Source organism: Leclercia sp. LSNIH1 (assembly GCF_002902985.1).
Lineage (GTDB): Bacteria > Pseudomonadota > Gammaproteobacteria > Enterobacterales > Enterobacteriaceae > Enterobacter.
In genome coordinates, this window is record NZ_CP026167.1 from 1767424 (window position 1) to 1825094 (window position 57671).

Annotated in this window: 48 protein-coding genes (2 of these 48 only partly in view); 24 read left to right on the top strand and 24 right to left on the bottom strand. The window is 57.0% G+C overall.

The features are described 5' to 3' along the window. Positions 1-120, bottom strand: partial view of an aromatic amino acid transporter AroP gene (aroP, locus tag C2U54_RS08830; protein WP_139156318.1) — the start only. It extends 1251 nt beyond the left edge of the window; only the first 120 of its 1371 coding nucleotides appear in the window; its start codon is at positions 118-120; its stop codon lies beyond the left edge, outside the window. Positions 121-658: 538 nt separating this feature from the next. On the opposite strand from aroP, the gene pdhR reads away from it, so the two are divergent. From pdhR to C2U54_RS08855, 5 genes are all read left to right on the top strand, one after another. Further along, positions 659-1423 carry a pyruvate dehydrogenase complex transcriptional repressor PdhR gene (gene pdhR, locus C2U54_RS08835; protein WP_039030352.1) on the top strand — a complete coding sequence of 255 codons (765 nt, stop codon included), beginning with the start codon at positions 659-661 and terminating at the stop codon, positions 1421-1423. A gap of 121 nt (positions 1424-1544) precedes the next feature. Further along, on the top strand, positions 1545-4208 hold the full coding sequence (gene aceE, locus C2U54_RS08840) for a pyruvate dehydrogenase (acetyl-transferring), homodimeric type (protein ID WP_103178292.1): 2664 nt from the start codon (positions 1545-1547) through the stop codon (positions 4206-4208). A 14-nt stretch (positions 4209-4222) separates the two neighbouring features. Then, positions 4223-6127 (top strand): pyruvate dehydrogenase complex dihydrolipoyllysine-residue acetyltransferase, encoded by a 1905-nt coding sequence (gene aceF / locus C2U54_RS08845; RefSeq protein ID WP_103178293.1) that lies wholly within the window; start codon positions 4223-4225, stop codon positions 6125-6127. 199 nt (positions 6128-6326) lie between these two features. Further along, a complete protein-coding gene (lpdA, locus tag C2U54_RS08850) occupies positions 6327-7751 on the top strand; it encodes a dihydrolipoyl dehydrogenase (protein WP_103178294.1) in 1425 nt (474 codons plus the stop codon). A 226-nt stretch (positions 7752-7977) separates the two neighbouring features. Further along, positions 7978-8262 (top strand): hypothetical protein, encoded by a 285-nt coding sequence (locus tag C2U54_RS08855; RefSeq protein WP_103178295.1) that lies wholly within the window; start codon positions 7978-7980, stop codon positions 8260-8262. Between the two features lie 87 nt (positions 8263-8349). Here the strand turns inward: C2U54_RS08855 and C2U54_RS08860 are convergent, their stop codons facing one another. Continuing rightward, the gene (locus C2U54_RS08860; RefSeq protein WP_103178296.1) at positions 8350-9141 is read right to left on the bottom strand and encodes a DUF2950 family protein; all 792 of its coding nucleotides are present in this window, start codon (positions 9139-9141) and stop codon (positions 8350-8352) included. 10 nt (positions 9142-9151) lie between these two features. Then, positions 9152-10657 carry a DUF3300 domain-containing protein gene (locus C2U54_RS08865; protein WP_103178297.1) on the bottom strand — a complete coding sequence of 502 codons (1506 nt, stop codon included), beginning with the start codon at positions 10655-10657 and terminating at the stop codon, positions 9152-9154. A gap of 314 nt (positions 10658-10971) precedes the next feature. Here C2U54_RS08865 and acnB point away from each other — a divergent pair, with 314 nt between their 5' ends. Together acnB and yacL are read left to right on the top strand one after the other, a co-directional pair. After that, positions 10972-13569, top strand: a complete 2598-nt coding sequence (gene acnB, locus C2U54_RS08875; RefSeq protein ID WP_103178298.1) for a bifunctional aconitate hydratase 2/2-methylisocitrate dehydratase — start codon at positions 10972-10974, stop codon at positions 13567-13569. Between the two features lie 157 nt (positions 13570-13726). Then, entirely contained in the window at positions 13727-14089 is a 363-nt protein-coding gene (yacL, locus tag C2U54_RS08880; protein ID WP_103178299.1) for a protein YacL, read from the top strand. A gap of 30 nt (positions 14090-14119) precedes the next feature. Here the strand turns inward: yacL and speD are convergent, their stop codons facing one another. The 3 genes from speD to C2U54_RS08895 form a co-directional block, all read right to left on the bottom strand. Continuing rightward, positions 14120-14914 (bottom strand): adenosylmethionine decarboxylase, encoded by a 795-nt coding sequence (gene speD / locus C2U54_RS08885; protein WP_103181029.1) that lies wholly within the window; start codon positions 14912-14914, stop codon positions 14120-14122. 5 nt (positions 14915-14919) lie between these two features. Beyond that, entirely contained in the window at positions 14920-15777 is an 858-nt protein-coding gene (gene speE, locus C2U54_RS08890; protein WP_103178300.1) for a polyamine aminopropyltransferase, read from the bottom strand. A gap of 110 nt (positions 15778-15887) precedes the next feature. Beyond that, a complete protein-coding gene (locus tag C2U54_RS08895) occupies positions 15888-16235 on the bottom strand; it encodes a YacC family pilotin-like protein (protein ID WP_103178301.1) in 348 nt (115 codons plus the stop codon). A gap of 145 nt (positions 16236-16380) precedes the next feature. Between C2U54_RS08895 and cueO the strand changes: the two genes are divergently transcribed. Next, positions 16381-17934: a multicopper oxidase CueO gene (gene cueO / locus C2U54_RS08900; RefSeq protein ID WP_103178302.1), complete on the top strand. Its 1554-nt coding sequence runs from the start codon at positions 16381-16383 to the stop codon at positions 17932-17934. 91 nt (positions 17935-18025) lie between these two features. Here the strand turns inward: cueO and C2U54_RS08905 are convergent, their stop codons facing one another. Further along, a complete protein-coding gene (locus C2U54_RS08905; protein WP_103178303.1) occupies positions 18026-20413 on the bottom strand; it encodes a glucose/quinate/shikimate family membrane-bound PQQ-dependent dehydrogenase in 2388 nt (795 codons plus the stop codon). A 205-nt stretch (positions 20414-20618) separates the two neighbouring features. Between C2U54_RS08905 and hpt the strand changes: the two genes are divergently transcribed. Further along, positions 20619-21155, top strand: a complete 537-nt coding sequence (gene hpt, locus C2U54_RS08910) for a hypoxanthine phosphoribosyltransferase (RefSeq protein ID WP_103178304.1) — start codon at positions 20619-20621, stop codon at positions 21153-21155. A 76-nt stretch (positions 21156-21231) separates the two neighbouring features. Here the strand turns inward: hpt and can are convergent, their stop codons facing one another. Further along, the gene (gene can, locus C2U54_RS08915; RefSeq protein ID WP_103178305.1) at positions 21232-21894 is read right to left on the bottom strand and encodes a carbonate dehydratase; all 663 of its coding nucleotides are present in this window, start codon (positions 21892-21894) and stop codon (positions 21232-21234) included. A 107-nt stretch (positions 21895-22001) separates the two neighbouring features. Here can and C2U54_RS08920 point away from each other — a divergent pair, with 107 nt between their 5' ends. The 4 genes from C2U54_RS08920 to C2U54_RS08935 all read left to right on the top strand — a co-directional run bounded on the left by C2U54_RS08920 (position 22002) and on the right by C2U54_RS08935 (position 25551). Then, positions 22002-22928, top strand: coding sequence for an ABC transporter ATP-binding protein (locus tag C2U54_RS08920; protein ID WP_103178306.1), 927 nt, complete (start codon positions 22002-22004; stop codon positions 22926-22928). Beyond that, positions 22925-23695 (top strand): ABC transporter permease, encoded by a 771-nt coding sequence (locus C2U54_RS08925; protein WP_103178307.1) that lies wholly within the window; start codon positions 22925-22927, stop codon positions 23693-23695. The genes C2U54_RS08920 and C2U54_RS08925 overlap by 4 nt, the downstream gene beginning before the upstream one ends. 105 nt (positions 23696-23800) lie before the next feature. After that, a complete protein-coding gene (locus C2U54_RS08930) occupies positions 23801-24241 on the top strand; it encodes a PTS sugar transporter subunit IIA (RefSeq protein WP_103178308.1) in 441 nt (146 codons plus the stop codon). Between the two features lie 62 nt (positions 24242-24303). Next, complete coding sequence (locus C2U54_RS08935; RefSeq protein ID WP_103178309.1) at positions 24304-25551, top strand: polysaccharide deacetylase family protein; 1248 nt, start codon at positions 24304-24306, stop codon at positions 25549-25551. Positions 25552-25553: 2 nt separating this feature from the next. Here the strand turns inward: C2U54_RS08935 and panD are convergent, their stop codons facing one another. The 9 genes from panD to thpR all read right to left on the bottom strand — a co-directional run bounded on the left by panD (position 25554) and on the right by thpR (position 32567). Next, a complete protein-coding gene (panD, locus tag C2U54_RS08940; protein WP_032616579.1) occupies positions 25554-25934 on the bottom strand; it encodes an aspartate 1-decarboxylase in 381 nt (126 codons plus the stop codon). An 85-nt stretch (positions 25935-26019) separates the two neighbouring features. After that, positions 26020-26874: a pantoate--beta-alanine ligase gene (gene panC, locus C2U54_RS08945; RefSeq protein WP_103178310.1), complete on the bottom strand. Its 855-nt coding sequence runs from the start codon at positions 26872-26874 to the stop codon at positions 26020-26022. A gap of 11 nt (positions 26875-26885) precedes the next feature. Continuing rightward, on the bottom strand, positions 26886-27677 hold the full coding sequence (gene panB, locus C2U54_RS08950) for a 3-methyl-2-oxobutanoate hydroxymethyltransferase (protein WP_103178311.1): 792 nt from the start codon (positions 27675-27677) through the stop codon (positions 26886-26888). A gap of 122 nt (positions 27678-27799) precedes the next feature. Next, positions 27800-28279, bottom strand: coding sequence for a 2-amino-4-hydroxy-6-hydroxymethyldihydropteridine diphosphokinase (gene folK, locus C2U54_RS08955; RefSeq protein ID WP_103178312.1), 480 nt, complete (start codon positions 28277-28279; stop codon positions 27800-27802). Then, entirely contained in the window at positions 28276-29673 is a 1398-nt protein-coding gene (gene pcnB / locus C2U54_RS08960) for a polynucleotide adenylyltransferase PcnB (RefSeq protein ID WP_210405546.1), read from the bottom strand. Before pcnB ends, folK begins: the two co-directional genes overlap by 4 nt. 53 nt (positions 29674-29726) lie before the next feature. Next, positions 29727-30614, bottom strand: a complete 888-nt coding sequence (gluQRS, locus tag C2U54_RS08965) for a tRNA glutamyl-Q(34) synthetase GluQRS (protein WP_103178314.1) — start codon at positions 30612-30614, stop codon at positions 29727-29729. Between the two features lie 72 nt (positions 30615-30686). Beyond that, positions 30687-31142 (bottom strand): RNA polymerase-binding protein DksA, encoded by a 456-nt coding sequence (gene dksA, locus C2U54_RS08970; protein ID WP_012016093.1) that lies wholly within the window; start codon positions 31140-31142, stop codon positions 30687-30689. 177 nt (positions 31143-31319) lie between these two features. After that, the gene (sfsA, locus tag C2U54_RS08975; RefSeq protein WP_103178315.1) at positions 31320-32024 is read right to left on the bottom strand and encodes a DNA/RNA nuclease SfsA; all 705 of its coding nucleotides are present in this window, start codon (positions 32022-32024) and stop codon (positions 31320-31322) included. Between the two features lie 12 nt (positions 32025-32036). After that, positions 32037-32567, bottom strand: coding sequence for an RNA 2',3'-cyclic phosphodiesterase (gene thpR / locus C2U54_RS08980; protein ID WP_103178316.1), 531 nt, complete (start codon positions 32565-32567; stop codon positions 32037-32039). Positions 32568-32640: 73 nt separating this feature from the next. On the opposite strand from thpR, the gene hrpB reads away from it, so the two are divergent. The 6 genes from hrpB (at position 32641) to fhuB (ending at position 43906) form a co-directional block, all read left to right on the top strand. Continuing rightward, positions 32641-35070, top strand: coding sequence for an ATP-dependent helicase HrpB (hrpB, locus tag C2U54_RS08985; RefSeq protein WP_103178317.1), 2430 nt, complete (start codon positions 32641-32643; stop codon positions 35068-35070). Positions 35071-35182: 112 nt separating this feature from the next. After that, on the top strand, positions 35183-37702 hold the full coding sequence (mrcB, locus tag C2U54_RS08990) for a bifunctional glycosyl transferase/transpeptidase (protein ID WP_103178318.1): 2520 nt from the start codon (positions 35183-35185) through the stop codon (positions 37700-37702). A 236-nt stretch (positions 37703-37938) separates the two neighbouring features. Beyond that, positions 37939-40188, top strand: a complete 2250-nt coding sequence (gene fhuA / locus C2U54_RS08995) for a ferrichrome porin FhuA (protein WP_103178319.1) — start codon at positions 37939-37941, stop codon at positions 40186-40188. Between the two features lie 54 nt (positions 40189-40242). Continuing rightward, positions 40243-41040 (top strand): Fe3+-hydroxamate ABC transporter ATP-binding protein FhuC, encoded by a 798-nt coding sequence (fhuC, locus tag C2U54_RS09000; protein WP_103178320.1) that lies wholly within the window; start codon positions 40243-40245, stop codon positions 41038-41040. 11 nt (positions 41041-41051) lie between these two features. Next, positions 41052-41927 carry a Fe(3+)-hydroxamate ABC transporter substrate-binding protein FhuD gene (gene fhuD / locus C2U54_RS09005; protein ID WP_442786155.1) on the top strand — a complete coding sequence of 292 codons (876 nt, stop codon included), beginning with the start codon at positions 41052-41054 and terminating at the stop codon, positions 41925-41927. Continuing rightward, complete coding sequence (gene fhuB, locus C2U54_RS09010) at positions 41924-43906, top strand: Fe(3+)-hydroxamate ABC transporter permease FhuB (RefSeq protein ID WP_103178322.1); 1983 nt, start codon at positions 41924-41926, stop codon at positions 43904-43906. The genes fhuD and fhuB overlap by 4 nt, the downstream gene beginning before the upstream one ends. A 93-nt stretch (positions 43907-43999) precedes the next feature. Here fhuB and hemL read toward each other — a convergent pair whose 3' ends face one another. Then, complete coding sequence (hemL, locus tag C2U54_RS09015) at positions 44000-45280, bottom strand: glutamate-1-semialdehyde 2,1-aminomutase (RefSeq protein ID WP_103178323.1); 1281 nt, start codon at positions 45278-45280, stop codon at positions 44000-44002. Positions 45281-45457: 177 nt separating this feature from the next. Between hemL and clcA the strand changes: the two genes are divergently transcribed. Together clcA and erpA are read left to right on the top strand one after the other, a co-directional pair. Then, a complete protein-coding gene (gene clcA / locus C2U54_RS09020; RefSeq protein ID WP_103178324.1) occupies positions 45458-46834 on the top strand; it encodes a H(+)/Cl(-) exchange transporter ClcA in 1377 nt (458 codons plus the stop codon). A 79-nt stretch (positions 46835-46913) separates the two neighbouring features. Continuing rightward, complete coding sequence (erpA, locus tag C2U54_RS09025; RefSeq protein WP_039030319.1) at positions 46914-47258, top strand: iron-sulfur cluster insertion protein ErpA; 345 nt, start codon at positions 46914-46916, stop codon at positions 47256-47258. A gap of 40 nt (positions 47259-47298) precedes the next feature. Here erpA and C2U54_RS09030 read toward each other — a convergent pair whose 3' ends face one another. From C2U54_RS09030 to mtnN, 3 genes are read right to left on the bottom strand one after another with little or no spacing between them, the layout of a single operon-like run. Then, complete coding sequence (locus C2U54_RS09030) at positions 47299-47922, bottom strand: TRIC cation channel family protein (protein WP_103178325.1); 624 nt, start codon at positions 47920-47922, stop codon at positions 47299-47301. A gap of 16 nt (positions 47923-47938) precedes the next feature. Further along, positions 47939-48739 (bottom strand): vitamin B12 ABC transporter substrate-binding protein BtuF, encoded by an 801-nt coding sequence (gene btuF / locus C2U54_RS09035; protein ID WP_103178326.1) that lies wholly within the window; start codon positions 48737-48739, stop codon positions 47939-47941. Continuing rightward, positions 48732-49430, bottom strand: coding sequence for a 5'-methylthioadenosine/S-adenosylhomocysteine nucleosidase (gene mtnN, locus C2U54_RS09040; protein WP_103178327.1), 699 nt, complete (start codon positions 49428-49430; stop codon positions 48732-48734). The genes btuF and mtnN overlap by 8 nt, the downstream gene beginning before the upstream one ends. An 82-nt stretch (positions 49431-49512) precedes the next feature. Between mtnN and dgt the strand changes: the two genes are divergently transcribed. The 3 genes from dgt (at position 49513) to cdaR (ending at position 53902) form a co-directional block, all read left to right on the top strand. Continuing rightward, on the top strand, positions 49513-51027 hold the full coding sequence (gene dgt, locus C2U54_RS09045; protein ID WP_103178328.1) for a dGTPase: 1515 nt from the start codon (positions 49513-49515) through the stop codon (positions 51025-51027). A gap of 130 nt (positions 51028-51157) precedes the next feature. Further along, the gene (degP, locus tag C2U54_RS09055; protein WP_103178329.1) at positions 51158-52585 is read left to right on the top strand and encodes a serine endoprotease DegP; all 1428 of its coding nucleotides are present in this window, start codon (positions 51158-51160) and stop codon (positions 52583-52585) included. Positions 52586-52744: 159 nt separating this feature from the next. Further along, positions 52745-53902 carry a DNA-binding transcriptional regulator CdaR gene (gene cdaR / locus C2U54_RS09060; RefSeq protein WP_103178330.1) on the top strand — a complete coding sequence of 386 codons (1158 nt, stop codon included), beginning with the start codon at positions 52745-52747 and terminating at the stop codon, positions 53900-53902. Positions 53903-53993: 91 nt separating this feature from the next. Here the strand turns inward: cdaR and C2U54_RS09065 are convergent, their stop codons facing one another. From C2U54_RS09065 to glnD, 3 genes are all read right to left on the bottom strand, one after another. Further along, positions 53994-54383, bottom strand: coding sequence for a DUF3461 family protein (locus C2U54_RS09065; protein WP_032616607.1), 390 nt, complete (start codon positions 54381-54383; stop codon positions 53994-53996). A 111-nt stretch (positions 54384-54494) separates the two neighbouring features. After that, the gene (gene dapD, locus C2U54_RS09070; RefSeq protein WP_008501915.1) at positions 54495-55319 is read right to left on the bottom strand and encodes a 2,3,4,5-tetrahydropyridine-2,6-dicarboxylate N-succinyltransferase; all 825 of its coding nucleotides are present in this window, start codon (positions 55317-55319) and stop codon (positions 54495-54497) included. Positions 55320-55349: 30 nt separating this feature from the next. After that, positions 55350-57671, bottom strand: partial view of a bifunctional uridylyltransferase/uridylyl-removing protein GlnD gene (glnD, locus tag C2U54_RS09075; protein WP_103181030.1) — the 3' portion only. The gene runs 354 nt beyond the window's last position; the window shows 2322 of its 2676 coding nt (coding positions 355-2676); its start codon lies off the right edge, out of view; it ends in the stop codon at positions 55350-55352.

A 57671-nucleotide genomic window follows, 5' to 3' on the forward strand; every position in this document is an offset into this window, starting at 1 on the left:
AATAACCGATGCGCTACCCAGAAACAGGCCGGTACCGATCGCACCACCGAGGGCAATAAGCTGGATATGGCGGTTTTTAAGGCCGCGCTTTAGCTGATCGCCGTGCTGTTGACCTTCCATTATAAAACCTCGTGTGTGGTTGTTATGTTCACGCTCTGGCGTGTGTAATTATGAAATTCCATTTCATGTATTTATTAGTTTACGGTTCAATTGGCTGAAATAACCGGCTGTGTCTTCCGTATTCGGAAGAATAGTGGTAAGCGACGGCGAATGCACCTGCTTTATGCGAGGAGAAAGCGAGTTCGAATAAAAAGAAAGCATTTGTAAATCGTCCCGTTTAATTCCCTTTATCAACCTATAGAATAAAAATGCGCCATAAGTGGGCAGAATTTCATTTTTTACTCCGCTAAATCGGTTCAGATCGCACTTTTCACCGTTTCAATAAAGTTAAAACTGCCTCTTTCGGGGTAATCAATTCATTTGTGCAGAGTTACATTTTTGAAACGTTATTTCTGTAAGGTTGTTAAAATAAGCAGGGTTTAATGATTTCAATCAAAACCAATATGGACACAAGGTGAATACTTTGTTACTTTAGCGATACGAACATGAAATTGGTAAGACCAATTGACTCCGGGCAAAAAGGCGTAAGACAGGGAATATGGCCTACAGCAAAATTCGCCAACCAAAATTATCCGATGTGATTGAGCAGCAGCTGGAGTTTTTGATCCTTGAGGGGACCCTGCGCCCCGGTGAAAAACTACCACCTGAACGCGAACTGGCTAAACAGTTCGACGTTTCCCGTCCCTCGCTGCGTGAGGCGATCCAACGCCTTGAAGCCAAGGGCCTGCTGCTTCGTCGCCAGGGTGGCGGAACCTTTGTGCAAAACAGCCTGTGGCAGAGTTTCAGCGACCCGTTAGTGGAGCTGCTCTCCGACCACCCAGAATCCCAGTTTGATCTGCTTGAGACCCGTCACGCGCTTGAAGGCATCGCGGCTTATTACGCGGCGCTGCGCAGCAATGATGCCGATCGCGAGCGCATCCGCGAACTGCATCAGGCCATCGAACGGGCTCAGGAATCCGGCGATCTCGACGCCGAGTCCGACGCCGTCGTCCAGTATCAAATCGCCGTCACTGAAGCGGCCCACAACGTGGTGCTCCTCCATCTGCTACGCTGCATGGAGCCAATGCTTGCCCAGAACGTTCGTCAGAATTTTGAATTGTTGTATGCCCGCCGGGAGATGCTTCCGCTGGTCAGCAACCATCGCACCCGAATATTCGAGGCGATAATGGCCGGGGAGCCGGAGCAGGCGCGTGAAGCGTCGCACCGTCACCTGGCTTTCATTGAGGAAATCTTGCTGGACCGCAGCCGTGAACAGTCGCGTCGCGAACGTTCATTACGCCGCATACAGCAACGAAAGGATTAAGCGCCAGTTTTTTAGAGCGCGGCAACTAAACGCAGAACCTGTCTTATTGCGTTTTCTGGCGAAAATGCAATGGGACAGGTTCCAGACAAATCAACGTATTAGATAGATAAGGAATACCCCCATGTCAGAACGTCTCCAAAATGACGTGGATCCGATCGAAACTCGCGACTGGCAACAGGCGATCGAATCGGTCATCCGTGAAGAAGGTGTTGAGCGCGCTCAGTATCTGATTGAACAGATGCTTTCTGAAGCCCGCAAAGGCGGCGTGAAAGTAGCTGCAGGTGCAGGGGCTAACAACTACGTAAACACGATTGCCGTTGAAGACGAACCGGAATACCCGGGCAATCTGGATCTGGAACGCCGTATCCGTTCTGCAATCCGCTGGAACGCCATCATGACCGTTCTGCGCGCATCCAAAAAAGATCTGGAGCTGGGTGGCCACATGGCATCCTTCCAGTCCTCTGCAACCGTTTATGAAGTGTGCTTTAACCACTTCTTCCGCGCGCGCACCGAGAAAGACGGCGGCGACCTGGTCTACTTCCAGGGCCACATCTCTCCGGGCGTCTACGCACGTGCCTTCCTGGAAGGTCGTCTGACTGAAGAGCAGATGAACAACTTCCGTCAGGAAGTTCACGGTAAAGGCCTCTCCTCTTATCCGCACCCGAAACTGATGCCAGAATTCTGGCAGTTCCCGACCGTTTCCATGGGTCTGGGCCCAATCGGTGCGATCTACCAGGCTAAATTCCTGAAATATCTGGAACACCGTGGCCTGAAAGATACCTCTCAGCAGACCGTTTACGCCTTCCTGGGCGACGGCGAGATGGATGAGCCAGAATCCAAAGGCGCGATCACCATCGCGACCCGTGAGAAGCTGGACAACCTCTGCTTCATCATCAACTGTAACCTGCAGCGTCTGGATGGTCCGGTAACCGGTAACGGCAAGATCATCAACGAACTGGAAGGCATCTTCGCAGGTGCTGGCTGGAACGTGATTAAAGTGATGTGGGGCGGTCGTTGGGACGAGCTGCTGCGTAAAGATACCAGCGGTAAGCTGATCCAGCTGATGAACGAAACCGTTGACGGCGACTACCAGACCTTCAAATCCAAAGACGGTGCCTATGTTCGTGAGCACTTCTTCGGTAAATATCCTGAAACCGCAGCCCTGGTTGCAGACTGGACTGACGAGCAGATCTGGGCCCTGAACCGTGGTGGTCACGATCCGAAGAAAGTCTACGCTGCACTGAAAAAAGCGCAGGAAACCAAAGGCAAAGCAACCGTCATCCTGGCTCATACCGTTAAAGGTTATGGCATGGGTGACACTGCCGAAGGTAAAAACATCGCGCACCAGGTTAAGAAAATGAACATGGACGGCGTGCGTTATATCCGCGACCGTTTCAACGTTCCAGTGACCGACGAGCAGGTTGAAAACCTCTCTTACATCACCTTCCCGGAAGGTTCTGAAGAGCACACCTATCTGCACGCGCAGCGTCAGAAACTGAACGGCTACCTGCCGTCCCGTCAGGTGAACTTCACTGAGAAACTGGAACTCCCAGCGCTGGAAGACTTCTCTCAGCTGCTGGAAGAGCAGAACAAAGAGATCTCTACCACTATCGCCTTCGTGCGTGCCCTGAACGTGATGCTGAAGAACAAGTCGATCAAAGATCGTCTGGTGCCAATCATCGCGGACGAAGCGCGTACCTTCGGTATGGAAGGTCTGTTCCGTCAGATCGGTATCTACAGCCCGAACGGCCAGCAGTACACCCCGCAGGACCGTGAGCAGGTTGCATACTACAAAGAAGACGAGAAAGGCCAGATCCTGCAGGAAGGTATCAACGAGCTGGGCGCAGGCGCATCCTGGCTGGCTGCTGCGACCTCCTACAGCACCAACAACCTGCCGATGATCCCGTTCTACATCTACTACTCCATGTTCGGGTTCCAGCGTATCGGCGACCTGTGCTGGCAGGCAGGCGACCAGCAGGCTCGCGGCTTCCTGATCGGTGGTACTTCCGGTCGTACGACCCTGAACGGCGAAGGTCTGCAGCACGAAGATGGTCACAGCCACATTCAGTCTCTGACTATCCCGAACTGTATCTCTTACGATCCGTCTTACGCGTACGAAGTGGCAGTCATCATGCATGACGGTCTGCAGCGCATGTACGGTGAAGCGCAAGAGAACATTTACTACTACATCACCACCCTGAACGAAAACTACCACATGCCGGCCATGCCGGAAGGTGCCGAGGAAGGTATCCGTAAAGGTATCTACAAACTCGAAACCGTTGAAGGTAGCAAAGGTAAAGTTCAGCTGCTGGGCTCCGGTTCTATCCTGCGTCACGTCCGTGAAGCAGCGCAGATCCTGGCGAAAGACTACGGTGTGGGCTCCGACGTGTACAGCGTAACCTCCTTCACTGAACTGGCGCGTGATGGCCAGGATTGTGAGCGCTGGAACATGCTGCACCCGCTGGAAACTCCGCGCGTTCCGTACATCGCTCAGGTGATGAACGACGCTCCGGCCGTAGCATCTACTGACTACATGAAACTGTTCGCAGAGCAGGTTCGTACTTACGTTCCAGCTGATGATTATCGCGTACTGGGTACTGACGGCTTCGGTCGTTCTGACAGCCGCGAAAACCTGCGTCACCACTTCGAAGTTGATGCTTCTTACGTGGTTGTAGCAGCCCTGGGCGAACTGGCTAAACGTGGCGAAATCGATAAGAAAGTGGTTGCGGACGCAATTACCAAATTCAACATCGATGCAGAAAAAGTTAACCCGCGTCTGGCGTAAGAGGTAAAAGAATAATGGCTATCGAAATCAATGTACCGGACATCGGGGCTGATGAAGTTGAAATCACCGAGATCCTGGTCAAAGTAGGCGACAAAGTTGAAGCTGAACAGTCGCTGATCACCGTAGAAGGCGACAAAGCCTCTATGGAAGTCCCGTCTCCTCAGGCTGGCATCGTTAAAGAGATCAAAGTCTCTGTTGGCGATAAAACCGAGACTGGCAAACTGATCATGATTTTCGATTCCGCCGATGGTGCAGCCGCTGCTGCACCTGCGCAGGAAGAGAAGAAAGAAGCCGCTCCAGCCGCCGCTGCTCCAGCAGCTGCTGCGGCAGCGAAAGAAGTTAACGTGCCTGACATCGGTGGTGACGAAGTTGAAGTCACTGAGATCCTGGTGAAAGTGGGCGATACCGTTGCGGCTGAGCAGTCCCTGATCACCGTAGAAGGCGATAAAGCTTCTATGGAAGTGCCAGCACCGTTCGCGGGCACCGTTAAAGAGATCAAGATCAACACCGGTGACAAAGTCTCTACTGGCTCCCTGATCATGGTCTTCGAAGTGGCGGGTGCTGAAGGCGCTGCGGCTCCAGCGAAAGCGGAAGCTGCTCCGGCTCAGGCTGCTGCTCCAGCTGCGGCTGGCGGTGCGAAAGAGGTTAACGTTCCTGACATCGGTGGTGACGAAGTTGAAGTCACCGAAGTGATGGTGAAAGTGGGCGATAAAGTTGCCGCTGAACAGTCACTGATCACCGTTGAAGGCGACAAGGCTTCTATGGAAGTGCCTGCGCCGTTCGCCGGTACCGTTAAAGAGATCAAAATCAGCACCGGCGACAAAGTTTCTACTGGCTCCCTGATCATGGTCTTCGAAGTGGAAGGCGCTGCGCCTGCAGCCGCTCCGGCCGCTGCTGCTGCGCCAGCACCTGCTGCTGCACCGGCTCAGGCTGCTAAACCAGCTGCCGCTCCGGCTGCGAAAGCGGAAGGCAAATCTGAGTTCGCTGAAAACGACGCATACGTCCACGCGACCCCGCTGATTCGTCGCCTGGCGCGCGAATTCGGTGTGAACCTGGCGAAAGTGAAAGGGACTGGCCGTAAAGGTCGTATCCTGCGTGAAGACGTTCAGGCTTACGTGAAAGAGGCGGTTAAACGCGCTGAAGCGGCACCTGCTGCTGCCACCGGTGGCGGTATCCCGGGCATGCTGCCTTGGCCGAAAGTGGACTTCAGCAAGTTCGGCGAAATCGAAGAAGTGGAACTGGGCCGTATCCAGAAAATCTCTGGTGCTAACCTGAGCCGTAACTGGGTGATGATCCCGCACGTTACCCACTTCGACAAAACCGATATCACCGATCTGGAAGCGTTCCGTAAACAGCAGAACGCCGAAGCTGAGAAGCGTAAACTGGACGTGAAATTCACCCCAGTGGTCTTCATCATGAAGGCAGTTGCTGCGGCTCTGGAACAGATGCCACGCTTCAACAGCTCCCTGTCCGAAGATGGCCAGAAGCTGACGCTGAAGAAATACATCAACATCGGTGTTGCGGTTGATACGCCAAACGGTCTGGTTGTTCCGGTCTTTAAAGACGTGAACAAGAAGAGCGTTACCGAGCTGTCTCGTGAACTGACCACCATCTCCAAGAAAGCGCGTGATGGTAAGCTGACTGCCGGCGAAATGCAGGGCGGCTGCTTCACTATCTCCAGCATCGGCGGCCTGGGTACTACCCACTTCGCGCCGATTGTTAACGCGCCGGAAGTGGCGATCCTTGGTGTCTCCAAGTCTGCGATGGAGCCGGTGTGGAATGGTAAAGAGTTTGTGCCGCGTCTGATGATGCCAATCTCTCTCTCCTTCGACCACCGCGTGATCGACGGTGCTGATGGTGCGCGCTTTATCACCATCATCAACAACATGCTGAGCGACATTCGCCGCCTGGTGATGTAAGTAAAAAAGCCGGCCTGACGGCCGGCTTTTTTCTGTTAATCTCATGTAGTTCGTGGGGTTATTGGCGAAAGCGGAAATTCGTGAGCCGTTTGTTGTTTCAAAATTGTTAACAATTTTGTAAACTGCGGGCGGATAGAACGTCCCGGTGGATGAAGGGCGACAAAGTACCTGGACCGCCGGAAATCAATAAGAGGTCATGATGAGTACTGAAATCAAAACTCAGGTCGTGGTACTTGGGGCAGGCCCGGCAGGTTATTCTGCTGCCTTCCGTTGCGCTGATTTAGGTCTGGAAACCGTCATCGTAGAACGCTACAACACCCTGGGTGGTGTTTGTCTGAACGTCGGCTGTATCCCTTCTAAAGCGCTGCTGCACGTAGCGAAAGTTATCGAAGAAGCCAAAGCGCTGGCTGAACACGGTATCGTCTTCGGCGAGCCGAAAACCGATATCGATAAAATTCGTACCTGGAAAGAGAAAGTCATCAATCAGCTGACCGGCGGTCTGGCTGGTATGGCTAAAGGCCGTAAAGTAAAAGTAGTTAACGGTCTGGGTAAATTCACCGGGGCCAACACCCTGGAAGTGGAAGGCGAAAACGGCAAAACCGTAATCAACTTCGACAACGCGATCATCGCGGCGGGCTCCCGTCCGATCGAACTGCCATTCATTCCACATGAAGATCCGCGCGTATGGGACTCCACCGATGCGCTGGAGCTGAAAGAAGTACCAAAACGCCTGCTGGTTATGGGCGGTGGTATTATCGGTCTGGAAATGGGTACCGTTTACCATGCGCTGGGTTCAGACATTGACGTGGTTGAGATGTTCGACCAGGTTATCCCGGCTGCTGACAAAGACATCGTTAAAGTCTTCACCAAACGCATCAGCAAGAAATTCAACCTGATGCTGGAAACCAAAGTGACTGCCGTTGAAGCGAAAGAAGACGGTATTTACGTTTCCATGGAAGGTAAAAAAGCCCCTGCTGAAGCGCAGCGTTACGACGCCGTGCTGGTGGCGATCGGTCGTGTGCCGAACGGTAAAAACCTCAATGCAGGTGCAGCGGGCGTGGAAGTGGACGACCGTGGTTTCATCCGCGTTGACAAACAGCTGCGCACTAACGTGCCGCACATCTTTGCTATCGGCGATATCGTCGGTCAGCCAATGCTGGCGCACAAAGGTGTTCACGAAGGCCACGTTGCCGCAGAAGTTATCGCCGGGATGAAGCACTACTTCGACCCGAAAGTGATCCCATCTATCGCCTACACCGAGCCAGAAGTGGCATGGGTCGGTCTGACCGAGAAAGAAGCGAAAGAGAAAGGCATCAGCTACGAAACTGCCACCTTCCCGTGGGCTGCTTCTGGCCGTGCTATCGCTTCCGACTGCGCAGACGGTATGACCAAACTGATCTTCGACAAAGAGACTCACCGTGTGATCGGTGGTGCGATTGTCGGCACCAACGGCGGCGAGCTGCTGGGCGAGATCGGTCTGGCGATCGAAATGGGTTGCGACGCTGAAGACATCGCGCTGACCATCCACGCTCACCCGACTCTGCACGAGTCTGTTGGCCTGGCGGCAGAAGTGTTTGAAGGCAGCATCACCGACCTGCCAAACGCGAAAGCGAAGAAGAAGTAAGCTTACGCTGACCAGCCAGAAGGCGCTCTCTGCTTTCTGGCTCTTAATCAGGCGGCCTGTGGCCGCTTTTTTTGTGCCTGCCAACCTGCCGGTGTGTTAACAATTTTGACAATTGATTATCTAAACAACACCTTGTTTCACAAGAAATAATTCCCAGTAACTTGTCATTCCCTGACACTGGTAACGTAGTAAACTAGTAGCAAGGTAATTAAATTGAGGGAATGTAATGAAACGCTTTTTAAAGCCTGCTCTGTTAATGACTGTTCTGGTATCCGGTATGGCCTGCGCCAGCGATCCGGTGATTCCGTGGGCCGCTAACAGCGGGGTAACCGAAAGTACGCACATTGCTGCGATGGGGCAGGATCTGAATGCGCGGCACCAACAGATCACCCATACTCAGGAAGGCGTCTGGGCAGCGAACTCTGGCAGTATTCATGATGATGAGGCGGCCTTAACCAGCACGAAATCGGCTTTTAAAGGCTATCCTGAGCTGATGCCGCATCAGGGATAATGCTGATTCCCGGATGCGGAGCAAACACCTTATCCGGGCTTGTTTATAATCGCCCGGGTAAGGCGAAGCCGCATCCGGGCCCATTCCTTAGCGGGCCACCGGCTGCCAGCCTGGCGCCGTCGTAAAGGCGCTCATCGCCTGCGCCTGTTGCTGTGAATCCGCGCCGAGATTGCGCTGATACACCTTGTCATCTTGATCGATGATAAAGCTCATTATCCCTGTCTGACCGTAGCTTACGGGCCAGGCGACCATCGCAAATCCCTCCTGAGCGGGTAAGATGCGGAAATGATAGCCGTGGTAGCCTTCGCCCGGTTGCGGCGGGTTGAATGCCGGACCCAGCGGGCTTGGCGCTTCGCCTGGGACTGTGGGCCAGTAAAGACCCTCTTTTTTCCCCGGAGTGCTGACGATGCTTTGTGCATACCGATGATTCAGCGCGTAGTAACTCTGCTGGGCATCAACATACGCATGCAGCGCTTCCATGGCCGCCAGTTCATTTCGACCGATTTCCCGGGTCTGAATTTCCTCTGCGCCAGCCTTCATATCAAAGCGCCAGCCTTCGGCGGTTTTAACCAACGGGACAGGTAGCTGCCAGCCGCTGCTGCCAACGGCCAGATGGGCAACCTCTCCGTCGAGGACTATCTCATGCTTAACCTGCCAGTCGCGCAGAAAACGATCCACCGCGTCAGGATCGACCCCTTCCGGCGGTAGCGCATCGTGCCAGTTATCACCCAGCAGATCCTGCATGGCGCGTTGATCTTGCTCGCTAATGGCTTTGGTCAGCGCGCTGGCAGCCCCGTCGGGCGTAGGAAAATGCGCCTGGGCGACGGCAAATGATGAAACCATCAGCAATAAGACGCCCGCGATCGGTTTACTTTTCATGACGGCTTCCTTAACGATGGCGTAATTCACGGTGTTCAACATGGCGTTCGAACCGCTGATCTCGCAGGTCCGCACGCTGCTCGCCGTTAAGCGAAGCGCGTTGGCGGCTTTCCAGCCCGCGTTGCTGCTGGGCCCGCCAGTTAGCTGAGCGGCTGTCGTTACCGCTCAGCGCATTGGCGCGTAGTGGTCGGGAGTCATGCTCCACAGGGCGTGCAGCCTGTTTGTGCTCAGTATGCGGCTGGCTAAGGCGATGCTGCACCCGGGGCGGTGGGCTGTCGTAACCACGGAAATTGTTCCGCTGTGAGATCTGTTTAAGCTGCTGGCTGGAGGTCGGGTGCTGTCCATGCAGGGTTGCAGGTTGCCTGAGCTGGGTCAGCGATTTGCCCGTCGACTGCTGCACCTGCGCCATCGCCGCCTGACGCTGGCTGTCGCGGTTGACCGACTGATGCTCTGTCGCGCTCAGCCCCTGGGAAATATGGGTCTGGTGAAAGTGGCTGGCGAGCTGGCTATTGGTGTAGGGAACGCCGTTGCGATAAGCCGGGTTATGCTGCCAGGCCATGTGGTTATCTGTGCGGTGCTCTCCGGTTATCTTGTTGTAATTGTTAACGTTGATATTGATATTATCGCCATTATGCGAATAACCATCATGATGATGGTCGTCGTGATGATCGTCATCGTGATGATGGTGGTCATCGTCGTGATGATCCCAGTCGATACTGCTAAAGAGCGCGTAGGTGGTGGCGACACCCAGGCTATAGCCAAACCCTTTCACAAAGCTGCTGGTAAATTGCTGACCGGGAGAAGGGGGCAGATATACCGGCGGATAGCTGGCGTTGGGCCAGGTTCCATACACCACAGATGGGTTATAGGATGGCACATAGACCACCTGCGGGTCGGCAGGCTCTATTTTGATCACCGTCTGGCTGGGCGTGGAGGCTGTTTTCACCGTAGCGGTTGAGGTGGGTACTGTCGCTACCGTCACTTTTTGCTGCGGCGTCGATGTTAACGCCCCGGTTTGCTGCGCCAGCGCGCGCAGGCGTTGCACGGCGTCCATCACATCTTTTGGCTGCGCCAGGAAAGCGTCTCCCAGATTTTGTACCCATTCGGGGTTGCCGCCCAGCAACGACATAAGCTGCGGGAAGGCGACCAGGGATTTCACGCTGGCGTCCCAGGGCTGACCGGAGACGGCCTGAATGGCGGCATCACCCTCCATTTTGGGATTATCCTGCGACCACTGCGCCGCCTGGATAACGCTGGAAGGGTAGGTCGAGGCCATCAGAATCTGTGACAGGAGGGGGTCGGGATAGAGCGCGATGGGCGCAACCCACTGGTCAATTTGTGCGGCGCTATAGACTGGGGCGGCAACGGGCGCTGGTGGAGTGGCAGCCGTTGTAGCTGGCGCAGTTTCGCTTACGGACTCAGGTGCGCGGCTTTTAACATACATCACCCCGGAGGCGGCAAATAGCCCGACGCTACAGAGAAGGGCGAGCAACGTTGGGGAAAAGGGCAGCTTCATAAAGACTCCGAAGAGAAGAGTTATGCCGGGAGTATAATCTTCCCGTCCCTCGCTTTTTGACTTTACGGGTGGAACCGTGGGCCTTCATCGGGCAAAGAGTGTGACTATTTATTACACAGCAGCGTGCCGCTACACCATGCTTAACGATTCAGCAAACAATTTAATGTTGCTTTTTTGTAAACGGATTAACACTGTCTGAAAATCCTGCTATGCTGCCCGACGCGGTATCGGGCATATACCCTACAAACTGCTGTCTCACAGGAGCGTGAAGAGAACGCCCGCCGCATATGACAATGAGAGCGAGGAGAACCGTCGTGCTAGAAGAATACCGTAAGCACGTAGCAGAACGTGCCGCCGAGGGGATTGTACCCAAACCGTTAGATGCAACCCAAATGGCCGCGCTCGTCGAGCTGCTGAAGAATCCGCCAAAAGGCGAAGAAGAATTCCTGTTAGATCTGTTGATCAACCGCGTACCGCCAGGCGTAGATGAAGCTGCCTACGTAAAAGCCGGTTTCCTTGCTGCGATTGCCAAAGGCGACGCAACCTCCCCACTGGTTACCCCTGAAAAAGCGATTGAACTGCTCGGCACCATGCAGGGTGGTTATAACATTCATCCGCTGATCGATGCCCTGGACAGCGACACGCTGGCGCCTGGCGCCGCCAAAGCCCTGTCCCATACGCTGCTCATGTTCGATAACTTCTACGACGTAGAAGAGAAAGCCAAAGCGGGCAACAGCTACGCGAAGCAGGTGATGCAGTCCTGGGCGGATGCCGAGTGGTTCCTGAGCCGCCCTGCGCTGGCGGAAAAAATGACCGTTACCGTCTTCAAGGTGACGGGCGAAACTAACACCGATGACCTCTCTCCGGCGCCGGATGCGTGGTCACGCCCGGATATCCCACTGCACGCCCTGGCGATGCTGAAAAACGCCCGCGAAGGCATTGAGCCGGATCAGCCAGGCGCTGTCGGCCCGATCAAACAGATCGAAGCTCTGCAGAAAAAAGGCTTCCCGCTGGCGTATGTGGGTGACGTAGTCGGTACCGGCTCTTCCCGTAAATCCGCGACCAACTCCGTGCTGTGGTTCATGGGTGATGATATCCCACACGTGCCGAACAAACGTGGCGGTGGCCTGTGCCTCGGCGGCAAAATTGCGCCAATCTTCTTCAACACCATGGAAGATGCGGGTGCACTGCCAATTGAAGTGGATGTCTCTAACCTGAACATGGGCGACGTGATTGACGTTTACCCGTTCAAAGGCGAAGTGCGTAACCACGAAACCAACGAGCTGCTGGCGAGCTTTGAACTGAAAACCGACGTGCTGATTGACGAAGTGCGTGCCGGTGGCCGTATCCCGCTGATCATCGGTCGTGGCCTGACTACCAAAGCGCGTGAAGCGCTGGGTCTGCCGCACTCAGACGTATTCCGTCAGGCAAAAGACGTGGCGGAAAGCAACCGTGGTTACTCTCTGGCGCAGAAAATGGTTGGCCGTGCATGCGGCGTAGCCGGTATCCGTCCGGGTGCGTACTGCGAGCCGAAGATGACCTCCGTGGGCTCTCAGGATACCACCGGTCCGATGACCCGTGACGAACTGAAAGACCTGGCGTGCCTGGGCTTCTCCTCAGACCTGGTGATGCAGTCCTTCTGCCACACCGCGGCCTATCCGAAGCCGGTTGACGTCACCACGCACCACACGCTGCCAGACTTCATCATGAACCGCGGCGGTGTCTCCCTGCGTCCGGGTGACGGCGTGATCCACTCCTGGCTGAACCGCATGCTGCTGCCGGATACCGTCGGTACCGGTGGTGACTCCCACACCCGCTTCCCGATTGGCATCTCCTTCCCGGCGGGCTCCGGCCTGGTGGCCTTTGCTGCCGCGACCGGCGTCATGCCGCTGGACATGCCGGAATCGGTGCTGGTGCGTTTCAAAGGTAAAATGCAGCCGGGCATCACCCTGCGCGACCTGGTGCATGCGATCCCGCTGTACGCCATCAAACAGGGCCTGCTGACCGTTGAGAAGAAAGGTAAAAAGAACATCTTCTCTGGCCGTATCCTGGAGATCGAAGGTCTGCCGGAGCTGAAAGTGGAGCAGGCGTTCGAGCTGACCGATGCCTCCGCCGAGCGTTCCGCTGCGGGCTGTACCATCAAGCTCAACAAAGAGCCGATTATCGAGTACCTGACCTCCAACATCGTGCTGCTGAAGTGGATGATTGCTGAAGGTTACGGCGACCGCCGTACCCTGGAGCGTCGTATTCAGGGCATGGAGAAATGGCTGGCAGATCCACAGCTGCTGGAAGCCGACGCCGATGCAGAATATGCCGCGGTGATCGAGATCGACCTGGCTGACATCAAAGAGCCAATCCTCTGTGCGCCGAACGATCCGGATGACGCGCGTCTGCTCTCTGACGTTCAGGGCGACAAGATCGACGAAGTGTTCATCGGCTCCTGCATGACCAACATCGGTCACTTCCGCGCTGCCGGTAAACTGCTGGATACCCACAAAGGCCAGCTGCCAACCCGTCTGTGGGTGGCGCCGCCAACCCGTATGGATGCGGCTCAGCTGACGGAAGAGGGCTACTACAGCGTGTTTGGTAAGAGCGGGGCGCGTATCGAAATCCCTGGCTGTTCCCTCTGTATGGGTAACCAGGCGCGCGTGGCTGACGGTGCGACGGTGGTTTCCACCTCTACCCGTAACTTCCCGAACCGTTTAGGTTCTGGTGCAAACGTCTACCTGGCCTCTGCGGAGCTGGCGGCGGTTGCTGCGCTGATTGGTAAACTGCCAACGCCGGAAGAGTACCAGACCTTCGTGTCGCAGGTAGATAAGACCGCGGTGGATACCTATCGCTATCTGAACTTCGACCAGCTCTCTCAGTACACCGAGAAAGCGGACGGGGTGATCTTCCAGACGGCGGTGTAATCAACGCCTCATTGCCCGGTGGCTCGACGCTTACCGGGCCTGTCAAACCCATCGCACACGCGGTGGGTTTTTTATTTTCATTCCTTCCACCCGTTCGGCTTTTTTTCTTCCCCGCTGCTGCGATAATTACTGCAAGAGCTTTGCAGAGGAAAATACTATGGATTACGAATTTCTGCGTGATATCACCGGTGTGGTGAAAGTGCGGATGTCGATGGGCCACGAGGTGGTCGGTCACTGGTTCAACGAGGAAGTAAAAGAGAACCTGGGCCTGCTCGATGAAGTGGAACAGGCTGCGCGCACGGTCAAAGGCAGTGAACGATCCTGGCAACGCGCCGGGCATGAATACACGCTGTGGATGGATGGCGAAGAGGTCATGGTTCGTGCCAATCAGCTGGAGTTTTCCGGCGACGAGATGGAAGAGGGGATGAGCTACTACGATGAAGAGAGTCTGTCGCTGTGTGGCGTAGAGGATTTCTTGCAGGTGGTGGCGGCCTACCGCGAGTTCGTGAAGCAGAAATAGTATCAGGAGCATCCCTGCTCCTGACGCATCTTATACGGTCGCGATATTGCGGCCGTAGTAAATTTCGCGCATCTCTTTCCACAGCAGGTCAGTAATGACCTTGCGCTCATCTTCGCTTAAATCTTCCGGCCGGGTATGGAACATGTAGTGCTTCAGGTCGAACTCCTTAAGCAGCATCTTGGTATGGAAGATATTCTCCTGATAAACATTCACATCCATCATGTCATACAGCGCTTTCATGTCTTCGGACATGAAGTTCTGAATGGAGTTAATTTCATGGTCGATAAAGTGCTTCATACCATTGATATCGCGGGTAAAACCGCGCACACGGTAGTCAATGGTCACGATATCGGACTCAAGCTGATGAATTAAGTAATTCAGCGCGTTAAGCGGGGAGATCACGCCGCAGGTGGACACTTCAATATCGGCGCGGAAAGTACACAGCCCACCTTCCGGATGGCTCTCCGGGTAGGTATGTACGCAGATATGGCTTTTATCGAGATGGGCAACCACCGCTTCCGGCAGCGGACCGGGATGCTCCGTATGGTCGATAAGGGTGGGATCGACGGGCTCCTCGCTGACCAGAATGGTGACGCTGGCACCCTGGGGTTCATAATCCTGACGCGCAATGTTCAGGATATTGGCGCCAATGATAGAGCAGGTTTCTGACAGGATCTCAGTCAGTCGGTTGGCGTTATAGAGTTCATCGATATAGGCGATATAACCATCGCGCTCTTCCGCCGTTTTTACATAGCAGATATCGTAAATACAAAAACTCAGGCTTTTGGTCAGGTTGTTAAAGCCATGCAGTTTCAGCTTTTTCAATTCGTTCACCCCCTCAGAGCATCGTGCAAATATTGCGGTAAGGCAAAGGCTGCGGTATGGACGGCCGGATTGTAATAGCGGCAGGTCAGATTCGCCTGCTGGAAGCGCGCCTGAATGATGCCGGTGGAGAGATGGCGCAGGGCATCGTTGTCCGTGGCCCAGGCAAAGGTCATGACACCGCCGTAATAGGTCGGGATTGCCGCCTGGTAGAAGCTGACGTCGGTAAAGTAGTGGCTCAGCTTGCGGTGGCTGTCGATGGCCTCGTCCTGCTGCAGGAAGCAGACGCCGTTCTGGGCAACGAAGATACCGCCAGGGTTCAGGCAGCGTTTGCAGCCTTCATAGAAGGCCGAGGTAAAGAGACTCTCACCGGGACCAATCGGATCGGTGCAATCGGAGATGATCACATCGAAGGTCTGCGTCGTCTGGTTAACAAAATTGACGCCGTCGTCGATCACAAGCGTAAAGCGCGGATCGTCGTAGCTGCCAGCATTATGGTTCGGCAGGTACTGGCGGCAGAAAGAGACGACGCCCGCGTCAATCTCGACCATGGTGATGCTTTCAATGGATTTATGGCGGGAGACTTCGCGCAGCATAGCGCCGTCGCCGCCGCCGATGATCAGCACATGTTTCGCATTCCCGTGTGCCAGCAGCGGGACGTGGGTCATCATTTCATGATAAATGAACTCGTCACGCTCGGTGGTTTGCACCACGCCATCCAGCGCCATCACCCGGCCAAAGGCCGCGTTTTCGAAAATGATCAGATCCTGATGATCGGTTTTCTCATGATAGAGCACGTTATCAATGGCAAAGTACTGTCCAAAATGGTCATGCAGCGTTTCATGCCACATATTTTTTTCGGCCATGGGATGATACCTCCTTTGTTAACACCCGCATAAAACGGGGGCAACATCATAGCTAACTATGACCGTGGTTGCACGGTCATAAATTCAGCAAAGGGGCATCGGATGAGGATTTACTTAACGTAGGCAAGAAGGCTCAGCGAGTCGCGAGCCAGGGCTTTACATTTTTTTGCCGTGGGAATGCCGATGCCGCTGAGATCGCGGTAGCTGTCTTCACCGAGGGTTTTCATGTCAAAACTGTCGTAGTTGCTCAGATCCCACTGGTTCTGTTGAGCAAAAAAGACCAGGGCGCGGCGAATCTGACCGTTGGGTAAATTCTGGTAGCCGCAGTCGTTTTTCAGGAACACGAACACCGCCGTTAAATCCGCCATATCTTCGGCTTCATTTTCACTCAGCGCATAGCTGTTTGCGCAACTAATCATCAGGGTGCTGAACAGAATTGTTCGGAAAAACGTCTTCATTGCTTCTACCAATACGTCACGGAAATTCAACGTTAGCACACTTCCCGCCGGTGCGACGATCTTTATTATTGCGGCTTTTCTTGACCTTCCGGCAAGGGGAGGGTTTATGCTCAGATCATTGACTGCTGCGAATAAGGAGATGAACATGCAACGCCGTGATTTTTTAAAATATTCTGCCGCACTGGGCGTCGCCAGTGCGCTTCCCCTCTGGAGCCGCGCGGCATTTGCCGCCGAGCGGCCTGTTCTGCCGATCCCGAATTTACTCGCTCCCGATGCACGCAATCAGGTGAATCTGATGGTGCAGGCGGGGAAAACCGCCTTTGGTGCGCATCACGCTACCACCTGGGGTTACAACGGCAACCTGCTGGGCCCGGCCATTCAGCTACGCAAGGGAAAAGCGCTGACCGTTAACATTCATAATACCCTGAACGAAGAGACCACCGTCCACTGGCACGGTCTGGAGGTGCCGGGTGAGGTAGACGGCGGACCGCACGGTATCATTAAGCCCGGCGGCCAGCGGACGGTGACCTTTACTCCGGAGCAGCGAGCGGCGACCTGCTGGTTTCATCCCCATCAGCACGGTAAAACCGGCCATCAGGTGGCGATGGGGTTAGCCGGGCTGTTACTGATTGAGGATGACGAAAGCCGTCTGCTGCGCCTGCCAAAGCAGTGGGGCATTGACGATGTACCGGTGATCGTGCAGGACAAGAAATTTACCGCCGACGGGCAAATTGACTATCAGCTGGATGTGATGAGCGCCGCGGTGGGCTGGTTTGGCGACACGCTGCTGACCAACGGGGCGATCTACCCGCAGCACAATGCGCCGAAAGGGTGGCTGCGCCTGCGTCTGCTCAACGGCTGTAATGCCCGCTCGCTCAATTTCGCCGCCAGCGATAAGCGTCCACTCTATGTCGTCGCCAGCGACGGCGGGCTGCTGGCTGAGCCGGTAAAAGTGACCGAACTGCCGATGCTGATGGGGGAGCGTTTCGAGGTGCTGGTGGACATCAGCGACGGCAAGCCCTTTGACCTGATAACCCTGCCGGTAAGCCAGATGGGGATGGCGGTGGCGCCGTTCGATAAACCGCAGCCGGTACTGCGCATTCAGCCGCTGCTGGTGACCGCGTCTGGTGCACTGCCGGACGCCCTGACCACGCTGCCCGCACTGCCGTCGCTGGAGGGGCTGACCCAGCGCAAGCTCCAGCTCTCCATGGACCCGATGCTCGACATGATGGGCATGCAGGCGTTAATGAAGAAGTATGGCGACCAGGCGATGGCGGGGATGCATCACGGCCAGATGCAGGGTCATATGAATCATGGCCAGATGGGGGGAATGGATCACAGCATGCATGGGTTCGATTTCCACAACGGCAACCGGATCAATGGCAAAGCCTTCGATATGCACACGCCGCAGTTTGCCGCCGCTAAAGGGCAGTATGAACGTTGGACGATCTCCGGGGAAGGGGACATGATGCTGCATCCGTTCCATATTCACGGCACCCAGTTCCGCATCCTGACGGAAAACGGCAAAGCGCCAGCGGTGCATCGCGCAGGCTGGAAGGATACGGTGCGCGTTGAAGGCGGAGTGAGCGAGGTGTTAGTGAAGTTCGATCATGACGCGCCGAAAGAGTATGCCTATATGGCGCACTGCCATCTGTTAGAGCATGAAGATACCGGGATGATGCTGGGGTTCACGGTATAAAAAAAGCCCGGTGGCGCTACGCTTACCGGGCCTACGTGAGCTCGAACTGTAGGCCGGGTAAGGCGAAGCCGCCACCCGGCTTTTTAGTCACTTATTTTTCATCAGGCAACGCATAGGCAACAATATAGTCGCCCATCTTCGTCCCAAACGAACCATGACCCCCCGCAGAGATGACAACGTACTGCTTGCCATTCACTTCATAGGTCATCGGTGTAGCCTGTCCACCCGCAGGCAGACGGCCCTGCCACAGTTTCTCACCGTTGGTCATGTTGTACGCGCGCAGGTAGTTATCTGCGGTTGCCGCGATGAACAGCACGTTACCAGCGGTGGAGATTGGACCACCCAGCATCGGCATACCCATATTGAACGGCACCGGGATCGGCATCGGGAACGGCATGCTGTCCTGTGGCGTACCAATACGTTTTTTCCAGACGACCTGGTTAGTTTTCAGATCCAGCGCAGAGATATAACCCCAGGCAGGCTGTTTACACGGCAGGCCAAACGGAGAGAGGAACGGGTTCAGCGTCACGCCATACGGCACGCCGTACTGCGGCTGAATACCGGATTCCGTACCGGTGCCCTGGGCATCTTTCGGCTGTTCCATCGGGTTGCCCGGGCCGCGTGGGATCAGTTTAGAGACAAACGGCAGCGCCATCGGGTTGGCAATCGCCACCTGACGGTTCGGGTCAACGGAGATACCGCCCCATTCGAACATCCCCAGGTTACCCGGGAACACCAGCGTGCCCTGCTCGGATGGTGGAGTGAAGATGCCTTCATAGCGCAACTGGTGGAACATCACGCGGCACACCAGCTGGTCGAACATGGTGGCGCCCCACATGTCCGCGCCGCTGAGATCTTTCTTCGGACGGAAGCTCAGATCGGAGAACGGCTGGGTTTTGGTGACATAGTCGCCTTTCGCCGCGCCCTGCGGAACCGGTTTTTCCGGTGCCGGCACGACCAGCTCGCCGTTACGACGGTCCAGCACGAAGATGTTGCCTGTTTTCGCCGGGGCGTAGATCACCGGTACGGTTTTACCGTTGACGGTAATGTCTGCCAGCGTCGGCTGGGACGGCATGTCCATATCCCACAGATCGTGGTGAACGGTCTGGTAGCTCCATGCCAGTTTACCGGTGGTCGCATTCAGCGCCAGAACAGAGCTGGCATAACGCTCCTGCTCTGGCGTGCGGTTGCCACCCCAGATATCCGGCGTGGTCACACCCATCGGCAGGTAGACCAGGTCCAGCTTCGCGTCATAGGCGGCTGGCGCCCAGGAGTTTGGCGAGTTGAAGGTAAAGGTGTGTTCATCCGACGGGATAGCGTTTGGATCTTTCGCACCCGGATCGAAGGCCCACAGCAGCTTACCGGTGTTAACGTCAAAACCGCGGATCACGCCAGAGGTTTCGCGAACGGAGAAGTTATCCGTTACCGAACCGGCAATCACGATGGTTTTATCGGTGATGATCGGGGGTGAAGTAGGTTCATACAGACCCGGGGTCTGATCCGGCATGTTGGTCTGTAGGTTCAGCACACCTTTGTTGGCAAAGGTTTCGCACAGCTTGCCGGTTTCGGCGTTAATGGCAAACAGACGACCGTCATTCACCGGCAGCATGATGCGGCGCGGACAGTCGGCGATCACCTCCGGGCTGGCGTTATCGGCACGCGCTTCGTGGTAAGAGACGCCACGGCAGGTCACGTGCTGGAACTGGTTGTTGGTTTTCAGCTGCGGATCGAAGTGCCATTTCTCTTTACCGGTGGCCGCATCAAGCGCGAACAGACGCTGGTGCGCCGTACAGAGGTAAAGCATGTTGCCCACTTTAATCGGGGTCACTTCGTTGGTCAGTTCACCCGGATCGTTCGGCATCTTAAGATCGCCGGTACGGAATACCCAGGCTTCTTTCAGGTTTTTCACGTTGTCCGCGTTGATCTGCTTCAGCGGGGAGTAACGCTGACCTTCCTGGTTACGGCCATAGGCAGGCCAGTCACCATCTGCCACGTCGGAGATCGCCGCCGCAGGCGTAGATTCCGCATTCAGGGTGCCTTTCACCTCCTGCGGATCGTTAAAGCCAGCCCAGGTCAGGATGCCACCGCTAATCAGCAGCGCCACGACCAGGGCGGCAACCGCACCGCTGGAGCGCACAAGCAGACGACGCCAGACGAAAGGCAGGATCAGCCAGATACCGAAGAAGACCAGAATGTCGCTACGCGGGGTCAGGGCCCAGAAGTCGAAGCCGACCTCCCATACGCCCCAGATCATCGTAGCCAGCAGCAGGGCCGCGTAGAGCCACAGTGCCGATTGTTTACTACGCCAGAGAAGCAGGGTGACGCCGAGCATAACCACACCTGCTACCGGGTAGTACCAGGAGCCGCCAATGGCTACCAGCCAGACCCCGCCGATTAACAGATACAGTCCGCAAAATGCAGCGAACAGGGCTGTTAGCCTCACGAGCAAACGTGAATGTTGATTTTTTGTTTCCGCCATAAAAGACACTCGATAAGTTTGTTAATTATTTAGTAGCAATTAATTATAGGACTTAACAAGTGTGATCGGAATCACAAATATGGCTTTTGTGAACTCATGCGCCAGGAGGATCCATTTGCTGGTATACTTCAGGGCTTATGAAGCGATGCCGGACGCGAATCCATAGGCATTGAGAAATTCGTTATAAAATCATACGGTTAGTAAAATGAAACATACTGTTGAAGTGATGATCCCTGAAGCGGAGATCAAAACGCGTATCGCCGAACTTGGTCGTCAGATCACCGAACATTATAAAGACAGCGGCAGTGAGATGGTGCTGGTGGGTCTGTTACGCGGTTCCTTCATGTTTATGGCCGATCTCTGCCGCGAAGTGCAGGTCTCCCATGAAGTCGATTTTATGACCGCCTCCAGCTATGGCAGCGGCATGTCGACCACCCGTGATGTTAAAATTCTCAAAGATCTGGATGAAGACATTCGTGGCAAAGATGTTCTGATTGTGGAAGACATCATCGATTCCGGGAACACCCTGTCAAAAGTACGCGAAATTCTCAGCCTGCGCGGCCCAAAATCGCTGGCGATTTGTACCCTGCTGGATAAACCGACCCGCCGTGAAGTGGACGTTCCCGTGGAGTTTGTCGGTTTCTCGATCCCGGACGAATTTGTGGTGGGCTACGGGATTGACTACGCGCAGCGCTATCGCCATCTGCCGTATGTCGGCAAAGTGGTGCTGCTGGACGAGTAAGGCGGATATTACCCGTTGGCGCTACGCTTAACGGGCCTGCGGACTAAAAACGGCAACTTGCGTTGCCGTTTTGCGTTTACTTGTGGTTAACGTGCTTCTGGGTCAGGTTAGAGACACCCTGACGGTAGCGCTGCTCCAGCGTCTCTCGGTTGGTTGCGGTCACTTCCAGATCGCGCAGCAGGCCATCGTGAATGCCATACGCCCAGCCGTGGATCGTCACCTTCTGCCCACGTTTCCACGCCGACTGCATAATGGTGGAGTGGCCGAGGTTGTAGACCTGTTCCATCACGTTCAGCTCGCACAGGGTGTCCAGGCGGCGCTCCTGCGGCATTTGACCCAACAGTGAGCTATGTTTGAACCAGATATCACGAATGTGCAGTAGCCAGTTGTCGATAAGGCCCAGTTCCGGATTTTCAACCGCTGCCTGCACGCCGCCGCAGCCGTAGTGACCACAAATGATGATGTGTTCGACTTCCAGAACATCTACTGCATACTGCACCACAGAGAGACAGTTCAGGTCAGTGTGGATCACCAGGTTCGCAACGTTGCGGTGAACAAAGAGTTCGCCAGGTTCAAGGCCGGTAAGACGTTCAGCCGGAACGCGGCTGTCGGAGCATCCAATCCAGAGAAAGCGTGGTTTCTGAGACTGAGACAGTTTCTCAAAAAATCCGGAATCTTCTTCCAGCAGCATCTTTGACCATAGTGCGTTATTGCTGATGAGTGTATCTATGTCGTTCATGGAGGCTAACGGCCTGTAACCGAGTGATTGCGTTGCGCTACTATAGGGTAACCCGACTTTTAATGAAACCACACAACGTGTGTCAGAACTATAGGTAAGTTTATTTCATGGCGATTGCACTTGAGCTTGAGCAACTTAAAAAAACCTATCCGGGCGGCGTCCAGGCGCTGCGCGGGATAGATCTCAAAGTAGAAGCCGGTGATTTTTATGCGCTTCTGGGGCCTAACGGGGCAGGTAAATCCACCACCATCGGTATCATCAGCTCGCTGGTGAACAAATCCTCCGGCCGGGTGAGCGTGTTTGGCTATGACCTGGAGAAAGATGTGGTCAACGCCAAACGCCAGCTGGGGCTGGTGCCGCAGGAGTTTAACTTCAATCCGTTTGAGACCGTACAGCAGATTGTGGTGAACCAGGCGGGTTACTACGGCGTCGAGCGCAAAGAGGCGGTCGCGCGCAGCGAAAAGTATCTTAAGCAGCTCGATCTGTGGGAGAAACGCAACGAACGTGCGCGGATGTTGTCCGGCGGCATGAAGCGTCGTCTGATGATTGCCCGCGCCCTGATGCACGAGCCAAAGCTGCTGATCCTCGATGAGCCCACCGCCGGGGTGGATATCGAGCTTCGCCGCTCAATGTGGAGCTTTTTGAAGGATTTAAACGACAAAGGCACCACCATTATCCTCACCACCCACTATCTGGAAGAGGCTGAGATGCTCTGTCGCAATATCGGCATCATTCAGCACGGCGAGCTGGTGGAAAACACCTCAATGAAAGATCTGCTCTCCAAGCTGAAGTCAGAGACGTTCATTCTCGACCTGGCGGCAAAAAGTCCGCTGCCGAAGCTGGTCGGCTATCAGTACCGTCTGGTGGATACCTCCACGCTTGAAGTGGAAGTGCTGCGCGAGCAGGGGATCAACAGCGTCTTCAGCCAGCTGAGCGAGCAGGGGATTCAGGTATTAAGTATGCGTAACAAAGCAAACCGACTGGAAGAGCTCTTCGTCTCGCTGGTCCATGAGAAACAAGGAGATCGCGCATGATGCAGCTTTACTGGGTGGCGCTGAAAAGTATCTGGGCCAAAGAGATCAACCGTTTCATGCGTATCTGGATCCAGACCCTGGTTCCGCCGGTGATCACTATGACCCTCTACTTTATTATCTTCGGCAACCTGATTGGCTCGCGCATCGGCGAGATGCACGGCTTTACCTATATGCAGTTTATTGTGCCGGGCCTGATCATGATGGCGGTCATCACCAACGCCTACGCCAATGTGGCGTCGTCGTTCTTCAGCGCCAAGTTCCAGCGCAACATTGAAGAGCTGCTGGTGGCGCCGGTGCCTACCCACGTCATCATCGCCGGTTACGTCGGGGGCGGAGTCGCGCGCGGCCTTTGCGTCGGCATTCTGGTCACCGCCGTTTCGCTGTTCTTTGTGCCATTCCAGGTGCACTCCTGGCTGTTTGTCGGCCTGACGCTGCTGCTGACGGCGATACTGTTCTCTCTGGCGGGGCTGCTGAACGCGGTATTCGCCAAAACCTTTGACGATATCAGCCTGATCCCGACCTTCGTTCTGACGCCGCTCACCTACCTCGGTGGGGTCTTCTATTCCCTGACGCTGCTGCCGCCGTTCTGGCAGGGGCTGTCACACCTGAACCCTATCGTCTATATGATCAGCGGCTTCCGCTTTGGTTTCCTCGGCATTTCCGATGTGCCGCTGGTGACGACCGTTGGCGTGCTGGTGATCTTTATCGTTGCCTTCTATCTGCTGTGCTGGAATCTGATCCAGCGCGGACGTGGGCTGCGTAGCTAACCATCAGGCCCGGCGGCGTTCTGTTGCCGGGCCGCTTTATTGACCACCGTCACCCCCATACCTTATCTCTCCCGCTACACTACCCCTTTCTGATGAGAGGTGACGATGCTGGGTTGGGTAATAACGTGCCATGAAGAACACGCGCAGCTGATGGCGGATCGGCTTGCCGCTCGCTTTGGGCCGCTGGAGCAATGCCAGGTGGTCAATTTCTGGCGCGGCTTAAGCTGCAATATGCTCAGCCGTATGTTGTGTGATGCCCAGCATCAAGCCGACAGCGGTGACGGGGTGATCTTTCTGACCGACATCTCCGGCGCTGCGCCGTATCGCGCAGCCGCCCTGCTCAGCCATAAGCATGAGAATTGCGAAGTGATCTCCGGGATAAGCTATCCGCTGCTGGAGATGATGTACCCCCTGCGTGAAACGACCGACAGCGTCAGCTTTCGTAACACCATCGTGGCCCACGGCGCGCCGGACGTCAGCAGCCTGTGGCACCAGCAGCAGAAAAACCCGCCCTTCGTTCTGCTGCATGGACCGGAGAAATATTAAACATTGGTATTACCGGTGCTTTTGCTACAATGTCGTCCGATTTTCGTACTGAATAATTCTCTATGTTCTCGCGTATTTTTCTTCTGCTTCTTCTGCTGGTTTCCGGCGGCGCTTCTGCCAGTCTGCTAAGCCCGCAAGGGGCTCCGGCCCGTTATATGCAAACCACCGAAGATGCCACCATCTGGGCGCAGGTAGGTAACCGCGTCGTGACCGTCGGCAATGTGCGCGCCGGGCAGATCATCGCCGTTTCTCCCACCCCGGCAGATTACTATGAGTTCCGGTTTGGCTTTGGCACCGGTTTTATCGACAAAGGGCATCTGGGCGAAGTGCAGGGCAAACAGCGGGTGGAGGATAGCCTTGGCGATCTGAATAAGCCTCTCAGCAACCAGAATTTGATTACGTGGAAAGATACGCCGATCTACAACGCGCCCAGCGCCGGTAGCGCCCCGTTCGGTACGCTGGCAGATAATCTGCGCTATCCGATCCTCAATAAACTCAAGGATCGCCTGAATCAGACGTGGTATCAGATCCGCATCGCTAACCGTCTGGCCTGGGTCAGCAGCCTGGATGCGCAGGAAGATAATGGCCTGCCGGTGCTCACTTATCACCATATCCTGCGCGATGAAGAGAACACCCGTTTCCGCCATACCTCAACCACCACCAGCGTACGTGCCTTCAATAACCAGATGACCTGGCTGCGCGACCAGGGCTATACCACGCTGACCCTGTATCAGCTCGAAGGTTATGTGCGTAACAAAATGAACCTGCCCGCCAGGGCAGTGGTGATCACCTTTGACGACGGCCTGAAGTCGGTCAGCCGCTACGCCTGGCCAATCCTCAGGCAGTACGGCTTTCACGCCACGGCCTTTATTATCTCCTCGCGCATCAAAGCGCATCCCCAAAAATGGGATCCAAAGACGCTGCAGTTTATGAGCATTTCCGAGCTGCGGGAGATCCAGGATGTTTTTGACGTGCAGTCGCACACCCATTTCCTGCACCGGGTGGACAATAACCGCCATCCGATCCTGCTCAGCCGCAGTTACCACAACATCGTGATGGATTTCAAACACTCCCGCCGCGCGCTGGCGCAGTTTAACCCGCACGTGCTCTATCTTTCGTACCCGTTTGGCGGTTACAACGATAATGCGGTAAAAGCGGCGAATGACGCCGGTTTTCATCTGGCGGTGACGACGGTAAAAGGCAAGGTAAAGCCGGGAGATAATCCGTTCTTGTTAAAGCGTTTGTACGTTCTCAGAACGGATTCTTTAGAGACCATGTCGCGGCTGATCAGCAATCAGCCGCAGGGGTAGCATCAGGCAACCTGAACGGGGATCGCTTTCGCGGTGCGTTTCATGTCGTTGTCGCCTTCGAAATAGGCCACTTTCGGCTGCCAGCGGCGGGCTTCCTCGTCGGACATCATAACGAAGCTGGCGATGATGACGATATCGCCCACGTTGGCACAGTGCGCGGCCGCACCGTTCACGGAGATGATTTTAGAACCCCGTTCAGCCGCGATAGCATAGGTTGAGAAACGATTGCCGTTACTCACGTTCCAGATATCAATGGCTTCGTTTTCAAGAATACCCGCCGCGTCAAGAAAATCCTGATCGATCGCGCAGGAGCCTTCATAGTGCAGATCGGCCTGAGTGACCTTCACACGGTGAAGCTTACCTTGCAACATTTTGCGAATCATGATGTTACCTTTACTCTTCTTCGTAACCCACTTGCCCGCAAGTGGGAAGGGAAACTAATCCATTAGCTATCTATCAGCTCAGTCATTACTGAGCCAGTTCAACGACACTGTTGTCGATCAGGCGCGCCTGACCGAGCCACGCAGCAACCAGGATCACCGCGCGTTTGCTGGTGACAGAGAGCTCCAGCAGCGTATCGGCATCGCGGATCTGAATATCATCAGCCCGGAAGCCTTTGTCATTCAGCTCCTGCTCGGCAATGGCGATAATCTCTTCACTGCTCAGCGCCTTCTGTTGCAGCTTTTCAACCATCGCGCTCATCACCTTATACAGACCCGGCGCGATTTTACGCTGGTCAGCGGTGAGGTAGCCGTTGCGGGAGCTCAGCGCCAGGCCATCTTTGGCACGCACGATCGGTACGCCAACGATGTCGATGTCGTAGCCCATGTCGGCTACCATCTTGCGGATCAGCGCCAGTTGCTGGAAATCTTTCTCGCCGAAACAGGCGATATCCGGCTGCACAAGGTTAAACAGCTTGCTGACGATGGTAGAAACACCGCGGAAATGACCCGGACGGCTGGCGCCTTCCAGCATGGTGGAGATACCCGGTACGTCCACATAGGTCGTCTCTTCCGTACCCTTAGGATAGACATCATTCGGTGCCGGGGCGAAGACGAAATCGACCTGATGCTTTTTCAGCTTCTCGCAATCTTCCTGCAGCGTGCGCGGGTAGCGGGCCAGGTCGTCGGCACGGTCAAATTGCATCGGGTTAACAAAAATGCTCACCACTACCACATCGGCACGGGCTTTGGCTTCGTCCACCAGCTTCATGTGGCCGTCATGCAGGTTGCCCATGGTGGGAACCAGCGCGATACGTTTACCTTCCTGGCGCAGGCGACGAATATGCTGGCGCAGCAGCGGCAGGGTTTCAATGATTAGCACAACAAGACTCCTTACTGGAAACTGTGTTCTTCACCCGGGTAAACACCCGATTCAACGTCGGCAATATACTGCCTGACTGCGCCGCGCATGTCGCCTGCGTCGATAAGGAAATTCTTCGCAAATTTTGGGATATGCCCGCCGGTAATGCCAAACGCATCGTGCATCACCAGAATTTGTCCGTCGGTGACGTTACCGGCGCCAATGCCGATCACCGGAATAGAAAGCGCCTCGGTAATGCGTTTCGCCAGCGACACCGGCACGCACTCCAGCACCAGCAGCTGTGCCCCTGCGGCTTCTAACGCCTGCGCATCATCAAACAGGGTCTGGGCAGCGTCACCGCGGCCCTGCACCTTATAGCCACCGAAGATATTGACCGACTGCGGGGTTAACCCCAGATGGCCGCATACCGGCACCGCGCGCTCGGTGAGCATGCGTACGGTCTCAACCAGCCAGGCGCCGCCTTCCACTTTGACCATGTTGGCACCGGCGCGCATCACCGTGGCGGCATTTTCAAACGCCTGCTCCGGTGTGGCGTAGGCCATAAACGGGAGATCGGCGAGCAGCAGAGAAGCTGGGGCTCCGCGGCGAACCGCCCGGGTATGATAAGCAATATCTTCTACCGTTACCGGCAGAGTGGAGTCATGTCCCTGGACCGTCATCCCTAACGAGTCGCCGACCAGCATGACGTTAATCCCCTCTTCGGCAAAGAGTTTGGCGAAGCTGTAGTCATAGGCGGTAATGGTGGCGAAGCGCTGCTTGTCCTGTTTGCATTTCTGCAGGGTGGCGATGGTGGTTGGTTTCATACTGTTTCCTGATAGCCCAAAGCGAATCTTTGCGCATTCTAACAGTAACATTCGGGGGAACAATGATTTTACGTAACCGATTAACCATAAATATTTCATGGTTAATCAACGGAAATTTACTGTTACCAGTGAGCTGGTTTTTCGGCGTTAAGCTGCGTCAGCAGGGCGCTCAGACTTTCGCCGTCGGGGAAGATCAGGTCGGGGGCAATTTCAAACAGCGGCCAGAGCATAAAGCCGCGGCGTTTCATGTCGTAATGCGGCACGGTCAGGCGTTCGGTGTTAATCACCGCATCACCAAACAGCATGATATCCAAATCGAGGGTGCGCGGTCCCCAGCGCTCTTCTTTACGCACTCGCCCCTGCTGCAGCTCAATGCGCTGGGTGTTGTCCAGCAGCGCGTCGGCGCTAAGGGCGGTTTCCAGCGCAATGGCGGCGTTGAGGTAGTCGGGCTGATCCTGCGGGCCCAGCGGGGGCGTGCGATAGAAAGAGGAGAGGGCGACAACGCGGCTCTGCGGAATGTCGCCCAGCGCCTGGACGGCAGCATTGACCTGCTCCAGCGGAGAGGCCAGATTACTGCCGATGGCGATATAGGTCAGCGTCATGCGGCCCCTTCGCGGCGTGGAGCACGCTTACGTGGACGACGATGGCGGCGACGCGGCGCCGGCTCTTCATCGAGACCGGTCAGCATGTCCTTCTGCGCCGGTGGCGCAGAAACCTGGAACTCACCCCACCACTGCACCAGCGCCTGCAGCTCGCGGTTGTTCTCCGCTTCGGCACGCAGGGCCATCAGATCGTAAGCCGCACGGAATTTTGGATGCTCCATTAACTTCCATGCGCGTTTACCCTGACGACGGGACATCCGCAGCTGAAGCTGCCAGATATCACGCACCAGCGTGGTGATGCGTTTCGGGATCGCCAGCGAACGGCAGGCTTCATCCAGCACATCGTTAGCGGCCAGGGCGAAGGCATCGTAGTAGGCCAGACCGCTCTCCTGAGCAATCTTCTGTGCCGTCTCCAGCAGCGGATACCAGAACATCGCCGCAAAGAGGAATGCCGGGTTAACGCGCATATCGTTCTGAATGCGGTTATCGGTATTCTTCAACACCTGGTCGATGATACGTTCCATCGCGCTGTCACCTTTTTCGGTGAAGTTGCGCGTAATGGTCGGGAACAGGGGCTGGAACAGGCTGTATTCGCGCAGCAGCTGATAGGTGGCAAAACCGTGACCAGCCTGCAGCAGCTTCAGCGCCTCTTCAAACAGACGCGCCGGGGGCACATCGTTGATCAGCGTCGCCAGGCGCGGGATCGGCTCGGCGGTTTCCGGGCTGATGTGCATACCCAGCTTGGCGGCAAAACGCACGGCACGCAGCATCCGCACCGGATCTTCGCGGTAGCGGGTTTCCGGGTTGCCGATCAGGCGAATCAGACCCGCTTTAAGATCCGGCACCCCACCCACGAAATCGCGGACGGTAAAGTCAGCCACGCTGTAATACAGGCTGTTGATAGTGAAATCGCGACGCTGGGCATCTTCTTCGATAGAACCGAAGATATTGTCACGCAGCAGCATACCGTTCTGGCCGCGCTGGGAAGTGGTGCGATCGGTTGGCGTGCCTTCGTGATGACCACGGAAGGTGGCCACTTCGATGATCTCCGGCCCAAACATGACGTGAGCAAGACGGAAGCGGCGGCCAACCAGACGGCAGTTGCGGAATAATTTCCGCACCTGCTCAGGCGTGGCGCTGGTGGTCACGTCAAAATCTTTCGGCTTTTTGCCCAGCAACAGGTCACGCACCCCGCCACCAACGAGATACGCCTCATAGCCAGCTTTATTCAGGCGATAAAGCACCTTAAGGGCGTTTTCACTGATATCTTTGCGGGAAATAGCATGCTGTTCGCGCGGAATAACCGACATCGTATTTTGAACAATGACGTCATCCGCCATGCTCTCATCGCGGCTCAGCACCTTACGGCAAAAATTAGCGACTCGGGTAAAAATAGTACACCTCGGTAGTGTGTGTTTCAGAATTCAGGACAAAAAATAGCGGCTAATCATAGCTCAGCGAGACGCATTTGAGAATGCTGGATTTTCGGCACGCGAATGAGCGACCAGTTGGCCACCGCTTTTTCCAGCAATTCTTCGGTGCGCAGATCCTGCCACTCATTTGTTACATCCTGGTTTAGAAATTGTAAAGCATTGATAAGAACAGGGCGAGGATCGCCGGTCGGTAATGCGGGGGCATGATTCTGTTTCGAGAGTTTCATCCCTTTTTCATTCACCACCAGCGGCAGGTGAATGTAGTCAGGAACCGGCCAGCCAAACAGCCGGTAGAGCGAAATCTGCCGGACGGTAGGTTCAATCAGGTCGGCCCCGCGCACAATTTCGTTTACGCCCTGGAAATGGTCATCCACCACCACCGCCAGGTTATAAGCAAACAGCCCGTCCCGCCGATGGATAATGAAATCCTCGCCCGCCAGACGCGCATCGGCGTGGAGTTCACCCTGTAACCGGTCGGTAAAGCAGGTGACGGGATGCTGTTGCATCACCCGCACCGCCGCATTTTCCGGGCCGTGATGCAGGGTGCGGCAGTGGCCGTCATAGACGCCGCCGACGCGCTGAATGCGGGCGCGGGTGCAGGTGCAGTAGTACGAAAGGCCCTCGGCATGCAGCCAGGCCAGGCGTTCGCGGTAGGCTTCGTGGCGTTGGGATTGCCAGAGAACATCGCCGTCCCAGTGCAGGCCGTAATGTTCCAGCTGTCGCAGAATGGACTCTGCCGCACCGGGAACTTCACGCGGAGGGTCGATATCTTCAATACGCACGCGCCAGATACCCTGTCGGGCACGGGCTTGCAGATAGCTGCCAAGGGCGGCAATAAGCGAGCCGAAATGCAGTTCGCCAGAGGGGGATGGCGCGAAGCGCCCAATATAGTCAGCAGGCATAATTACACGGCGCAGAAAGTAATCAGGCGGGAGAGAACTCCCGCCTGTGGTAGCGTCATAACAGGGCTGGCATTAACCGGCCATCTGTTTTTCGCGGATTTCTGCCAGCGTTTTACAGTCGATGCACAGGTCGGCTGTCGGACGGGCTTCCAGACGACGAATGCCGATTTCGACACCGCAGGACTCGCAGAAGCCGAAATCTTCGTCTTCGACTTTTTTCAGCGTTTTCTCAATCTTTTTGATCAGCTTGCGCTCGCGGTCACGGTTACGCAGTTCGAGGCTGAATTCTTCTTCCTGGGCGGCACGGTCTACCGGATCCGGGAAGTTAGCCGCTTCGTCCTGCATATGTGTAACGGTGCGATCGACTTCATCCCGGAGTTGATTACGCCATGCTTCAAGGATTCGCTTGAAGTGTGATAGCTGGGCTTCATTCATATACTCTTCGCCCGGCTTCTCTTGATACGGCTCCACCCCAGCGATGGCGAGAATACTCAGGGACGATGTTTTACGGTTTTGCCCTTCTTGCATGTTGCTTCTCCTTAACACGCACTATCGATCCCCGTGTTGGGGGAAAAATCAGGCCGCTATAAATAGCAGATGCTTTTCCGTAAGGCAATTATCTAAACGTAACACTTGACAAGCCTGTGAGGAAAAGCGTATTTGCGCACACGACCAGAATACTTATTAGCCAACGCTCAACCCCTTTCATAACGTGGCGGGGAGAGCGGATCTCAGAGTGATATTATCGGCAGAAAGTTCAGCTTTATACACCAAAACCTCTACCCCCTGCTTTTGTGCCTCATTCAACAGTTGCGCGTACTTAAGGTCAATATGGCGGGCGGGTGAAAATCGCCCAATTGCGCTGTGCAATACTGCAAATAACAGCACGGCGCGTTTGCCCGCCGCCGCTACACTCATAAGCTCCCGGAGGTGCTTCTGCCCTCGCAGCGTCACCGCATCCGGGAAATAACCGTTATCTTTCTCAGCTAACGTCACTGATTTCACTTCAATATAGCACTCGGGGCGATCGTCTGCCTGCAACATAAAGTCGATTCTGCTGCTTTCGCTGCCATATTTTACTTCGCTTTTTAGCGTGTTATAGCCGCGCAGTTCCGGAATAAAATCCAGACTAATCGCCTCTTTGACCAGCTGGTTCGCTCGCAGCGTATTGACGCAAATATATTCTCCGTCCGCGGTCTGGGTTATTTCCCAGGTGTGAGGATATTTACGTTTGATATTACTGGAGGTGGAGTACCAGACGGTATCCCCCGGCGTGGCGCAGCCGGTCATCGCCCCGGTATTGGGGCAGTGCAGGGTCAGGGTTTCACCGTTAGGCGTTACCACGTCGGCAAGAAAACGTTTATAGCGTTGTACCAGCGTGGCGGGTTGTAGGGCAGGGGTAAACTGCATGCAAATTCCTTGTTATTCGGTAAGCGTCCAGCGCTGGAGCGGCGTGTAGCGCGTGCGCCCGCCTGCGAAACGGCTCTCGTAGAGGACAAAATCTTTCACCGCAAACGACCAGTGAAAACCCGGTGGCGGAATGGCCACGGCGTGGCTGGCATCGCGCAGCAGGGTGATATGCGGATGAAACGGCTGGGGGCTTTGATAGCAGCCGCTGCGCGCCGCCTGGGCCCGCAGCATGTTGGCCAGCTGTAATAAACCCCGCGGCGGCTGGCGAGTACCCAGCCAGACCACGCGGGAGCGCAGCCACTGTCCGGCATCGTCCAGCGTCAGGGTAAACTCCGGCTGACGGATGCGTCCGGCCATTGCCGCCAGCGCCTGCTGTTTCTCAGGGCTGACATCCCCTAAAAACGCCAGCGTCAGGTGCAGGTTGCCGCCCGCCACCGGACGGCCCGCTTCCGGCGCAAAGTGGTCGGCGCGCCAGCGGACGATCTGCCGCTGGAGCGAGGCAGGCATTTCAATGGCAAAAAACAACCTTTTTGACTCGGACATACGGCGCACTCGGTAATGAATTGTGCCGATGCTACAATGTACGCCGTCTAAAGTTAACCCTCTGGAGCCATTCGTGTCCTTGTTGCCGGTCGCCGCTGTCCTTCCCGATCTCCTTCACGCCTTACAACATGCCCCCCAGGTGCTGCTGAACGCGCCAACCGGTGCGGGCAAATCGACCTGGCTGCCGCTGCAGATCCTGGCGCAGGGGGCGATCAACGGCAAAATCATCCTGCTCGAACCGCGCAGGCTCGCGGCCCGCAACGTGGCGCAGCGCCTGGCGGAGCTGCTGGGGGAAAAGCCCGGCGAGACGGTCGGCTACCGGATGCGCGCCGAAACCTGCGTGGGGGCCAACACCCGGCTGGAGGTGGTCACCGAGGGGATCCTCACCCGGATGCTGCAGCAGGATCCCGAGCTTAACGGCACAGGGCTGGTGATCCTCGATGAGTTCCACGAGCGCAGCCTGCAGGCGGATCTGGCGCTGGCGCTGCTGCTGGATGTCCAGCAGGGACTGCGGGACGATCTCAAACTGCTGATCATGTCCGCGACCCTGGACAACGAGCGGCTCCAGCGCCTGCTGCCGGAGGCGCCCACCATCGTGTCTGAGGGCCGTACTTTTCCGGTGGAGCGGCGCTATCAGTCGCTCTCCACCCATCTGCGTTTCGACGAAGCGGTGGCGGTCGCCACCGCCGAGCTGCTGCGCCAGGAGCCGGGCTCGCTGCTGTTGTTCTTACCCGGCGTGATTGAGATCCAGCGGGTACAGGAGCAGCTGTCACGTCGCGTAAGTGATGACGTGGTGCTCTGCCCGCTGTATGGCGCGCTGCCGCTGGCCGAGCAGCGTAAAGCGATCCTGCCAGCCCCGCCAGGGCAGCGCAAAGTGGTGCTGGCGACCAATATTGCCGAAACCAGCCTGACCATCGAGGGCATCCGGCTGGTGGTGGACTCCGCCCAGGAGCGGGTGGCGAATTTCGACCCGCGCACCGGCCTGACCCGCCTGCTGACCCAGCGCGTGAGCCAGGCTTCCATGACCCAGCGCGCCGGGCGCGCCGGGCGACTGGAGCCGGGAATCTGCCTGCATCTTACGCCGTTTGAGCAGGCAGAACGCGCCGCGGCGCAGGGCACGCCCGAAATTATGCAAAGCGATCTCAGCGGCCTGCTGATGGAACTGTTGCAGTGGGGCTGCCGGGAACCCTCGCAATTAAACTGGCTGGATCTGCCGCCTGCGACTAACCTTGCGGCGGCCCGGCGCTTATTAACGCAGCTTGGGGCGCTGGCGGGAGAGAAGCTCACCGCCTTTGGTCAGAAGATGGCGAAGTCTGGCAACGATCCGCGGCTGGCGGCCATGCTGGCCAGCGCGACGGATGACGACGATATTGCGACGGCGGCAAAGCTGGCCGCTATCCTTGAACAGCCGCCGCGTGGCACCAGTAGCGATCTGGCTCAGGCCTTCTCCCGCAATCAGCCGGAGTGGCAGCAGCGTGCCCGGCAGTTGAGTGCGCGCCTGAACAGCCGGGGCGGGGCGCCGGAGAGCGACCGGGTGCCCGTGCTGCTGGCGAAGGCGTTTCCCGACCGGATCGCCCGCCGCCGTGGGCTTGATGGACGCTATCAACTGGCAAATGGCATGGGCGCGATGCTACAGAGCGACGACGCCATGACCCGCCACGAGTGGCTGATTGCCCCGCTACTGTTGCAGGGCAGCCAGTCGCCGGATGCCCGTATTCTGCAGGCTATAGCAGTGGATATTGATACTCTGATCGCCGCTTCTCCGGGCCTGGTGGAACAGTCTGACACCGTGGAGTGGGATGAAGCGCAGGGCACGCTGAAGGCGCTGCGGCGTTCGCAGATTGGCCGCCTGACGGTGAGCGTCAAGCCGCTGGCGAAGCCCTCGGAAGAGGAGCTGCATCAGGCGATGCTTAACGGCATCCGCGATAAAGGGCTCAGCGTGCTGAACTGGACCCCGGAGGCGGAGCAGTACCGGCTTCGCCTGCACTGCGCGGCGCAGTGGCTGCCGGAGTACGCGTGGCCCGCGGTAGACGAAGCCTCGCTGCTGGCAAATCTGGAAAACTGGTTACTGCCGCAAATGAGTGGCGTACACTCCCTGCGCGCGCTAAAAGCGCTGGATGTTAAGGCGGCATTACAGAACTTAACCGACTGGTCGTTACGCCAACGTCTGGATACCGAGCTTCCAGGGCATTACACTGTGCCCACCGGCAGCCGGATAGCCATTCGTTATCATGAAGATAATCCTCCGGCGCTGGCGGTACGCATGCAGGAGATGTTTGGCGAGGCGACCACGCCTGCCATTGCGCAGGGGCGGGTGCCGCTGGTGCTGGAGCTGTTGTCACCGGCCCAGCGTCCGCTGCAGATCACCCGGGATTTGGGTGCATTCTGGGCTGGCAGCTACCGCGAGGTGCAAAAAGAGATGAAAGGGCGTTATCCCAAACATGTCTGGCCGGACGACCCGGCAAATACCGCGCCGACCCGGCGCACGAAGAAGTATTCGTAGCGCCACCCGGCAATACCCTCTGAGAGGGTAAATTTGAGAGATTTCTTCTTCCTCCATCAGGGGGAAGACCAGAGAATCGGGCCTTTGCGCCTGATAGTTGCGGAGAGAAAGCATGGCGGGGAATGACCGCGAGCCAATTGGACGTAAAGGAAGACCTGCCCGTCCGGCAAAAGAAAAGGCAGGCCGTCGACGCCTCAGAGATGAAGAGTACGACGATGTTGATAATGAGTATGACGATGACGCACCTGCGCCACGTAAAGGAAAAGGCAAAAAAGGTAAACCTCGTGGCAAGCGCGGCTGGTTCTGGCTGCTGCTGAAGCTGTTTATTGTTTTCCTCATCCTGCTGGCGGTCTATGGCGTCTATTTGGATCAAAAGATCCGCAGCCGCATTGACGGCAAAGTCTGGCAGCTGCCGGCGGCGGTCTATGGCCGGATGGTTAACCTTGAGCCGGATATGTCCATCAGCAAGAACGAGATGGTCAAGCTGCTGGAGGCGACCCAGTACCGCCAGGTGACGAAGATGACCCGTCCCGGCGAGTTTACGGTGCAGGCGAAGAGCATTGAGATGATCCGCCGTCCGTTTGACTTCCCGGACAGTAAAGAGGGGCAGGTGCGCGCGCGTCTGACCTTCGACGGCGATCATCTGGAAACCATTGAGAACATGGAGAACAACCGTCAGTTCGGTTTCTTCCGTCTCGATCCGCGGCTGATCACCATGCTCTCCTCGCCAAATGGCGAGCAGCGCCTGTTTGTGGCGCGTAATGGCTTCCCGGATCTGCTGGTGGATACCCTGCTGGCGACCGAGGACCGTCACTTCTATGAGCACGATGGCGTCAGCCTCTACTCCATTGGTCGTGCGGTGCTGGCGAACCTGACCGCAGGACGCACGGTGCAGGGGGCAAGTACCCTGACCCAGCAGCTGGTGAAGAACCTGTTCCTCTCCAGCGAACGCTCCTACTGGCGTAAGGCCAACGAAGCCTACATGGCCGTGCTGATGGATGCGCGCTACAGCAAAGACCGCATTCTTGAGCTCTATATGAACGAGGTCTATCTCGGTCAGAGCGGCGACAATGAAATTCGCGGCTTCCCGCTGGCGAGCCTCTACTACTTTGGCCGTCCGGTGGAAGAGCTGAGCCTCGACCAGCAGGCGTTGCTGGTGGGCATGGTTAAGGGTGCCTCCATCTACAACCCGTGGCGTAACCCGAAACTGGCTCTGGAGCGGCGTAATCTGGTGCTGCGTCTGCTGCAACAGCAGCAGGTGATCGACCAGGAGCTGTATGACATGCTCAGCGCACGTCCGTTGGGCGTACAGCCGCGCGGCGGCGTCATCTCCCCGCAGCCTGCATTTATGCAGATGGTGCGTCAGGAGCTGCAGGCCAAACTGGGCGATAAGGTTAAAGATCTCTCCGGCGTGAAGATCTTCACCACCTTTGACTCCGTGGCGCAGGATGCCGCAGAGAAGGCGGCGGTAGAAGGTATTCCGGCGCTGAAAAAACAGCGCAAGCTGAACGATCTGGAGACCGCGATGGTGGTAGTCGATCGCACCACCGGCGAAGTGCGGGCGATGGTCGGCGGGGCAGAGCCGCAGTTTGCGGGCTATAACCGCGCCATGCAGGCACGCCGTTCGATCGGCTCTCTGGCTAAACCGGCGACCTATCTCACCGCTTTGAGCCAGCCGAACCAGTATCGTCTCAACACCTGGATCGCCGATGCCCCGATTGCCCTGCGCCAGCCGAATGGCCAGGTCTGGTCGCCGCAGAACGACGATAAGCAGTACAGCGGCCAGGTGATGCTGGTGGACGCCCTGACGCGTTCCATGAACGTGCCGACGGTTAACCTTGGGATGGCGCTTGGCCTGCCAGCAGTCACCGATACCTGGCTAAAACTGGGCGTGCCGAAAGATCAGCTGCATCCGGTTCCGGCCATGCTGCTGGGGGCCCTGAACCTGACGCCAATTGAAGTGGCGCAGGCGTTCCAGACCATCGCCAGCGGCGGGAACCGTGCTCCGCTCTCTGCGCTGCGTTCAGTGATTGCCGAAGACGGCACCCCGCTGTACCAGAGCTTCCCGCAGGCGGAGCGTGCCGTACCGGCGCAGGCTGCCTATATGACCCTCTGGACCATGCAGCAGGTTGTGCAGCGCGGTACCGGGCGTCAGCTGGGGGCGAAGTACCCTGGCCTGCATCTGGCGGGTAAAACCGGGACCACCAACAACAACGTCGACACCTGGTTTGCGGGTATCGACGGACGTGAAGTGGTGATCACCTGGGTAGGGCGCGATAACAACCAGCCAACCAAGCTGTATGGTGCCAGCGGGGCGATGTCTATCTACCAGCGCTATCTGGCTAACCAGTCGCCAGTGCCGTTAACCCTGACGCCACCGGAAGATATCGTCGATATGGGCGTGGATGAGTCGGGCAACTTTGTGTGTGGCGGCGGTATGCGTCGCCTGCCGGTCTGGACCAGCAACCCGGACTCCCTGTGTCAGCAGGCTGCCCCGGAACCATCGGGTAATCCGTTTGACCAGTCTTCTCAGCCGCAGTCGCAGCCGCAACAACAGCAGCCGCAGCAGCAGCCCGAGAAGAAGGAGAGCGACGGCGTCGCGGGCTGGATCAAGGATATGTTCGGCGGTTAACTCACCACTATTCCCTCTCCTGCGGGAGAGGGAATTTTCACCTCAATTAAACATCCCTCCAACACTCAAATCTCCATTTATTAACCCTCTATTTTCCATTGTTTAATTCTTATACCCTCATTTCCTGTAGGGGCGCATATCACTTGCTATGCCGTGAATGTTTCGCATAATATGCTGCGGTCATAATAATAATTCTCGTTTACGTTATCATTCACGCTTTCATCAGAGATATACCAATGGCGCTTTCAAAAACTGCTCAGCCAATGCAATCTTCACTGCGTAAAATCGCAGTTGTTGTAGCCACAGCGGTTAGCGGCATGTCTGCTTACGCTCACGCTGCCGAAACCCCTAAAAAAGAAGAAACCATCACCGTCACCGCAGCGCCTGCTCCGCAGGAGAGCGCCTGGGGACCGGCGGCGACCATTGCGGCACGCCAGTCCGCTACCGGCACCAAGACGGATACCTCCATTGAGAAGGTGCCGCAGTCGATTTCCGTTGTGACCGCGGAAGAGATGGCGCTGCACCAGCCGCGCTCGGTGAAAGAAGCACTGAGCTATACGCCAGGGGTGGCAGTCGGTACGCGTGGCGCGTCCAATACTTACGACTACCTGATTATTCGTGGCTTTGCTGCCGATGGCCAAAGCCAGAACAACTACCTCGACGGCATGAAGATGCAGGGCAACTTCTATAACGACGCGGTAATTGACCCTTATATGATTGAGCGCGCGGAAGTGATGCGCGGCCCGACCTCCGTTCTCTACGGCAAAAGCAGCCCGGGTGGCTTGCTGAACATGGTCAGCAAACGTCCACTGACCGAGCCGCTGAAAGAGGTTCAGTTTAAGGTCGGGACGGATAGCCTGTTCCAGACCGGGTTTGACTTCAGCGATGCGCTGGACGACGACGGGGTTTACTCTTATCGCCTGACCGGTCTGGCGCGTTCTAACAACGCCCAGCAGGAGCGTGCGGAAGAGCAGCGTTACACCATTGCGCCATCCTTCTCCTGGCGTCCGTCTGATAAAACCAACTTCACCTTCCTCTCCTATTTCCAGAACGAACCGGAGACCGGTTACTACGGTTGGTTGCCGAAAGAGGGCACGGTTGATCCACTGCCAAACGGCGATCGCCTGCCGACCGACTTCAACGAAGGGGCGAAAAACAACACCTACTCCCGTAACCAGAAGATGGTCGGGTATAGCTTCGATCACGAATTCAACGACACCTTCACCGTGCGTCAGAACCTGCGTTTTGCCGAGAATAAAACCTCGCAGAACAGCGTCTATGGTTACGGCGTCTGCTCCGATGCGGCGAACAGTGGCAACGCCCTCTGTAACGCGTTATCACCTGCGGACAAAGGCCATTACCTGGCGCGTAAATATGTGGTTGACGACGAGAAGCTGCAAAACTTCACCGTTGATACCCAGCTGCAGAGCAAATTCGCCACCGGCGACGTTGACCATATCCTCCTGACCGGCGTTGACTATATGCGTATGCGTAACGATATCAACGCCTGGTTTGGCTATGACGCTTCCGTTCCGCTGCTGGATCTCTACAACCCGGTCTACAGCGATTTCGATTTCGACTCAAAAAATCCGGCGAACTCCGGTCCGTATCAGATCCTGAACAAGCAGCAGCAGACCGGTCTCTACGTGCAGGATCAGGCGCAGTGGAACAAGGTGTTGGTCACCCTGGGGGGCCGCTACGACTGGGCAGAGCAGGATTCGTTTAACCGCGTCGCGGGCACCACCGCATCACGTGATGACAACCAGTTCACCTGGCGCGGCGGGGTGAACTACCTGTTCGATAACGGCGTGACGCCATACTTCAGCTACAGCGAATCTTTCGAGCCCTCTTCCCAGACCGACGCGCAAGGCAAGCCGTTTGCCCCGTCAAAAGGCAAGCAGTACGAAGTGGGCGTGAAGTACGTGCCGAGCGATCGTCCGATCGTTCTGACCGGTGCCCTGTATCAACTGACCAAAACCAACAACCTGATGGCCGATCCTGCGGGCTCGTTCTTCTCGGTTGAAGGCGGCGAGATCCGCGCCCGCGGCGTGGAGATCGAAGCCAAAGCAGCGCTGTCTGCCAGCGTGAACGTGGTGGGGTCTTACACCTACACCGACGTGGAGTACACCACCGACACCAACTACAAAGGCAACACCCCGGCGCAGGTGCCTGAGCATATGGCTTCCCTGTGGGGGGATTACACCTTCTATGATGGCGCACTCTCTGGCCTGACCCTGGGCACCGGCGGTCGCTTCTCCAGCTCCAGCTATGGCGATCCGGCGAACTCCTTCAAGGTGGGCAGCTACGCGGTGATGGATGCGCTGGTGCGCTACGATCTGGCGCGCTTTGGCATGGCGGGCTCGAACGTGGCGCTGCACGTGAACAACCTGCTGGATCGTGAATACGTCGCCAGCTGCTTCAACACCTATGGCTGCTTCTGGGGAGCAGAACGCCAGGTTGTTGCGACTGCGACCTTCCGCTTCTAACCTTTAAATTTGGGCACGTTTTTCGTGCCCTTTTCTTTACTTAAGTTGGCTGACATGCAGGAAAACAACCCGCAATCCGATACCACTTTTGCGCTCGATGGCGTCTCCTTTCGCGTTCCCGGACGCACGCTGCTGCATCCCCTTTCGCTGACCTTCCCCGCAGGCCAGGTGACCGGCCTTATCGGCCATAACGGCTCTGGCAAATCCACCTTACTGAAAATGCTCGGCCGCCATCAGCCGCCGTCTGAGGGCGATATCCTGCTGGATGGACAGCCGCTGGATAGCTGGAACAGCAAGGCCTTTGCCCGCAAGGTGGCCTATCTGCCGCAGCAACTGCCGCAGGCGGAAGGGATGACCGTCCGCGAGCTGGTGGCGATTGGCCGTTATCCGTGGCATGGCGCGCTGGGGCGTTTTGGCGTGGCCGACCGCGAGAAAGTGGAAGAGGCGATTGCGCTGGTGGGGTTAAAACCGCTGGCCCATCGTCTGGTGGATAGCCTCTCCGGCGGCGAGCGCCAGCGGGCATGGATCGCCATGCTGGTGGCGCAGGATAGCCGTTGTTTACTGCTGGATGAGCCGACATCGGCCCTCGATATCGCCCATCAGGTGGATGTGCTGGCGCTGGTGCATCGCTTAAGCCAGCAGCGCGGACTGATGGTGATTGCGGTGCTGCACGACATCAACATGGCGGCGCGTTACTGCGATTACCTGGTGGCGCTGCGCGGCGGGGAGATGATCGCCCAGGGCACGCCTGCCGAGCTGATGCGCAGCGAGACGCTGGAAAACATTTACGGCATTCCTATGGGTATTCTGCCGCATCCTGCGGGAGCGGCACCGGTGAGCTTTGTCTACTGATGCCTGATTTTATGATTAGCCGTCGCCGCCTGCTGGCGGCCATGGCCCTCTCGCCGCTGCTGTGGAAAATGAACACGGCGCAGGCTGCCGCTATCGATCCGCAGCGCATTGTGGCCCTGGAGTGGCTCCCCGTTGAGCTGCTGCTGGCGCTCGGCGTGACCCCTTACGGCGTGGCCGATATTCCCAATTACACCCTGTGGGTGAACGAGCCCCGGCTGCCAGAGTCGGTTATCGACATCGGCCTGCGTACCGAGCCCAACCTCGAACTGCTCACCCAGATGAAACCCTCGTACCTGGTCTGGTCGGCCGGGTATGGCCCGTCAGAAGAGAAGCTGGCGCGCATTGCGCCGGGGCGGGGTTTTGCCTTTAGCGACGGGAAAAAGCCGCTGGCTAACGCCCGCAAATCGTTAACCGAGATGGCGCAGCTTCTGAATCTGGAGAGTGCGGCCCGCCAGCATCTCGACCATTTCGACAGCGTGATTGACAGTTTCAAACCGCGCTTCGCCGGTCGTGGAGATCGCCCGCTACTGATGGTGACGCTGCTCGATGCCCGTCATATGCTGGTGTTTGGCAATAACTGCCTGTTCCAGGAAGTGCTGGATCGCTATGGGATTAAAAACGCCTGGGAAGGGGAGATGACCTTTTGGGGGAGTACCGCCGTGGGGATCGACCGTCTGGCGGCGTTTAAGGATGTGGATGTGCTCTGCTTCGATCACGGCAATGAACGGGAAATGCAGACCCTAATGGCGACGCCGCTGTGGCAGGCGATGCCGTTTGTCCGCCAGCAGCGCGTGAAGCGCGTTCCCGCGGTGTGGTTCTACGGCGCGACGCTGTCGGCGATGCACTTTGCCCGCGTGCTGGATAGCGCCCTGGGAGGCCAGGCATGAGGTCACGGATTGCCCTTTTCCCGGCGCTCTTTATGGCGCTGCTGCTGGCCGTTGCGCTGGGCTTAACCTGGTGGAACCTGAGCATTGCGCTGCCGCGCAGCGAGTGGGGCAGCGCGCTGGCCGCCCCGGATATCGACAATATTCAACAGATGCTGTTCCACTACAGCCTGCTGCCGCGGCTGGCGATCTCGCTGCTGGTGGGGGCCGGACTCGGGCTGGTGGGCGTACTGTTCCAGCAGGTGCTGCGTAACCCGCTCGCCGAGCCAACCACTCTGGGGGTGGCGACCGGCGCCCAGCTGGGGATGACCATCATCACCCTGTGGGCGCTACCGGGCGTACTGGCGGCGCAGTTCGCCGCGCTGGTGGGCGCTTGCGTCGTCGGGGCGATTGTCTTTGGCGTGGCCTGGGGTAAACGCCTCTCGCCGGTCACGCTGATCCTGGCAGGCCTGGTGGTGAGCCTTTACTGCGGCGCGGTTAACCAACTGCTGGTGATTTTCCATCACGACCAGCTGCAAAGCATGTTCCTCTGGAGCACCGGGACGCTGACGCAAACCGACTGGAGCATCGTCCAGCGCCTGTGGCCGCAGCTACTCGGCGGCGTGCTGCTGACTCTGCTGCTGCTGCGCCCGCTTACCCTGATGGGGCTGGATGATGGCGTGGCGCGTAACCTCGGGCTGGCGCTCTCCCTGGCGCGTCTGGCAGCGCTGACGCTGGCGATTGTTATCAGTGCTCTGCTGGTGAATGCTGTGGGCATCATCGGCTTTATCGGCCTGTTCGCGCCGCTGCTGGCGAAAATGCTGGGGGCGCGGCGCTTGCTCTCCCGACTGATACTGGCCCCGCTGATTGGGGCGCTGATCCTCTGGCTCTCTGACCAGGTGATCCTCTGGCTTACCCGGGTGTGGATGGAGGTCTCCACCGGTTCTGTAACCGCCCTGATCGGCGCGCCGCTGCTGCTTTGGCTGCTGCCGCGTCTGCGCAGCATGAGCGCCCCGGCGATGAACGCGGGCGATAAAGTGCAGGCCGAGCGCCACCACGTGGTGTCGTTTGCCCTGGCAGGCGGCGCGGTACTGCTGCTGGCGGTGATAGCGGCGATGGCGTTTGGCCGGGATGCTCAGGGATGGCACTGGGCGAGCGGAGCAATGCTTGACGAACTGTTGCCGTGGCGCGCGCCGCGTATTTTTGCCGCCCTGATGGCCGGGGTGATGCTGGCGGTGGCGGGTTGCATTATTCAGCGTCTTACCGGTAATCCGATGGCGAGCCCGGAAGTGCTGGGGATCAGCTCCGGTGCGGCGTTCGGCGTGGTGCTGATGCTCTTCTTTGTGCCGGGTAATGCCTTCGGCTGGCTGATGCCTGCGGGTAGCCTTGGTGCCGCAGCGACGCTGCTGATTATCCTGGTCTCCGCCGGGCGCGGCGGCTTCTCGCCGCACCGGATGCTGCTGGCGGGGATGGCGCTGAGCACCGCCTTCACCATGCTGCTGATGATGCTGCAGGCCAGCGGCGATCCGCGTATGGCGCAGATCCTGACCTGGATTTCCGGCTCAACCTATAATGCGACGACCGAACAGGTTATGAGCACCGGGATAGCAATGCTCCTCCTGCTGGCGCTGGTGCCGCTCTGCCGTCGCTGGCTGACGGTGCTGCCGCTGGGGGGCGACACGGCCCGTTCGGTGGGCATGGCGTTGAACCGCTCGCGAATCGGCCTGCTGCTGCTGGCGGCAGCGCTGACGGCGACGGCGACCCTGACGATTGGCCCGCTGAGTTTTATCGGGCTGATGGCGCCGCACATCGCGCGGATGATGGGCTTCCGTCGGACGATGCCGCACATTGTGATGTCGGCGTTAATCGGAGGGATACTGCTGGTGTTCGCCGACTGGTGCGGCCGGATGGTGCTGTTCCCGTATCAGATCCCGGCGGGGCTGCTCTCCACCTTTATCGGTGCGCCGTACTTTATCTATCTGCTGAGGAAGCAGAGCAGGTAAAAAATGCCGGGTGGCGGCTTCGCCTTACCCGGCCTACGGTTCGAGGGTTTTGTAGGCCGGGTAAGCGTTAGCGCCACCCGGCAAACAACATCATCAGAGCTTCGCAAACACCCGGCGCGCCGCCTCGATGGTTTTGTTGATGTCCTCTTCGCTGTGCGCAACCGACATAAAGCCCGCCTCAAACGCCGACGGCGCCAGGTAAACGCCCTCGTCCAGCATCAGATGGAAGAAGCGCTTGAAGCGCTCAACGTCGCACTGCACCACATCCTGATAGCAGGTGACGGTTTTAGCCGTGGTGAAGAAGAGGCCGAACATGCCGCCCACGTGGTTTACCACCAGCGGAATACTCACATCTTCCGCCGCGTCCAGCAGACCGTTTGCCAGTTGGGTAGTGCGATCGGTCAGGGTGGTGTGGATCCCCGGCTGGGCCACTTCGGTCAGACAGGCGAAACCGGCGGCCATGGCAATTGGGTTACCGGAGAGGGTGCCCGCCTGGTAGACCGGACCGGTTGGGGCCAGCGCATCCATCACCTCTTTGCGACCGCCGAAGGCGCCCACCGGCATGCCGCCGCCGATGATTTTGCCCAGACAGGTGAGATCCGGCACCACGTCGTAATAAGACTGGGCGCCCGCCAGCGCCACGCGGAAGCCGGTCATCACTTCGTCGATAATCAGCAGCGCGCCGAACTCATCGCACAGCGCACGCAGGCCCTGCAGGAAGCCCGGCTGCGGTGGAATGCAGTTCATGTTGCCCGCCACCGGCTCAACGATGATGCAGGCGATCTCCTGCGGATACTGCTCAAAGGCGGCACGCACCGAATCGAGATCGTTATAGGTACAGGTCAGGGTGTGCTTCGCGAAATCCGCCGGCACGCCCGGAGAGTTCGGCTGGCCGAGGGTCAGGGCGCCGGAACCGGCTTTCACCAGCAGACAGTCGGCATGACCGTGGTAGCAGCCTTCAAATTTGATAATTTTGTCACGGCCGGTAAAACCACGGGCCAGACGGATGGCGCTCATGGTCGCTTCGGTACCGGAGTTCACCATGCGCACCATATCCATGGTCGGGACCAGTTCAGTCACCAGCTCCGCCATTTTGACTTCCATCTCGGTTGGCGCGCCGAAACTCAAACCGCGCTCCGCCGCTTCGATGACCGCGTTACGGATAGCCGGGTGGTTATGTCCCAGTACCATCGGGCCCCATGAGCCGACATAGTCGATATAGGCTTTGCCATCCACATCATACAGATAGGCGCCATCGGCACGTTCAATAAACAGCGGTGTACCGCCCACGCCGGTAAAGGCACGGACCGGGGAGTTAACACCGCCAGGGATTAGCTCGCGGGCAGCGCTGTAAAGCGTTTCAGACTTACTCATGGCGTGATTCCTGGCTCGTATAAAATGGTTAAGCGCACTATTCTAAGTGATTCGTGGAAGGTTATGAAATTTTTACCCTGGTAATGCATTAACAATTGTTAAGCAATTTTCAGGAGACGGCTGGACGGTCTCTGGTAAAATCCCTGCGGCGATTTGTATGACGAAAACTAACAGGCAATGAAATCAGATTCCCCCTCATTTGAAGAACAACAATTTGCGCGTGCGCAACATCGTATCAGCATCCGTCGGCTGCTCAACCGCGACAAGACGCCGCTGGCAATTTTGCTGGGCGCAGCCGTTGTCGGCACGCTGGCAGGGCTGGTGGGCGTCGCGTTTGAAAGGGCCGTTAATGGCGTGCTGAACTGGCGTATTGGCACCGTTGCGGGTTATGCCGATCGTGAAGGGGTAGTCTGGATCCTGGCGTTCGGCTTATCTGCCCTGCTTGCGATGGTCGGTTATTTTCTGGTGCGTAAATTCGCCCCGGAAGCGGGCGGCTCGGGGATCCCTGAGATAGAAGGGGCGCTCGAAGAGCTGCGTCCGGTCCGCTGGTGGCGTGTACTGCCCGTTAAGTTTATCGGCGGAATGGGGACGCTTGGAGCGGGGATGGTGCTCGGACGGGAAGGGCCGACCGTACAGCTGGGCGGTAATGTTGGCCGTATGGTCAGCGATCTGTTCAGAATGCGCAGCGCTGAAGCACGCCATACGTTGCTGGCAACCGGTGCCGCCGCGGGGCTTTCCGCTGCGTTTAATGCCCCGCTGGCGGGGATCCTCTTTATCATTGAAGAGATGCGCGCCCAGTTTCGCTATAACCTGATCTCGATTAAAGCGGTCTTTACCGGCGTGATTATGTCGAGCATTGTCTTTCGGCTTTTCAATGGCGAAGGGGCGGTCATTGAGGTCGGTAAGTTGACCAACGCCCCGGTCAATACGCTCTGGCTCTATCTGATCCTCGGCATGATTTTTGGCATTGTTGGCCCGCTGTTTAATGCCCTTATTATTCGCGCTCAGGATATGTTCCAGCGGATCCACGGCGGCAATACAACCCGATGGGTGCTGGTGGGTGGCCTGCTGGGGGGCGTGTGCGGAGTGCTGGGCTTTATCGAACCCAACGCGGCTGGGGGTGGCTTTGGGCTGATCCCTATTGCGGCTGCGGGTAACTTCAGCATTGGCCTGCTGCTGTTTATGTTTATCTCGCGGGTCATCACCACCGTACTCTGCTTCTCTTCCGGCGCCCCTGGCGGCATTTTTGCCCCGATGCTGGCGTTGGGTACGTTGCTGGGTACGGCCTTTGGCATGGCTGCCGCCGCAGGCTTCCCGGCGTATCATCTTGAGGCCGGTACCTTTGCCATCGCCGGAATGGGGGCGCTGCTGGCGGCATCGTTGCGCGCGCCGCTGACCGGCATTGTGCTGGTGCTGGAGATGACCGATAATTACCAGCTCATTTTGCCAATGATCATTACCTGCCTGGGGGCCACACTATTAGCCCAGTTCCTCGGCGGACAACCGCTATACTCCACCATTCTTGCCCGTACCCTGGCGAAGCAGAATACTTGAATGAATTACCAGGGTATTAGATAATGACAACAAGAATTGGGTGATTTTTACCCACTAGCAGTATTCATGGGAGCATAAGATGAGTGATGACGTAGCGCTGCCGTTGCAGTTTACCGAAGCAGCAGCCAAAAAAGTAAAAGACCTGATTTCCGATGAAGACAACCCGGAGCTGAAATTGCGTGTATACATTACTGGCGGCGGCTGCAGCGGCTTCCAGTATGGCTTCACCTTTGACGATCAGGTTAACGATGGCGACATGACCATTGAGAAGCAGGGCGTCGCGCTGGTCGTAGACCCGATGAGCCTGCAGTATCTGGTCGGTGGTTCTGTTGACTACACCGAAGGTCTGGAAGGTTCACGCTTTGTGGTAACCAACCCGAACGCAACCAGCACCTGCGGGTGTGGTTCTTCGTTCAGCATCTGACGGTAATGCCCGGTGGCGCTTCGCTTACCGGGCCTACTCGCTATCTTCCATTATCATCCAGCGCAAAGGTTGGCAGCTTCAGATGCCAGCGGATTGCCGCCAGTCTGATTGCCAGCGTTACCACCATCCCCAGCATCGCTGCCTGTTCCAGCGGAACATGAAAGGTATACCAGGCCGTGGCGTGAACGATCCCGCCCAGAATACAGGCCGTAGCGTAGATTTCCGTTCGCAGGATCATCGGCACTTCGCGCGCCAGAATATCGCGGATAATCCCGCCGCCCACGCCGGTCACCACCCCCATACAGATCGCCACCATCGGGCCGGTGCCAGCCATAAAGGCTTTGTTTACGCCAATCCCGACGAACACCGCGAGGCCCACCGCATCCAGCACCGGCAGCAGCCATTTCGGCAGGCGACGCGGCTGGCGAACAAGAATGATGGTTAACATACAGGTGACCATGGCGACCACCAGGTCGGTGGGATCCTTGACCCAGAATACCGGGCCATGATCCAGCGCCATGTCGCGGATCGTTCCCCCGCCGACGGCCGTGACCACGCCCAACACCAGCACGCCAAACGGATCCATGCGTAACTTACCGGCCAGCAGAACGCCGGAAATCGCAAAAACGGCTGTGCCAAGAATATCCAGCCAGTAAACGAGCATCGTAATCCTCGAGAAATTAGTGACTCTGCGACAGCGCAGAGCAGAGTTGTTTTGCGGCGAGGATAATACGCGGGCTCGCGCGCTCAAACCAGTCACTGTTCAGCGGAATCACGGGTATTTTTAGCTGACCTTGCCAGTACTGTTCTATTTTAGGAATATCGCCCGCCGAACCGCCCACCACAATCGCCTGAGGCTGGCGCGCCAGTACTTGCTCACGGCTCACCTGGGGCCAGGGAACCCGGCTGGCCGCGAAGATATTTTCTCCGCCACACAGCTCAACAACCTGATGTTGCAGTGAGCCCTGGCTGGTGGTGAACAGCGGCTGTTGACCGAACTGAATGAATACCCGCTTTTTCGGCAGTGCGCCGTAGGTGGCCTTGAGGGCGGCAAAATCAGCCATCATCTGCTGTGCGGCCTGTTGCGCCTGCCCCGGTGTCGGGCTCCAGCGGGCAAGATCGCGCAGGGCCCGGGCAATCTGCTCTATGCGGGTGGCATCGATCCACTGCACTTTTATGCCGAGCGAGGTGAGCTGGTTGACCTGACGCTCGGCATTGCCGCCGCGCCAGGCCAGCACCAGATCGGGCTTCAGCGCGACGATGCGTTCAACATTTATGCCTTGCCAGGTGGCGACCTGTTCAATGTTAGCGGCTTCGGGAGGATAGTCGGAATAACTGCTGACCCCGACGGGGGTGATCCCGGCGGCAAACGCCAGTTCGGTATTGGCAGGGGAGAGGGTAATTACACGCGGCGCGGCCAGAAGCCACGCCGGTGTCAGCAGAAGCAGCGCAAGCAGCGCCCTTTTGAGCGGCTTAGCCACGCGCCAGTTTCTGCACCAGCGTCTCAACCATCAGGCTGGACTGTTTGGCAGCAACTACGAGGAACTCGTCGAAGCTCAGGTGGGACTGCTGATCGGCAACGTCGGAGATGGCGCGAACCACGACAAACGGCACGCTGAAGTTATGGCAAACGTGCGCGATGGCGGTCGCTTCCATTTCCACGGCGATCGCCTGCGGGAAGTTGTGACGGATTTTCGCCAGGTTCACGGAGCCGTTGATAAAGGCGTCGCCGCTGACAATCAGGCCGCGCACGGCGTTAAGGTTCAGCTCTGCGATGCAACTTTCCGCAGCGGCAACCAGTTTTTTATCGGCCTTAAAGCCTGCCGGGCAGCCCGGAAGCTGGCCATACTCGTAACCAAAGGCGGTCACATCGGCGTCGTGGTAGCGCGCTTCGTCAGAGACCACGATATCGCCCACTTTCAGGGTTGATGCAAGACCGCCCGCAGAGCCGGTGTTAATAATCACGTCTGGCTTGCAGCGCTCCAGCAGCAGGGTGGCGCCCAGCGCGGCGGAAACTTTACCGATACCCGATTTCAGCAGAGCTACTTCAGTTCCGTTCAGCGTGCCAGTGTAAATTTCGCAACCGCCCAGAGAGAGGGTCTGACGGTTCTCAATTTTGTCACGCAGCAGCGTAACTTCTTCTTCCATTGCTCCAATAATACCGATTTTCATAGATTTACTCGCGATGTGCCTTGTTAAGATGCATAGTCTATCATGCGGTTAAGGGGAAACGCATTCTCACGCGGGGGAGCACATGGCACCAATCGATTTTCGCACCAAAATTAACTGGCAGCGTCGCTACCGCTCTCCGCAGGGGAACAAGAGCGAACACGAGATCCTGCGGATCTTCGAAAGCGACCGCGGGCGCATCATTAACTCTCCGGCGATCCGTCGGTTACAGCAAAAAACGCAGGTCTTTCCGCTCGAACGCAACGCCGCCGTGCGTACCCGGCTCACCCACTCGCTGGAGGTTCAGCAGGTGGGGCGCTACATCGCCAAAGAGATCCTGAGCCGCCTCAAAGAGCAGCGCCTGCTGGCAACCTACGGCCTGGACGAGCTGACGGGGCCGTTCGAAAGCATCGTTGAGATGGCGTGCCTGATGCACGATATCGGTAATCCCCCCTTTGGTCATTTTGGCGAAGCGGCGATCAATGACTGGTTCCGCCAGCGTCTGTACCCTGCCGATGCGGCAAGCCAGCCGCTGAGCGACGATCGCTGCGTGGTGCAGGATTTGCGGCTGCGTGAAGGCGAAGAGGCGCTGAACGCGCTTCGTCGCAAGGTGCGCCAGGATTTGTGTCACTTTGAGGGGAATGCACAGGGCATCCGGATGGTGCACTCCCTGATGCGCATGAACCTCACCTGGGCACAGGTGGGATGCATTCTGAAATATACTCGCCCCGCCTGGTGGCAGGGCGATCCCCCCGCGACGCACAATTATTTGATGAAAAAGCCGGGCTATTATTTCTCTGAAGAGGCGTATATAGAGCGGCTGCGTCAGGAGCTCTCTCTTCCGCAGTATGGTCGTTTTCCATTAACCTGGATTATGGAAGCGGCAGACGATATCTCCTATTGCGTTGCCGATCTGGAAGATGCCGTCGAAAAAAGAATATTCAGTGTCGAGGGGCTTTATCAGCATCTTTATGATGCCTGGGGTAACCATGAAAAAGGTTCATTGTTTTCGCAGGTTGTCGAAAACGCGTGGGAGAAATCACGTTCGAACACCCTCAGCCGCAGCACCGAAGATCAGTTCTTTATGTATTTACGCGTCAATACCCTTAATAAACTGGTGCCCTATGCGGCTGAGCGTTTTATAGACAATATTGAACAGATCTACCGCGGGGAATTTAACCATGCGCTGCTTGAGGATGACAGTGGATTCAGTCAACTCCTTGAGCTCTATAAGAATGTGGCGATGCGGCACGTGTTCAGCCATCCGGATGTCGAGCAGCTGGAATTACAGGGCTATCGCGTGATAACCGGCCTGCTGGAGATCTATCGCCCGCTGCTGCAATTATCGGTGGACGACTTTAGTGAGCTGGTTGAAAAGGAACGGGTACGCCGTTTTCCGATTGAAACCCGGCTATTTCATAAACTTTCGACGCGCCATCGGCTGGCATATGTGGAATCTATCGGTAAATTAAATCGCCAGCAGGCAGACTGGCCGGTGCTGGAGTTTTATTATCGCTGCCGGCTGATTCAGGACTATATCAGCGGAATGACGGACTTGTATGCATGGGATGAATACCGCAAGTTGATGGCGGTGGAATAAAGGGGAGTTTTGTAAAGACGGACAATAAATTTTTACTTTTTCCAGAAACTTAATACCGGAACTAAGCGCAGCAAAACGAATCTGATATACACAGCAATTGTGCGTGACCTGTAAATCGAGATTAAGAAACATGAAAAAAACCACTTTAGCAATGAGTGCACTGGCTCTGAGTTTAGGATTAGCGTTGTCTCCACTGTCTGCTAGCGCAGCGGAGACCGTATCGTCGGCCGCCACTGCACAGCAGATGCCAAGCCTGGCGCCGATGCTGGAAAAAGTGATGCCATCGGTGGTCAGTATCAATGTCGAGGGCAGCACCACCGTCAACACGCCACGCATGCCACGTAACTTCCAGCAGTTCTTCGGCGATAACTCGCCGTTCTGCCAGGACGGTTCACCGTTCCAGAGCTCTCCATTCTGCCAGGGCGATGGCGGCGGTAACGGCGGCGGCCAGCAGCAGAAGTTTATGGCGCTGGGCTCTGGTGTCATCATCGATGCCGCCAAAGGCTACGTCGTCACCAACAACCACGTGGTGGATAACGCCACCAGCATTAAGGTACAACTGAGCGACGGGCGTAAGCTCGACGCCAAAATCGTCGGGAAAGATCCTCGCTCTGATATCGCCCTGATTCAGATTCAGGATCCGAAAAACCTGACCGCGATTAAGCTCGCCGACTCTGACGCGCTGCGCGTGGGGGATTACACCGTGGCTATCGGTAACCCGTTCGGTCTGGGTGAGACGGTCACCTCTGGTATCGTTTCTGCCCTTGGCCGTAGCGGTCTGAACGCAGAAAACTATGAAAACTTTATCCAGACGGATGCGGCGATTAACCGCGGTAACTCCGGTGGTGCGCTGGTCAACCTGAACGGTGAGCTGATCGGGATTAACACCGCGATCCTCGCCCCGGACGGCGGCAACATCGGCATTGGCTTCGCTATCCCAAGTAATATGGTGAAAAACCTGACGGCGCAAATGGTTGAGTTTGGTCAGGTTAAGCGCGGTGAGCTGGGTATTCTGGGCACCGAGCTGAATTCCGAGCTGGCGAAAGCGATGAAGGTTGATGCCCAGCGCGGCGCCTTTGTCAGCCAGGTCATGCCAAACTCCTCCGCAGCGAAAGCGGGGATAAAGGCCGGTGACGTGATCACCACCCTGAACGGCAAACCGGTAAGCAGCTTTGCGGCACTGCGTGCGGAAGTGGGCTCCATGCCGGTAGGCAGCAAAGTGACCCTGGGTCTGCTCCGTGAAGGTAAACCGGTTAATGTGAACCTGGAACTGCAGCAGAGCAGCCAGAATCAGGTGGATGCCGGCACCATCTTCAGCGGCATCGAAGGTGCGGATATGAGCAACAAAGGCCAGGATAAAGGCGTGTCGGTGGACAACGTTAAAGCCAACAGCCCGGCTGCCCGTATCGGCCTGAAGAAAGGGGATGTGATTATCGGCGCCAACCAGCAGCCGGTTAAGAACATCGCTGAACTGCGCAAAATCCTCGACAGCAAACCGTCGGTACTGGCGCTGAATATCCAGCGTGGCGACACCTCTCTCTATCTGCTGATGCAGTAATCCGTTCAGCCCCTGCTTCCCTACGGAAACAGGGGCTTTTTTCTGCCTTTCTGTGAACCCTTCCACAAGTCCATACTTCTCCCTGTGAGTTTGTGCATTTGCACAATGCGGCACTGATTAATCTTCCTTATGATTGAGCTCTGCTCAGAGGAGGGCGACATGGCTGGCTGGCATCTTGATACCAAAATGGCGCAGGATATTGTGGCGCGAACAATGCGCATCATCGACACCAATATCAACGTGATGGACGCACGTGGCCGGATCATCGGCAGTGGCGATCGCGAGCGTATTGGGGAATTGCACGAAGGTGCACTGCTGGTGCTCTCCCAGGGGCGCGTGGTGGATATTGATGACGCGGTGGCGCGACATCTGCACGGTGTGCGGCAGGGGATCAACCTGCCGCTGCGCCTTGAGGGCGAAATTGTCGGGGTTATCGGGCTGACCGGTGAGCCGGAATCTTTGCGCAAATATGGCGAGCTGGTCTGTATGACGGCGGAGATGATGCTGGAGCAATCCCGCCTGATGCACCTACTGGCGCAGGACAGCCGCCTGCGTGAAGAGCTGGTCATGAACCTGATCCAGGCGGAAGAGCATACCCCGGCATTAACGGAGTGGGCTCAACGCCTGGGTATCGACCTTAACCAGCCCCGCGTTGTAGCGGTCATTGAGGTCGATAGCGGGCAGCTGGGCGTCGATAGCGCCATGGTCGAGCTGCAACAGCTGCAGAACGCGCTGGCCACGCCGGAGCGCAATAACCTGGTGGCGATCGTCTCGTTAACGGAAATGGTGGTGCTGAAACCGGCGTTAAACCAGTTTGGCCGCTGGGATGCAGAAGATCATCGTCGCCGCGTGGAGCAGCTGATTGCGCGGATGAAAGAGAACGGGCAGCTGCGTTTTCGTGTGGCATTAGGTAACTATTTTACCGGTCCGGGAAGCATCGCCCGCTCCTGGCGCACGGCCCGAACCACGATGATGGTCGGCAAGCAGCGTATGCCGGAAAGCCGCAGCTATTTTTACCAGGATTTGATGTTGCCGGTGCTCCTCGACAGCCTGCGCGGCGGCTGGCAGGCCAACGAACTGGCGCGTCCGCTGGTGCGTCTGAAAGCGATGGATAACAACGGCCTGCTGCGGCGCACCTTACAGGCATGGTTCCGTCATAACGTACAGCCACTGGCGACCTCAAAAGCGCTCTTTATTCATCGTAATACGCTGGAGTACCGCCTGAACCGGATATCGGAGTTAACGGGGCTGGATCTGGGGAATTTTGACGACCGTCTGTTGCTGTATGTGGCCTTGCAGTTGGACGAGCAGCGGTGATTTTTGCCCGGTGGCGTTGCGCTTACCGGGCCTACAAAACCCGGGAGTAGGCCGGGTAAGGCGAAGCCGCCACCCGGCACACAGGAACGGCTTATTTGTTACGGGTCAGCTTCTCAAGATCCGCTTCGATTTCCGTGATCTTGTGGGCAACCACGCTTTCCAGATGACGCAGGTCATCCAGGATCTTACGCTTCAGATCCACTTCAGTGCGATCGCGCTGGCAAATCTGATCCAGTTCATCGATCACATAGCGCAGATTTGGGCTGATCTCCTGCACCTCTTTGTAACCCTGGCCGATGCCATCGGCAACGACAGTTTTACGCTGGCGCGGGTACTTGAACTTTACACTTTTGGCGAAGAACTCGCCCTTATCCTTGTGAAAATAGATTTTCAGGATATCGTTATTGGCTTCCTGACGGAGGCTGTAACGGTCAATTTCATCAGGATTAGTAATGCCCAGACTTTTCAGATTATCGTACATAGCGGTACCCTTGATCTCAACATAACCCATGAATAATTCACGAAAAAATCTATTTTCGCCACCCTCAGATATAAAAAAAGCGGGGTCGCCCCCGCTTTTTGTTATACCCGATTAATCGATGGTGCGCAGTAGTTCGTTGATACCAACTTTGCCGCGAGTTTTCGCATCGACTTTTTTAACGATCACCGCACAGTACAGGCTGTATTTGCCATCTTTAGAAGGCAGGTTGCCGGATACCACCACGGAGCCCGCCGGAACGCGACCGTAATGCACTTCACCGGTTTCACGATCGTAAATACGGGTGCTCTGGCCGATGTAGACGCCCATGGAGATCACGGAACCTTCTTCTACGATCACGCCTTCAACCACTTCGGAGCGTGCGCCGATGAAGCAGTTGTCTTCGATAATGGTCGGATTAGCCTGCAGCGGCTCAAGAACCCCACCGATACCCACGCCGCCAGAGAGGTGGACGTTTTTACCGATCTGCGCACAGGAGCCAACGGTCGCCCAGGTATCTACCATGGTACCTTCGTCAACGTAAGCACCGATGTTAACGTAAGAAGGCATCAACACGGTGTTGCGGGCAATGAATGCACCCTGACGAACGGCTGCTGGTGGCACCACGCGGAAGCCTTCTTTCTGGAAACGCGCTTCGTCGTAATCGGCGAATTTCATCGGGACTTTATCGAAGTAGCGGCTTTCCGCACCGTCGATAACCTGGTTATCGTTAATACGGAAAGAGAGCAGTACCGCTTTCTTCAGCCACTGGTGAGTGACCCACTGACCGTCGATCTTTTCGGCTACACGCAGCGCGCCGGAATCAAGCAGAGAAATAACCTGATTAACCGCCTCGCGGGTCACGGTATCCACATTTGCCGGAGTAATTTCGGCGCGACGCTCAAAAGCGGACTCAATAACGTTCTGTAACTGCTGCATAGTTCAACTCTTTCCAGGTAAAAAAAAACATCACCCTTTATCGTTTGGATTGAGGGCTGCTGTCAACCGTTGTTGCACTTCCTGTTGCAGGGCATTATTAAGCCCACGACGGTCGGCGGTGGCGATTATAAATAAATCTTCTACTCGCTCGCCAATGGTTGTAATTCTGGCGCCATGCAGCGAAATTCCCAGATCCGCAAAAACCTGCCCGACCCGGGCCAGCAGCCCCGGCTGGTCGAGGGCGATCAGCTCGAGAAACGATTTCCGGTCGGTATGGGTGGGCAGGAAATTGACCTCGGTATCGACGGTAAAGTGGCGCAGTTTTGCCGGTTGCCGACGGGGCTGCGGCGGCTGCCAGCTGCGCTGGGTGATCGCCTGCTCCAGCCCGAAGCGGATCGGCTCGTGACGATCTGCCGACAGCGGACTGCCGTCCGGCTCCAGCACAATAAAGGTATCCATCGCCATGCCGTCGCGGGTGGTGAAAATCTGCGCGTCATGCACGCTGAGGTTACGTCTGTCGAGTTCCGCACAGACGGCGGCGAACAGGTAAGGGCGGTCGGGGCTCCAGATGAAGATCTCTGTTCCCCCGCGGGTCGCCTGTGGGCTCAGCAGGATCAACGGTTTCGTCAGATCGTGCTGCAACAGATGGCGCGCATGCCAGGCCAGCTGGTTTGGGCTGTGGCGCACAAAATAGTTGGCGCGACAGCGGGCCCAAATCTGATGCAGCGCCTCTTCATTAATATTCTCCATCCGCAGCAGCGCCAGAGCCTGCATCTGATGATGTCGCACGCGTTCGCGCATGTCCGGGGTGCTCTGCATGCCGCGACGCAGCTGTTTCTCGGTGGCGAAATAGAGCTCGCGCAGCAGGCTCTGCTTCCAGCTGTTCCACAGCGTCTCGTTGGTGGCGCAAATATCGGCTACCGTCAGGCAGACCAGGAAGCGCAGGCGGTTTTCCGTCTGCACCTCTTCGGCAAACTGTTTGATCACCTCAGGATCCTGAATATCGCGCCGCTGGGCGGTGACCGACATCAGCAGATGATGACGGACCAGCCAGGCGACCAGCTGGGTTTCGCGCGAATTGAGCCCGTGTAGTTCGGCGAATTTCAGCACGTCCTCCGCACCCAGGATCGAGTGGTCGCCGCCGCGCCCTTTGGCGATATCGTGGAACAGGGCGGCAATCAGGATCAGCTCCGGGTTGGTGAGACGAGGCCAGAGTTCAACGCAGAGTGGGTGACGGCTGCGCACCTCCTCCTGGGCGAAGCTCTCCAGCTTCAGCATCACGCGGATGGTGTGTTCATCAACGGTATAGGCATGGAACAGGTCAAACTGCATCTGGCCGACGATATGCGACCACTGCGGCATATAGGCCCAGAGCACGCTGTGACGGTGCATTGGCAACAGCCCGCGGCTTACCGCACCCGGATGACGCAACATGCTCAGAAAAAGCGACCGCGCTTCCGGAATGTAGCACAGCGGCTGAGTGAGATGGCGGCGGGCATGGCGCAGATGGCGCAGGGTGGTGGAGTAGATCCCGGTGATGGTGCTGTTACGCACCATGGCGTAAAACATCCGCAGGATCGCTTCCGGCTTGCGGATGAACAGCGTCTCGTCACGCAGGTCGATCAGCGTGCCCCGCAGCTGAAACTCATCGTCGATCGGACGCGGTTTTTCATCGGCGGTCAGGGCGAGGATCGCCTCATCAAACAGCTGCAATAGCATCTGATTAAGCTCCCCCACGCGACGGGTAACGCGGAAGAAATCTTTCATCATCTGCTCGACCGGCTCGTTGCCTTCGCCGCTGTAGTGCAGGCGCTGGGCGACGCTTAACTGACGATCGAACAGCAGGCGGTTGTCGTAGCGGGTCACTTCGAGATGCAGGGCAAAACGGATGCGCCACAGCAGGTGCAGGCACTCATTTAGCTCGTTACGCTCCGCTTCGGTGAGAAAACCAAAACCGACCATCTCATCGAGCGAAGTGGCGCCGAAATGGCGACGGGCCACCCACTGCAGGGTATGAATATCGCGCAGGCCGCCGGGGCTGCTTTTGATGTCCGGCTCCAGGTTGTAGCTGGTACCGTGGTAGCGCTGGTGGCGCACCTGCTGTTCATCGACTTTGGCGGCGAAGAACTTCTCCGATGGCCAGAAACCCTCGCTGAAAATATGTTTTTGCAGCTCAAGAAACAGCGCCACGTCGCCAATCAGCAGACGCGATTCAATCAGGTTGGTGGCGACGGTGAGATCGGATAACCCCTCCAGCAGACACTCTTCCAGGGTACGTACGCTGTGGCCGACTTCCAGCTTGACGTCCCACAGCAGGGTCAACAGTTCGCCCACTTTTTGCGCCTGCTCGTC

Bases quoted from the DNA above. Each gene is read 5' to 3' on its own strand.
- C2U54_RS08905 (WP_103178303.1), bottom strand. From the start codon at position 20,413: ATGGCGGAAACAAAAAATCAACATTCACGTTTGCTCGTGAGGCTAACA.
- lpdA (WP_103178294.1), top strand. From the start codon at position 6,327: ATGAGTACTGAAATCAAAACTCAGGTCGTGGTACTTGGGGCAGGCCCG.
- fhuA (WP_103178319.1), top strand. From the start codon at position 37,939: ATGGCGCTTTCAAAAACTGCTCAGCCAATGCAATCTTCACTGCGTAAA.
- degP (WP_103178329.1), top strand. From the start codon at position 51,158: ATGAAAAAAACCACTTTAGCAATGAGTGCACTGGCTCTGAGTTTAGGA.
- pdhR (WP_039030352.1), top strand. From the start codon at position 659: ATGGCCTACAGCAAAATTCGCCAACCAAAATTATCCGATGTGATTGAG.
- dgt (WP_103178328.1), top strand. From the start codon at position 49,513: ATGGCACCAATCGATTTTCGCACCAAAATTAACTGGCAGCGTCGCTAC.
- mrcB (WP_103178318.1), top strand. From the start codon at position 35,183: ATGGCGGGGAATGACCGCGAGCCAATTGGACGTAAAGGAAGACCTGCC.
- sfsA (WP_103178315.1), bottom strand. From the start codon at position 32,024: ATGCAGTTTACCCCTGCCCTACAACCCGCCACGCTGGTACAACGCTAT.
- aceE (WP_103178292.1), top strand. From the start codon at position 1,545: ATGTCAGAACGTCTCCAAAATGACGTGGATCCGATCGAAACTCGCGAC.
- hemL (WP_103178323.1), bottom strand. From the start codon at position 45,280: ATGAGTAAGTCTGAAACGCTTTACAGCGCTGCCCGCGAGCTAATCCCT.
- gluQRS (WP_103178314.1), bottom strand. From the start codon at position 30,614: ATGCCTGCTGACTATATTGGGCGCTTCGCGCCATCCCCCTCTGGCGAA.
- speE (WP_103178300.1), bottom strand. From the start codon at position 15,777: ATGGCCGAAAAAAATATGTGGCATGAAACGCTGCATGACCATTTTGGA.
- fhuD (WP_442786155.1), top strand. From the start codon at position 41,052: ATGATTAGCCGTCGCCGCCTGCTGGCGGCCATGGCCCTCTCGCCGCTG.
- yacL (WP_103178299.1), top strand. From the start codon at position 13,727: ATGGATTACGAATTTCTGCGTGATATCACCGGTGTGGTGAAAGTGCGG.
- C2U54_RS08865 (WP_103178297.1), bottom strand. From the start codon at position 10,657: ATGAAGCTGCCCTTTTCCCCAACGTTGCTCGCCCTTCTCTGTAGCGTC.
- C2U54_RS08925 (WP_103178307.1), top strand. From the start codon at position 22,925: ATGATGCAGCTTTACTGGGTGGCGCTGAAAAGTATCTGGGCCAAAGAG.
- aceF (WP_103178293.1), top strand. From the start codon at position 4,223: ATGGCTATCGAAATCAATGTACCGGACATCGGGGCTGATGAAGTTGAA.
- mtnN (WP_103178327.1), bottom strand. From the start codon at position 49,430: ATGAAAATCGGTATTATTGGAGCAATGGAAGAAGAAGTTACGCTGCTG.
- C2U54_RS09065 (WP_032616607.1), bottom strand. From the start codon at position 54,383: ATGTACGATAATCTGAAAAGTCTGGGCATTACTAATCCTGATGAAATT.
- panD (WP_032616579.1), bottom strand. From the start codon at position 25,934: ATGATTCGCAAAATGTTGCAAGGTAAGCTTCACCGTGTGAAGGTCACT.
- cdaR (WP_103178330.1), top strand. From the start codon at position 52,745: ATGGCTGGCTGGCATCTTGATACCAAAATGGCGCAGGATATTGTGGCG.
- C2U54_RS08920 (WP_103178306.1), top strand. From the start codon at position 22,002: ATGGCGATTGCACTTGAGCTTGAGCAACTTAAAAAAACCTATCCGGGC.
- C2U54_RS08860 (WP_103178296.1), bottom strand. From the start codon at position 9,141: ATGAAAAGTAAACCGATCGCGGGCGTCTTATTGCTGATGGTTTCATCA.
- cueO (WP_103178302.1), top strand. From the start codon at position 16,381: ATGCAACGCCGTGATTTTTTAAAATATTCTGCCGCACTGGGCGTCGCC.
- dksA (WP_012016093.1), bottom strand. From the start codon at position 31,142: ATGCAAGAAGGGCAAAACCGTAAAACATCGTCCCTGAGTATTCTCGCC.
- erpA (WP_039030319.1), top strand. From the start codon at position 46,914: ATGAGTGATGACGTAGCGCTGCCGTTGCAGTTTACCGAAGCAGCAGCC.
- C2U54_RS08930 (WP_103178308.1), top strand. From the start codon at position 23,801: ATGCTGGGTTGGGTAATAACGTGCCATGAAGAACACGCGCAGCTGATG.
- clcA (WP_103178324.1), top strand. From the start codon at position 45,458: ATGAAATCAGATTCCCCCTCATTTGAAGAACAACAATTTGCGCGTGCG.
- C2U54_RS09030 (WP_103178325.1), bottom strand. From the start codon at position 47,922: ATGCTCGTTTACTGGCTGGATATTCTTGGCACAGCCGTTTTTGCGATT.
- C2U54_RS08895 (WP_103178301.1), bottom strand. From the start codon at position 16,235: ATGAAGACGTTTTTCCGAACAATTCTGTTCAGCACCCTGATGATTAGT.
- C2U54_RS08855 (WP_103178295.1), top strand. From the start codon at position 7,978: ATGAAACGCTTTTTAAAGCCTGCTCTGTTAATGACTGTTCTGGTATCC.
- panB (WP_103178311.1), bottom strand. From the start codon at position 27,677: ATGAAACCAACCACCATCGCCACCCTGCAGAAATGCAAACAGGACAAG.
- hpt (WP_103178304.1), top strand. From the start codon at position 20,619: ATGAAACATACTGTTGAAGTGATGATCCCTGAAGCGGAGATCAAAACG.
- can (WP_103178305.1), bottom strand. From the start codon at position 21,894: ATGAACGACATAGATACACTCATCAGCAATAACGCACTATGGTCAAAG.
- C2U54_RS08935 (WP_103178309.1), top strand. From the start codon at position 24,304: ATGTTCTCGCGTATTTTTCTTCTGCTTCTTCTGCTGGTTTCCGGCGGC.
- fhuB (WP_103178322.1), top strand. From the start codon at position 41,924: ATGAGGTCACGGATTGCCCTTTTCCCGGCGCTCTTTATGGCGCTGCTG.
- dapD (WP_008501915.1), bottom strand. From the start codon at position 55,319: ATGCAGCAGTTACAGAACGTTATTGAGTCCGCTTTTGAGCGTCGCGCC.
- folK (WP_103178312.1), bottom strand. From the start codon at position 28,279: ATGACGCTGACCTATATCGCCATCGGCAGTAATCTGGCCTCTCCGCTG.
- fhuC (WP_103178320.1), top strand. From the start codon at position 40,243: ATGCAGGAAAACAACCCGCAATCCGATACCACTTTTGCGCTCGATGGC.
- thpR (WP_103178316.1), bottom strand. From the start codon at position 32,567: ATGTCCGAGTCAAAAAGGTTGTTTTTTGCCATTGAAATGCCTGCCTCG.